The sequence below is a fragment of the Streptomyces sp. NPDC014907 genome, assembly GCF_055562975.1.
On sequence record NZ_JBVHEG010000006.1, the window covers coordinates 93,778 to 151,448 of the forward strand.

Below are 57,671 nucleotides of genomic sequence, written 5' to 3' on the forward strand. Positions count from 1 at the left end.
TGGGCTGGTAGTAGGAGGACTGGTAGCTCTAGTAGTTGCTCCCACTCTTGGGCGGCAAAGCCTGCACTGGTTGCGTTTGCGCAGCTCAGGGCAGGTCTGGTCACCGATCGAGGGTTCTGGCCGCGGCCAACTACTAGAAGGCTGGGCTGGTAGTAGGAGGACTGGTAGCTCTAGTAGTTGCTCCCACTCTTGGGCGGCAAAGCCTGCACTGGTTGCGTTTGCGCAGCTCAGGGCGGGTAAGCAGACAACCACCATGGTGGTTGGGCGGCTCCCGCAGCCGGCCGGGTGGGCATGACCCTGACGCCTCCAAGCGCCATCTCCCAGGCGACGCTGTTTCCTCCGTGCCTGCTAACCGCCTCTTCTACTAGTGTGAAGCTGACTAGTAGGAAGGGCGCTGGCTGCGTCCCAGGGTGCCGGGAGGCCTACTTGAAGAAGCCATCGCCACCGCCAGACTTTCGCGCTCTCTTCCACAAGGTAGTGACAGAGAGGTCTGACAGGCTGACAGATATCCTAAAGGCCATTCCGGCTGGCCCGTCAGATCCCTACCTTCCATGGGACAAAATGCGCTTCAAGGAGCCGCCCACCGGCTTGACCCGCGAGGAATGGTGGCTCGGCGTCAAGTTTGTCAGGCAGCAAATGCAGCGAACTCTACCTCTGATGGACAAGGAGGGGAATGCATTCACTTTCGCGCTTCCCGACGTGCTCCTCAAGGCGCTTGAGGAAATCAACCGCGACACGAGTGGGCAAATTGCGATTAGTGAACAAGTTACCAATCCTGCAACTAGAGATCGGTATCTGGTCAACTCTCTAATCGAGGAGGCGATCAACTCCAGTCAGCTAGAAGGGGCTGCAACGACGCGTCGAGTCGCCAAGGAGATGATTCGCACAGGCAGGTCTCCCAGGGATCGCGATGAGCGAATGATTTTGAACAACTATGAGGCCATGCGCTTCATTGGGGCAATCAGGGAAGAGCGCCTAACTCCTGATCTTATCCGTGAAATTCACAGGATTGTCACCAAGGGCACTCTATCCAATCCGGATGCTGCGGGCAGGTTTCAGTTGCCCGATGAAGATCGTATCGGTGTTTTTACCGATTCCGGCCTGGAGCTGCATCAGCCTCCTGATGCTGAGCATCTACCTCACAGGATTCAGAGGCTCTGCGACTTCGCGAACGGCGACATCGGGGACGGGTACGTTCCTCCTGTTCTGCGAGCTATTACTCTGCACTTCATGTTGGGGTACGAGCACCCCTTCGAAGACGGTAATGGGCGCACCGCGCGAGCCATTTTCTACTGGTCGATGCTCAATCAAGGCTACTGGCTAACGGAATTCATTGTTATCTCCGCAATCCTCAAGGGGGCACCGTCCAGGTATGCGCGTAGTTATTTGTATACCGAAGACGAAAATGACCTGACATACTTCTACCTCTATCAAATCGAGGTGCTCCAAAGGGCCATCAAGCAACTTCATCAATATCTCGCAGATAAGATGAGTGAACTGAGGAAACTGCAGGAGACCGTATCGACAGCACCCAATCTCTTTAATCCGCGACAGGTTGCCGTACTGGAGTATGCACTTAAGAATCCCAACGCTAACTTCACTGCTAAGTCACACAAAAATAGCCATAACGTTGTTTATGAAACGGCTAGGCAGGACCTTATGGGCCTAGAGAAGCTTGGCCTGCTGAACCGAGTCCGCCGAGGGCGGGAATTTGTTTGGACGCCTGTGAGTGACTTGCGAGGGGCTCTGCGTGAACTGGAGGACCGCTGATAGAGCTAGGTCGGCGGAGCGGCTTTGGGCTGGAGCTGCTTTGGGGCGAGTGATCATGGCCCCGTAAGCTTCCGGCGCGTCGGGCAGTCTGTGGACCTGCCCGGTAAAGCACGACGTTGGGGCCATGATCTTAGAGGCTCGCCCCAAAGTGGCTGCCTAAAGCCGTGGAGCCGACCGCCCCAGCCACAGAGGGGTTCACCACCCATCAACCCGAGCCGTCAGGCGTGCGGCCGGCGGCCGGGCTGGAGCGGGGCGCAGACAGGAGCGCAGGCCCGGGCGACGGGCCGCGCGCGCCGCGCCGTGCGCGGCGGGTGCCTTGATGAGGTAGAGAAATCTGTAACAGCTTCCTCGCTGCCTCTTGGCTACGCCGTGGTGAGCGCGTCTGCGATGGCCTGCATGTCTTCCGTGATGGCGTCGGCCTGCGCGTCGGTGAACTGATCCGCCTTGTGGGGCTTGTTGGCGTACCCGACTACCGTTGCCCCGGCTGTGTGGGCCGCCTGGATGTCGGTGAGCGAGTCGCCGATCAGAGTGCAGCTCGTGACATCGATGTTCATCTGCTCGGCCGCCGTGATGAGCGGGAACGGGTTCGGCTTCATCAGATGCGGCTGCTCGGAAGGCCGCCCCACGATCTTCGTGACGTACTCCTCCAGGCTGTGGAGCTCCAGGAAGACCCTTACGCACTCGGCGGAGTTGTTGCTCACCACTGCCACACCTCGACCGGCCGAACACGCTGCCTGGATCGCTTCCGCGGCTCCTCGTGTCGGCTGGCCGGCCACTGCGACGGCTCGGACCTCGGCGGCCGTGAGAGCCTGCTCGATTTTCTGACCCAGTTCGGTGTCGGTTTCGTGCGCGATGCGCAGGACTTCGATCGGGTCGTCGGTCTGGGTGGCCTTCGCGCCCGCGGCCTCATCCTGAGCGGAGAGGAGGGCCGTCAGCTCTCGTGCGACCTCTGGCGCCGGCAGTCCCGCGAACACGTCGCAGATGGGTCCATCGAAATCGAAAAGGATGACGCGGGCGTTCGCCAGGGTCTCGGTGAGCGGATCAGCGTGTGTCAAGGTCGAAGTCCCTTCCGATGGTCTCCCAGACGCTGTCGAACCACATCCGGGCCTGCTGGACCTGCTGGGCTCCGCCCGAGGACTCGCCGTCGTTGATCGAGTGGTGGAAGAGGACGGTGTCCTTCCCCACGAGGTCGTAGATCTCGATCATCTCGCCCTGGGCGACGACCTTGTTGGGGCGGATCGGGTAGTACCCGAAGAACGCGTCTTCGTCGTTGATCACGTACAGCTTGAAGAACTGCGTGCCGCTGTGAACGCGGACGTTGATGCTGGTCTCGGCGACCAGTCCGAGGTGTCCGAGTTCGGTGATGGCGTCTCGGATGCTGCGGGTGTAGCCGACCATGATGTCGTGCATGCGGTCGCGGAGCCGCTTGTCGTCGGCACCGTCCTCCATCCGCACGGGTGCGGCCTGCGGCACGGACATGTCCGGAACGAGTATCCGCATGGTGATGCTCGACGGCGTGAGCCTGCCGATCCGGATCTTGTCGAGCGGCTCCTGAAGCGCGCCGTGCAGGGTCTCGCTGGAGAATCCGGCGAAGTCGATGGTGACGTGATCCTTGGCGAAGGCCTGCTCGACGTACGGCCGCAGTCCCGCCGGCCTTTCCGTCCGGTTGCGTACGTAGACTCCGCTGCCCTTGCGGGAGACCACGAGCCCTTCATCTTCGAGGTCGCGCAACGCGCGCTGGATCGTCGCCCGGGCGAACCCGTAAAGCTCCGTCAGTTCCTTGTGGGACGGGAGCTTCTCGCCGGGACCCAGTCGCCTCGTTCGGATGGCAGCGCCGAGGCTGCTGGCCACCTGCTCGTAGGGGGCACGGTCGTCGTCTGGGTCGAGGGGCTCGGGGACAAAGGTCATGAGTCGATGGTAGGCGAGTGGCCTAGGTCAGGACAGTCATGGCAGTCATGTCGTTGACATGGCTAGCCATCTCCCTTAACTTCGAGATGTGACCAACCAGGTTAGTCAAGTTGGTCATCTGCCCCCTTCCTGCCATCTCGAAGGAGAAACCCATGCCGTCGTTCAAGGTGGACACCTCTACCGCTGTGGTGTTCGTGGCCACGGCCCCCGTCCCGAAGCTCGTGAGCAAGCAGACCGGCGAGCGCGCCATGGACCGGGAGACCGGTGCCGGCCTCTCCACCGTCGGACTCCTGATCTCCGACGAGGGCGAGGGCAACCTCTACCAGGTGACCATCCCGGAGACCGGCCTCCCGGAGAACCTGACGCCGGGCATGCCGGTGACGGTCATCGGCCTCAAGGCCCGGGACTGGGAGAACACCTTCAACGGCCAGACCCGGCACGGCATCTCGTTCCGCGCCGTCGCCGTGACCCCGCTGGGGGCCTGACCATGACGGACATCGCGACGTTATGGGAGGTCGGCCTCCCGCTCGCCGGAACCGCCGGCGGTCTCGGCTACGCGAAGGTCCGCGCGCCCCGGGTGTTCTGGTCGCTGGCGGGTCTGCCGGTGGCGACGACCCGGTTCGCCATGACCTACCGCTCCACGATGGACGTGTGCGGGCTGACGGTGCAGCCGTCCCGCTTCCGCGCCTTCCTCGTCCGCAACCTCGCCCGCCGCCCCGACGTCCAGCCGGTACCGCCGAAGGTCCGCCGGTTCCGGGGCACCTCGACCGGCCTGCGCGTCACCCTGCGCCTCCCGGCCGGTCTGGAGCCCGCCGACGTGATGGCGGCCTCCGAGCGGCTGCGGCACGCCTGGGGCGTCCACTCGGTCACCGTGGTGGAGATCAAGCCGGGGTTCGTGGAACTGCGGATGACCGGTTACGACGTCCTGCGCAAGGTCCGGATGCCCCGCCAGCAGTTGTCCGGGCCGATGACGGTGCCGGTCGCGCTGCGGGAGGACGGCACCGCGTTCGTCCGGGACTACCTCAAGGTCCCGCACGCGCTGACCCTCGGCGCGAACCAGTCGGGCAAGTCGATGTACCAGCGCAACCTGATCGCCGGGCTGGCCCGGCTGCCGGTGGCCCTGGTCGGCATCGACTGCAAGCGCGGCGTCGAGCACCGCGGCTACGCGCCCCGCCTCTCCGCCCTCGCCATCACCCCGGAGGAAGCCGACGGCCTGCTGGACGGGCTGGTCGGGGAGATGGAAGAGCGCTTCGACCTGCTCAGCGACCACGGTGTCGGCGACATCTGGGCCCTGCCCGAGCACCTGCGGCCGGTGCCGGTCGTGGTCCTGGTGGACGAGGTCGCCGAGCTGTTCCTCGTGGTGACGAAGAAGGACGAGGAACGCCGGGACCGGATGGTCACCCAGCTGATCCGCCTGGGCCAGATGGCGCGCGCCGCCGGCATCTTCCTGGAGGTCTGCGGGCAGCGGTTCGGCTCCGACCTCGGCAAGGGCGCCACCGCGCTGCGCGCCCAGCTCACCGGCCGGACCGTGCATCGGGTCAACGACAAGCAGACCGCCGAGATGGGTGTCGGCGACATCGCCCCGGACGCGGTGGTCACGGTGCTGACGATCCCGCCGGACCGGCCCGGCGTCGCGGTCGCGGGGGACACCTCCGGTGGCTGGTCCCGCATCCGCACCCCCGCCCTCACCGCCGCCGAAGCCGCCGCTATCTGCGCCGCGCACGCGCACCTCACCCCGGACCTGCCCGCCGTCGCCGCCTGGCGCCCGGCTACCCCGGTGAGCGTCGGCGAGCCGGAGTCGGTACCGCTGGCCAAGCCGAGTCCGGCCACCGCGTAGCGCTGCTGTTCCCCCTCGGTCGGCGTGACCGTCTCACGCCAGGTCCCTACCCGCCCCATGCCCGAAAGGAGGTGAACCCTCGTGTTCCGCACCCTCCGCCCCGATGCCGTCCTGGTCCAGGCCGTCATCGCCGGGGCCCTGTCCTTCGCCCACCTGCACGACCTGGCGGCCGCGGCCGGTCAGGACGGCTGGAAGGCGTGGGCCTACCCGGTCTCCGTCGACCTGCTGCTGGTCGCCGCCTGGCGCCGGATGCGCACCGACACCGTCAACCGCGACGCCTGGCTGTGGTTCGCCATCGCCCTGATCGCCTCGCTCGGCGCGAACGTCGCCACCGCCGGACTCCTCGACATGAACGACGTCCCGGCCTGGCTGCGCATCCTCGTCGCCGGATGGCCCGCCCTGGCCTTCCTCGGCGGCACCCTCCTCGCCCACGCACCCCACCCCACCCCCGACCCTGTCCCCGTTCCGGAGCCCGAACCGGTCAACCTCGTCGTCGAACGGACCCCGGAACCGGCGCCCGAACTCCCGCCGGCCGAACCCACCGCCCAAGAGCTCCTGCCGGACCCCGTCCCGCAGGAGGAACAGCCGGAGCCTGTTCCCTCGGCCCCCGCCGTCCCGGTGCCGCCCGCGCTGCTGGCGCACGCCCAGAAGATCGCGGATGCCCACCGGGCCCAGACCGGCGCGCCGATCGACGCGGAGACCCTGCGCACCCGGCACGGCATGCCCGCCGCCCTCGCGGACTCCATCGCCCTCCAGCTCGCCTGATCAGGAAGGAGGTAAGACCCGTGCGTCCGAACCGCTTCCACCACGTGATTCGCATCGGCCCGGTCCGCGTCGGCACCCACCACGACGGTAGGGGCCTGACCAAGCACACCGCCGTGTGCACCGCCCCCGGCTGCGACTTCTCCGCCGACTACAACACCCGCGCTTCCGCCGAGCTGGCGGCCAGTACCCACCGTTGCAACCCCCGCTGACCACTGAGGAGTTCCGCGTCATGGACGTTCCGCTCTGGCTCGCTCTGATCGTCGTCGGCGGCCTCGGCATCAAGCTCATCCGCCCGCCCTGGTGGCTCGTCGCCGTGATCCTCCTCGGCGGCTACCTCCTCGCCGACAGCCTGTTCGCCCCGCTCATCGACCCGATCACCAAGTAGGGAGAACCGCCATGCTCCAGCCGCGCATCCCGGTCAACCCGCTCCCGACCGGCCTCGTCACCCCGCTCGCCCAGCCGACCCCCGCCGACATCGAACCGGTCACCCCGGCTCCCGCCCCGGTGCCGGTCGCCCCGGCCCGCACCTCCATCCAGCTCACCCCGGGCAGCGCGCTCGCCCTCGCCGCCGGCGGTGGCGCCGTCGTCCTGGTCGTCGGCGCCGTCCTGGTCTCGATGCTCCTGGCGGTCGCCCTCACCGGCGTCTCCGTCGCCCTGATCGCCGTCGTCCTGCGTCTCCTGGTCCGCGACATGCAGAAGGGCCGGTGACCCCCATGGACACCTACACCATGGCCACTGCGGGCTTACCGGCCCTGGGCTGGGCCCTGCACGGTGGTCTGCTCTCGCGCCGTCTGGCCACCGCCCGCCGCGACCCGCTGACCGGCCTGCACACCCGCGCCGGATGGACCGCCCGCGCCGAACGCCTCATCGCCAAGCACCCCGGCGCGCTGGTGCTCCTGGTCGACCTGGACGACTTCAAGGCTGTCAACGACACCCACGGCCACGCCGCCGGAGACGCGGTCCTGACCGCCACCGCTCAGCGGCTGAGCGGCTGGTGCGGCCGGCACGGGATCGCCGCCCGGCTCGGCGGGGACGAGTTCGCGGCCATCGTCGCCCACCCCGACCGCACCGCCGGCCTCCTCGCCCTCTGGTCCGGCCTGGACAGCCCGGTCACCCACCAGGGGCACGTCCTGGCGGTCTCCGCCTCCGTCGGCTGCTGCTACCCCGGCCACCTGCCGGTGCCGACCCTCACCGATGCCCTGTCGGCCGCCGACAAGGCGATGTACGCGGCCAAGGGCCACGGCAGGCGCAACACACACTGAGCGGCCCCCGGGACGGCCTCGGTCGCCAAACTTCCGCCGCCCCGGGCGCCTTCAACCCCTCCCAGATCCACCGGACCCGAAAGGGAAACCTCATGATGCCCCAGACCCTGGCCGCGCGCGTCTGCTCCCACTGCGACGGCTTCCCCGTCGTCCACATCACCACCGGCACCCACACCCCCGACGGACAGCGCCGCACCCTGGCCGCCGCCTGCCCCGCCTGCCAGGGCACCGGCACCCGCACCGCCCCGGCCGCCCTGGTCCGCGCGGGGAAGTGACCCGTTGACCGACGCCGCCACCGCGGCGGGCCTGGACCCGGCCACCCTGAGCGATCTGCTCCGGCTGGCCGGGTCTCCCGGCTTCGACCGCCTCACCGACCAACTCCGCCGCACCGGCGGCTGCACCGCCCCCATCCGCCTCACCGGCGCCACCAAAACCCTCGACCCTGCCACCCGCACCGTGCTCCACGCCTACAACACCGACGCCGAACCCGGCGGCGTCCTGCGCGTCGCCTGCGGCAACCGGCGGGCCTCCCGCTGCCCCTCCTGCGCCTGGACCTACGCCGGCGACACCTACCACCTCATCCGCGCCGGACTCACCGGCGCCCCCGACAAGGGCACCCCCGACACCATCCGCGACCACCCCCGCGTGTTCGCCACCCTCACCGCCCCGTCCTTCGGCCCGGTCCACAACCGGCCCGGCACCCGGCCCTGCCGCTGCGGCACCCGCCACCCCGAGGACGCCCCGGAGCTGGGCACCCCGCTCGACCCGGCCGGGTACGACTACGCGGGAGCGGTGCTGTGGAACAACCACGCCTCCGAGCTGTGGCGGTATTTCACGATCTACCTGCGCCGCGAGATCGCCGCCCGCGCCGGCCTCACCCAGAAGGCCGCCCGCGAACAGTCCCGCGTCTCCTTCGGCAAGGTCGCCGAGTACCAAAAGCGCGGCGCCGTCCACTTCCATGCCGTCATCCGCTTCGACGGCCCGAAAGGACCCCACACCCCGCCCCCGGCCTGGGCCACCCTCGACCTGCTCACCGACGCCATCCATGCCGCCGCCGCCCGCGTCCGCGTCGTCGTTCCCGCCGCACCCGCGTACGGCGTCGGCCAGGACCTCACGCTCACCTGGGGCACCCAGCTCGACGTCCAGCCCATCGGCGCCTTCGGCCACGGCGAAGAGCTCACCGAACAGGCCGTCGCCGCCTACGTCGCCAAGTACGCCACCAAGGCCGCCGAGACGACCGGCTCCGTCGATCACCGCGTGGGCAACAAGGAGGCCCTGATCCTCCTCGACGTCCCCGAGCATCCCCGACGGCTGATGGAAGCCTGCATGGACCTCGACGCCGCATACCCGGATCGGCGCCTGCGCGCCTGGGCCCACATGCTCGGCTTCCGCGGCCACTTCTCCACCAAGTCCCGCGCCTACTCCACCACCCTCGGCGCCCTGCGCCAGGTCCGCGCCGACTACCGCGCCGCCCAGCAACGCACCGCCCTCGGCCTGCCCGACCCCGACGAACACCCGGAGTCCACCCTCCTCGTCGTCGCCCACTGGGCCTACGCCGGCCACGGCGCCACCCCCGGCGAGTCCTGGCTCGCCGCCAACATCCGCCGCGACCTCCAGCACAACCGCGAACACGCCAGAGAGATCCGCGCCGAACTATCCGACCTGGAAGGGGAGATGGCATGACCACCGCCACCACTGAACTGCTGACCGTGCCCGAGGTCATGGAGCGGCTCAAGCTCGGACGCTCCACGGTCTATGACCTCATCCGCTCCCGGCGCCTGGTCTCCATCACCATCGGCCGGGCGCGCCGCGTTCCCGCCGACGCCATCCGGGACTTCATCGACAACCAGATCGAGGAGGCTGCCTGATGGCCACCCAGCGCAAGCGCAACCCGAACGGCGCCGGCACCATCACCCAGCGGAAGGACGGACGCTTTCAGGCCGCCGTCTACGTCCTCCAGCCGGACGGCACCCGCGCCCGGAAGTTCGCGTACGGCAAGACCTGGGCCGAGTGCGACACCAAACGCCGCGCGCTCCTCGAAGCGGTCGACAACGGCGTCCCCGTGCCGACCCGCTCGGCGAAGCTCTCCGAGTGGCTCCCGTACTGGCTGGAGAACGTCGTCCAGCCGCGCCGCAAGCTCAGTACGTACGACAAGTACGAGGCGCACGTCCGCCTCTACCTCATCCCGGGGATCGGCTCCAAGCGGCTGGAGTCCCTGAGCGTGGCCGACGTCCGGCGCTTCCTCGTCCAGCTGGAGAAGAAGACCACCGCCGCCACGGCCAAGGAATCCCACCGCGTGCTGCGTACCGCGCTCACCGCCGCCTGCCGCGAGGAGCTGATCACGCGCAACGTGGCCACCCTCGTCGAGCCGCCCCGACCGAAAGCACGGGAACTGAGCCCCTGGTCCTTGGACGAGACGCTTGACTTCCTCGCCGCCGCCAGGAAGGACCCGCTCTACGCGGCCTTCGTCCTCGCCATTGCCATGGGGCTGCGTCGGGGCGAGCTGGTCGGGCTTCGCTGGGCGGACATCGACCTCGACAAGCGCGTCCTCTACGTCCGCCAGCAGACGCAGCGGCGCCGAGGGGTCCTGTACGACGACGACCCCAAGGGCCGCCGCCGACGTGCCGTACCGCTGCCCGCCATGTGTATCGCGCCTCTCCGCTGGCATCGGATGCGGCAGAACGATCAGCGGGCCAAGGCAGGGGAGGAGTGGAAGGGGAGTGACTACGTCTTCACGACGCGTACGGGCAGCCCGGTCGAGCCTCGGAACGTGTATCGCTCCTTCACCCGCGTCACCGCCTCCGCCGGGCTCCGCGTCATCCGGCTCCACGACGCCCGGCACGGCTGCGCCACCCTGCTCACCGCCGCCGGCGTCGCGCCCCGCGTCGTGATGGAGATCCTCGGACACAGCCAGATCAGCATCACGATGGACGTGTACACGCACGTCGTCCAGGACACGCAGCGCGAGGCGATCAGTCACATGGACCGGCTGCTCAAGAGGCGGCCCGGCCGTCCCTGACCGCTGCCGTTGATGTCAGGCGTAGATGTCAAAGGACCCCTACCAAGATCGGTAGGGGTCCTTTTCCCTTGTGCCCCCGGCAGGATTCGAACCTGCGACACCCGCTTTAGGAGAGCGGTGCTCTATCCCCTGAGCTACGAAGGCGGGGCTTGTCGACGACCGTTCCGGTGACCCCAGGGGGTGCCGGGGCGGGTGAGACAAACGCCCTGGTCGGGCTTCCCCCGGGGTGGTGCCGGGTGAGGTCCGGAAGGACATCTTCCCCGGCAGGCGCCCTGAAGGCCGACTGACCGCTGACAGCCTAGCGGATAGGGGTTGGGAAGGTCGCCTCCCTTTCCGGTGGGCGCCGTCACGCGCTCGCGCCGCCTCTTCTGACCTGGGGCGTTCCGGCGAGGGGTGTGGGGTCGGGGGCGTGCGTGATCAAGGTCTCAGTGGTGGGCACCCCGACCGGGGCGTCCGTTCCGGCGCGGAGTGCCGGTGTGTCCGCGTGCGGTGCGCGGCGGGTGTCCCGGACGCCCGTCGGCCGGTGGCCGGAGGGCCACGGACCGGTCCGGGTGGTCGCGGCGGGCGGTCCGGTGGACGCGTCGGTGCGGCCGTCCTCGGTCCGGTCCCGGTCCCCGTGTGGTGCCGCCGCGCTGGAACGGATGCCGGAGAGCGGAGCGCCGGGGTCGGCCGGGGCGGAACGGATGCCGGGGAGTGGAGCACCGGGGGATTGGGGCGCCGGGGTCGGCCGGGGTGGGTGTCGTTCCGTTTCGCGGGCAGCGCGCGTGGTGGAGAGGGGTCAGGAGGCCGGTGCCGTGAGTTCGAGGCTGCCGTCGGGGAGGCGGCGGGCGGAGACGCCGGAGCGGAGGAAGGGGGCCTCCGCCCCGGCGGGGGCGGTGTGGCCGGGGCCTCGGACGACGGTGAAGGGGAGGGCGGGGCCGGTGGCGCAGAGTTCGCCGGCCCGGTCGGGGGCGAGGGCGCGCCCTCGGTCGTCGACCACGAGGACCCGGGCCTGGGGCACCGGGGTGCCGAGGGTGTGCGGGGCGGTGACCGGCAGGGTGAGTTCGCGGGAGGTCCAGGGCAGGACGCCGTCCGTGGGGGCGAAGTCGGCGCGGAGGCGGGTGCCGGGGAGGGTGGCGAAGTGGCGGGTGACGAGCCCGGCGGGCACGGGGCCGCCGACGAGCTGGACGAGCCGGGGGCGGAACGGGAGGACGTCGAGAAGGGCGGCGTACTCCTCGGGGGTGCAGACGGCGGCGCACAGGGCGCCGTCGCCGCCGGCCGGTGTGCCGGGGCGGGGCATCGTCCGCAGGGACGCGCCGGAGGCGAACGCCCACCACATCGCGGAGAGCGCGGCGGGGCCGGACGGGGGGCCGGCGACGTGGAACCGGCTGGGGGCGGGACCGGCCGTGCGGACCCGCTCGTCGACGGCGAGGCGCCAGGCGCGGTGGTCGACCAGGTGCCCGGTGGGGGAACCGGGTTCCTCGTGGGAGACGAGCAGGTAGGCGGCCTCGGCGGGGTGCGAGAGGGGGAGCGCCGGCTCCAGCCGGTGGGTGGTGATGCGGCGCCGGGTCTCCGGGTCGTCCAGGGCCAGGGTGGTGTGGCGGCGGGCCCACGCCTCCCGGGTGGAGCGGCTGCACAGGACGGTGGAGGCGGCGCTGAGCATGCCGATGCCGCGCAGTTCGCGGGGGCCGAGGCCGTGCGCGGCGGGCACGCACACGCCGCCCGCCTTCAGGACGGCCAGCTGGGCCACCAGGGACTGCCGGTGGTCGTCGCAGTGGACGATCACCGGGTCGCCGAGCTGGACGCCGCCGTGCATCAGCACCGACGCCAGCCGGGAGGCCCACAGATCGGCCTTGGCATAGGTCAGGCCGCCGCCGGGTTCCTGGACGGCGACGGTCTCGGGGCGACGGCGGGCGATCCGGGCGAACCGGCCGTCGAGGGTGTCCTGCGACGGCGGGGCCGCCCCCGCGACCGCGGCCCGCGCGCCCGTGCCCGCGGGGCGTGGCGGGGCGGACGAGGCGTGCGGCAGCCGTGCGACGGGGCTCCGGCGGGGCGCCAGGGCGGGATCGATGGTCACGGTGCTTCCTCCAGTTCGGGATCGGTGTGCCCTGCCGGGGTCAGGCGGTGGCCACCGCTCCCCAGTCGCCCGGCGGTACGTCCCTCAGGTGGCGGGTGAACTCCCACAGGTGGCCCTCGACGTCGCGGACCAGGTACTGGCGCAGTCCCCACGGTTTGTCCGTGGGGGGATGCAGGACGTCGGCGCCGGCGGCCGTGGCGCGGGCGTGGTGCTCGTCGACGTCGGGGACCCACACGATGACCTGTTTGCAGGTGTGTGCGCCGGCGCAGGCCGTGGAGTGGCGGTCGCCGGTGCGCCGGACCATGACGACGCCGCCGCCGGTGTCGAGATCGGCGTGGTGGATGCCGCCGGTGGCCGGCTGCCGCAGGAGCAGGCGGAACCCGAAGGCACGGACGAGCCAGTCGACGGCGCGGTCGGGGTCGGCGTAGGCGAGTTCGACGACCACCTGGGGGAAGCCGCGGGCCGGGTCGTACACGGTCTCTCCTTCGACGGGCGGAAGGGCGTGGCGGGAGGGCATGGTGCGGGCGCGGGCGCGGGTACGGGCGGGGGTGTCCCGGGACGCCGGGCGGGGCGTCGGCGGGGGTGCCGTGGCGTGCGGGCCGGGCGCCGCCGGGCGGGCGGGACGTCCGGCACGCGTCCTAGGGGCGGGGGGTGCGGTCGGCCGGTACGGCGGCGGCGAGTTCGGCGAGGGTGGCCGATTCGAAGACCGCCCGCATGGGGACGGCGACGCCCAGTTCGTCGCGGAGCCGGCCGGCGAGGCGGGTCGCCAGGACCGAATGGCCCCCGAGCTTGAAGAAGTTGTCGTCCGGGCGGACGTCGGGGACGCCGAGGATCTCGCCGACGAGCCGGCACACCGCGCGCTCCACCGGATCGGCGGAGGCCTCGGCGGGCGGGGCCCCGGCGGGCTCGCCGGGCTGCTCCGCGAGCCGTCGCAGCGCCGCGCGGTCGATCTTGCCGTTGGCGGTGACCGGGAGGCTCGGCAGGAGGTGGACCGAGGAGGGCACCATGTGCTCGGGCAGGGTCTCCGCCGCGTGGGCGCGCAGGTCGGCGCCGGTCAGGCCGGCGCCGTCGACGGTGCTGATCCAGGCGGCGAGGCGGGCGCCCGCGAGGTCGCCGACGACGGTCACCGCGGCCACGTCGACCGCCGGGTGGGCGGCCAGCCGGGCCTCGACCTCGCCGAGTTCGACGCGGAAGCCGCGGATCTTCACCTGGTCGTCGCCGCGGCTGGAGAAGACGAGCTGTCCGTCGGCGCGGCGGTGGCCGCGGTCGCCGGAGCGGTACATGCGGCTGCCGGGCGGGCCGGCCGGGTCGGGCACGAAGCGGGCGGCGGTCAGGCCCGGGCGGTCGAGGTAGCCGCGGGCGAGGCCGTTGCCGGCCAGGTACAGCTCGCCGTCGACGCCGTCGGGGACGGGGCGGAGGCGCTCGTCGAGGACCTGCACGCGGTTCCCGGACCAGGGCGTGCCGATGGTGATGTCGTCGCCGTCGGCGACGGGGCCGGCGATGGTGGAGCCGACGGTGGTCTCGGTCGGTCCGTAGCCGTTGAACATCCGGCGTCCGGGGGCCCATTTGGCGACCAGGGCGGGGGTGCAGGCGTCGCCGGTGGACATGACGGTGCCGCCGGTGAGGACGCCGTCGGAGTCGGTGACGCTCAGCGCGACCGGCGGCAGTGTGGCGTGGGTGACGCCGTGGCGGCGGAGCGTGGCGTGCAGCGGCGGGCCGGGCAGCAGGTCGTCGGCCGGGGCCATGACCAGGGTGGCGCCGGACAGCAGGGCCGTCGACCAGTCCCAGAACGCGGCGTCGAAGCTGATGGACGCCCATTGCAGGACGCGGTCGCCGGGCCGGGGCGCGAGGGTCGCGGCCTGGGCGGCCACCAGGTCGGAGGCGCCGGCGTGCGTGACGGCGACGCCCTTGGGCGTCCCCGTCGAGCCCGAGGTGTAGATGACGTACATCAGGTGGCGCGGGTCGAGGGGGGCGTTGCGGCACCGGTCGGTCAGGTCGTGGCCGGGGCGGACCGCCGTCTCCCGTACGACGTCGGGGTCGTCGACGACGAGGGTGGGCACCGGCGCGTCGAGTTCGGGCCGTTCGCCGTGCGGGTGGACCAGCAGGACGGGCCGGGCGTCGCCGACCATGTGGGCGAGGCGCTGGGCCGGGTACCGGGGATCCAGCGGGAGGTAGGCGCCGCCGGCCTTGAGGACGGCGAGCAGCACGACCGTCAGCTCGTCGCTCTTCGGCATCGCGACCGCCACCGGGGTGTCCGGTCCGACGCCGCGCGCGACCAGCGTCCGCGCGAGGCGGTTGGCCCGGGCGTTCAGCTCGGTGTAGGTGAGGACGCGGTCGCCGTACACCACGGCGGGGTGTTCTCCCGCGCGGGTCACGACGGACTCGAACAACTGCGGAACGGTCGGCACGTGCTGACTCCGTCCTCTCGGTACTGCGGTACTGCGGTACGGGGGGCGCTGGGCCGGCCACCGAAGCTAGCCGCTCGGCGCGGTGCCGGCGGGGTGGCGCGAAAGGAGTGCGACAGGGGGCCGGGGGGCGGAGGTCCGGCGGCCGCCGGGCCGCCTCCCGGGGCCCGGCGGGGGCCGCGCGGGCCCGTCGCCGCTCCTGTCGTGTCCCTGTCTTCGTTCTCTCGTGCCCCCGAGGGGTCGGCCACCCTGGGCGGCGGCGCGGGAGCGCCGTGGTCCGGTCCGTCGGCTCCGTTGGAGGGAAGCGATGCTCGAAGGTTGTGTGCCCTGGCCCGAGGAACTGGCAGCGCTCTACCGCCGCGAGGGGTACTGGCGGGGGCGGCCGCTGGGCGACCTGCTGGACGAGGCGTGCGCGCGGTACGGCGGGAAGGTCGCGCTGGTGTGCGGGGAGCGGCGGATGACCTACGCCGAGCTGTCCGAGGAGTCCTCGGCGCTCGCGGGCGGTCTGCTGGACCGGGGCGTCGGGCCGCTGGACCGGGTGGTCGTCCAGCTGCCGAACGTGCCGGAGTTCGTCGTGGTCGTGTTCGCGCTGCTGCGGATCGGGGCGATCCCCGTGATGGCGCTGCCGGGGCACCGCAAGGTCGAGCTCACCCATCTGTGCGGGCACGCGGAGGCGGTCGCCCTGGTCGTCGCCGACGAGGTGCAGGGCTTCGACCACCGGGCGCTGGCGCGTGAGGTGATGGCCGGGGTGCCGTCGCTGAAGCACGTCCTGGTGGCGGGCGAGGCCGAGGAGTTCACCGCGCTGGCGGACCTGCGGGTGCCGGGGCGGGAGATGCCCGCGGTCGATCCGTCGGAGCCGGCGCTGTTCCTGCTGTCGGGCGGGACGACGGGGCTGCCGAAGCTCATCCCGCGGACGCACGACGACTACGCGTACAACATGCGGGCCACCGCCGAGGCGCTGCGCTTCGACGAGAACGGCGTGTACCTGGCGGTGAACCCGGTCGGTCACAACTCGGCGCTCGGCTGCCCCGGTGTCCTCGGCGCGCTGCTGGCCGGCGGCACCGCGGTGCTCACGTCCAGTGTCCGGCCGGCCGAGGTGTTCGCGCTGATCGAGCGGGAGGGGGTGACGCTGACGACGCTGGTGCCGCCGGTCGTACGGCTCTGGATCGACGCCGCCCGCAAGTCGGGGGCGCGCTTCCCGGACCTGCTGCTCCAGGTGGGGAGTTCGAAGTTCGACAGCGGGCGGGCCGCGGACGTCGGGCCGGTGATGGGCGCGTCGCTGTCGCAGTGGTTCGGCGTGGGCGAGGGGCTGCTCACGTACACGCGCCTGGACGACCCGGAGGAGGTCGCCGTCTCCACCGAGGGGCGGCCGCTGGCCGAGCACGACGAGGTCCTGGTCGTCGGCGCGGACGGCCGGCCGGTGCCGGACGGGGAGGAGGGCGAACTGGTGGTGCGGGGCCCGTACACGATCCGCGGCTACTACCGGGCCGAGGAGCAGAACCGGACCGCGTTCACGCCCGGCGGGCACTTCCGCACCGGGGACCTGGTGCGGCGCCGGCCGGACGGCAACATCGTGGTGGTGGGGCGGATCAAGGACATCGTGAACCGCGCCGGGGAGAAGGTGCCCGCCGAGGAGGTCGAGGAGCACCTGCTGGCCCACGCCGCGATCCGGGACGCGGCGGTGGTCGGGGTGGCCGACGAGGCGCTGGGCGAGCGGTGCGTGGCCTTCGTCGTGTTCCGCGGCGAGCCGGTGGGCTCGGCGGCGGTCAAGGCGTTCCTGCGGGGGCGGGGGCTCGCGACGTACAAGATCCCGGACCGGGTGGTGGCGGTGGAGCAGTTTCCCCGCACCCCCGTCGGCAAGGTCGACAAGGTGGCGCTGCGCGCCTCGGTGTGACGGCGGGGCGGGCCCGGTGCGCCGGGCCCGCCCCGTTCCGTGTCCCCCCGTCCCGTCCCGTTTCCCGCCTCGCCTCGTGTTCCGCCCCGCCCCGCCCTGTCCCGTCCCGTCCCGTGTCCCGTGTCCCGTTCCGGGAGGGGCGGTCAGCGGCCGGTGAAGGTGACGGGCAGGGTGCTGTGGCCGTTGAGGAAGGTCGAGTAGACGCGCTTGGGCGGGCCGGCCGTCTCGATGTCGCGGACGGTCGAGGCGAGGGCGGTGAGCAGGGCGCGGAGTTCGGCGCGGCCCAGGTGGGCGCCGAGGCAGAAGTGGGGGCCGTGGCCGAAGGACACGTGCTTGTTGGGGGTGCGGGCGGTGTCGAACCGGTCCGGCCGGTCGAACTGCCGCTCGTCGAAGTTGGCGGAGGTGTTCCACAGGCTGACGATGTCCCCGGCGCGGATCCGCCGGCCGCCGATCTCCAGGTCCGTGGTGGCGGTGCGGGCGAAGTGCATGGCGGGGGTGGCCCACCGGAGCACCTCCTCGACGGCGGTGTCGAGGGACACCTCGCCGTCGCGTACGGCCCGCCACTGGTCGGGATGGTCGGCGAACGCCTTGACGGCGCAGATCGCCGACACCCGTGAGGACTCGTCGCCGCCGAGGATCAGGCTGTAGCAGTTGAGGGCGACGTCCTCGGCGGAGAGCGGCGCGCCGTCGACGTCGGCCGTGGCGATCATGCTGACGACGTCGTCGCCGGGCTCGGCGCGGCGCCGCTCGACCAGGTCCATGAAGTACAGCAGGATCTCGTTGCGGGCCTCCAGCGCGGCGTACGGATCGGCGTCGGCCTCCTCGGAGGACAGCGCGTTCTTGTTCCAGCGCAGCAGGTCGGGCCGGTCGGCTTCGGGGATCGACAGCAGGTCGCAGATGGTGCCCATCGGGATGTGCTCGGCGACCTCGGCGGCGAAGTCGAAGGGGCCGGCACCGGTGACGTCCCGGACCAGTTCGGCGGCACGGTGCCCGACCCGCTCGACGACGGACCCGAGCACCCGCGGGGAGAACGCGCGGAGCATGACGGTGCGCAGGTCCCGGTGGCGGGGCCGGTCGGTGACCGCGAGCATCCGTCCGCCGGCGGAGTCGTCGCCCCGGAGCAGGACGTCGAGGACGGTGCCGCGGGCCGAGCTGAGCCGGGCGGCGTCGGTGTAGGCGGCGACCACGTCGGCGTACCGCGAGACCACCCAGAAGCCGGGCCGGCCCTCCCGGCCCTCGTGCCAGTGGACGGGTTCGCGGTCGCGCATGCCGGCCCAGAAGGCGAGCGGATCGTGGCGCACGAACGTCGTCGGGTCGGTGAGGTCGAAGGCGGCGGTGCCGGCCGTGGTCGGGCTCATCGGCGAAACCTTCCGTGCGGGGGCCGGGGGCGCGGCAGAGCGGTGGGCCGTGCCGGTGCCCGCATCGTCACAACAGGGCCGTCGGGCCCGGGCGCATCTGGCGCAGTTCTGTCGGAACGGGGTGCCGAAGCGGGGGACAGACGGGAGATTGGCCGGGACGGCGACGGTCCCGGCGAGGCGGAGGTCCGGCTCGCGACCGCTCGGCGCGCGGACCCGTACCGGCTCGGCCGGGTCCGTCCGAGGACGGTGCGACAGGAGGGTGCGCGGTGGCCGATCACGGAGACGGCCTGGCCGGGCGCGCGGTGATCGTCACCGGCGCCGGTACGGGCATGGGGCGCGCGGTCGCCGAGCTGCTCCTGGAGCGCGGCGCGCGGGTGGTCGCCGTGGGGCGGCGCGAGGCGGCGCTGCGCGAACTGGCCGCTGGCCCGGGCGGGGAGCGCGTCGAGGTGGTCGCCGCCGACATCACCCTGCCGGGGGCGGCCGAGGAGGTCGTCGCCGCCGCGACCGCCCGCTTCGGCACGGTCCACGGGCTGGTCAACAACGCCGGCCTGGCCCGTTTCGCACCGCTGGAGGAGGCGTCCGACGACGACTTCGAGCGGCTGCTCGCGGTGAACGTGCGCGCCCCGGCGGCGCTGATCCGCGCGGCGCTGCCGCAGCTCCGGAAGGAGCACGGCGCGGTGGTGAACGTGTCGTCCGTGGGCGGGGTCCTCGCCATGCCCGGGCGTTCCTTCTACGGCGCCGGCAAGGCCGCGCTGAACAGTCTCACCCGCTCACTGGCCCGTGAACTCGCCCCGGACGTCCGGGTCAACGCCGTCCTGCCGGGACCGGTGTCCACCCCGATGTGGGACGACATGGGTCTCGACGCCGCGGGCTCCGACGCGCTCCGGACGGGGCTGCTCGCGGCGACGCCGATGGGCCGCTTCGGCCGGCCCGGCGAGGTCGCCGGGTGGGTGTGCGGCCTGCTCGACCCGCACTTCTCCGGCTGGATCACCGGAGCCCTGATTCCCGTCGACGGCGGCCGCACCTCCTGATCCGGCAGCGCCGCCGCCACGATCGAAACGGAGTTTTGATGCCCCTGCCAAGCCCCTCCTCCCAGCTGTCCGACGGTGCCGCGATCGCGGCGACGATCCCCTCCTCCGAACTGCACCGCGTCTTCCGCGAGGCCGGCGAACGCGAGCGCGTCACCGGCCGGCCCATCACCAAACTGCACGTGGGGGAGCCGTACTTCACCCCGCCGCCGGAGGTCGCCCGGGCGCTGGCGCGGGCCGCCGAGGAGGGGCGGACCACGTACACCGACGTCGAGGGCCTGGTGGAGCTGCGCGAGCGGCTGGTGGAGAAGCTCGCGGACGAGAACGGCGTGGACACGGACGTGTCGCGGGTCTTCGTCACGCCCGGGTCCTGTCAGGGCCTGGCGGCGCTGATGCAGGCCGTGGCCGAGCCGGGCGCGGAGATCCTGCTGCCGGAGCTGCACTGGCCGATCCACCTGCAGCAGGCGCTGCTCGCCGGGCTGCGCCCGGTGTTCTACCCGCTGGGCGCCGACTACCGGCCGGACCCGGAGTCGGTGCTCGCCGCCGCGACGCCGAGGACGCGGGTGCTGCTGATCAACTCGCCGTCGAACCCGACCGGGGCGGTCCTGGACGCGGCGACGCTCTCCGCGCTCCTGGACATGGCGCGGCGGGAGGGCTGGCAGATCATCAGCGACGAGGCGTACGAGCAGTTCGTCTTCGACGGGGAGCACGTGTCGACGGCGTCGTTGGAGCGGGACGTGCCGGTCGGCGAGCGGATCGTCCACACCGTGCAGACCTTCTCCAAGAGCCTGGCGATGACCGGCTACCGGCTGGGGTACCTGGCCACCGCCGACGAGCGGACCGCGCGGGCGGTGCGGATCGTGCAGGAGGCCAACCTCATCGCGATGGCGACGCCGGTGCAGTACGCGGGCCTGGAGGCGCTGCGGCTGGGGCACGTGGTGCGGGAGAACCGGGCGATGGTGCTCGCCAACCGCGATGCCGCGCTGCCCGCCGTGCGGGACGCCGGCCTGATGCCGGAGCTGCCCGCGGGCGGCTGGTACGCGGTGCTGGACGTGGCGCCGACCGGGCTGTCCGCGGAGGAGTTCTCCAGCCGTCTGCTGGAGACGCGGAACGTGGCGGTGGTGCCGGGCGGCGGCTTCGCGCTGATGCCCCGGCTGGACGCCAAGGGGCGGGTGCTGTCGGCCGAACCGGCGCCGTGGTCGCGCCATCTGATCCGGATCGCCATGTGCGGGGAGCTGGAGACGCTGCGGCACGGGGTGCGCGAACTGCTCGACTTCGCCCGCGGCTGCGGCGGGGCCGGCCGATGACGGCCCTCACCTACGCGGACTATCTGAACGTCGACGTCCTGCTGGGCCTCCAGGAGACCCGTACGCCGGACTCCGCGAGCCGGTCCGTGATCCAGGCGGAGCACTTCTTCATCGTCACCCACCAGGCGTGCGAGCTGTGGCTGAAGCAGGTCACGATCGACCTGGACGCGGCCGCGGAGGCGATGGTGCCGCCGTACGGTCCGGAGGACGACGAACTGGCGCTGGAGTTCCTCGACCGCACGGTCGAGCTGCTGCGGGTGCTGCACGGCCAGGTGATGGCGCTGGAGAAGCTGCCGCTGCGCCACTTCGCCGAGTTCCGTCCGTACCTCGACGGGGCGAGCGGCGCGCAGTCGGCCCAGTTCCGGCTGCTGGCACGGCTGCTGGGCGGGGACCGGCAACAGGGCCGGCTGTACGAGGCGTTCGAGCAGCTGGCGGCGCACCGGGACATCACCGTCGCCGAGGTGTGCGCACAGGGGCCGGGCGCGGGCGTGCTCAACCGGATCGCGGACAGCCTGCTGGACGTGGCCAACGGCTACTGGCGGTGGAAGATGACGCATCTGGCGCTGGTGTCGAAGATGGTGGGCAACCGCGGCGGCACCGGGGGAAGTTCGGGCGTCGATTACCTGGCCCGGCGGGTGACCATGCCCTTCCCCGAGCTGCGGAGGCTGCGGGCGCAGGTCCACGAGAAGCTGCTGTCCGACGGCGCCGACGGCTGAGGCGGGGTTCCGCCGCCACCAGGGCCTGTCGGTTCCGTTCGGCCGGACAGGCCCTGGTTCTCGTCGTGCGCGGGGGGCTCCGCCGCGTGCGGGGGAGGGGGCGCGACGGGCGCGCGCCGGGAGGGGGGCCCCGGGCGGGGAAGGGGAACCGCGGGGCCCCGGCGGGGGAGGGAGCCGTGCGGGCCCCGGGCGGGGGAGCCGCAGGGGCCCCGGGCGGGGAGCCGCGGCGGTCAGATACCGCCGGCGTTGCCCACCGGGACGGCCTCGGCCGCGGTCGCGTTCTCCAGCATGTAGCCCCTTCCCCAGACGGTCCGGATGGACAGGTCGATCGGGAGGAGCCGGCGCCGCAGCCGCATGATGTGCAGGTCGAGCGAGTTCCGGTTCAGCGTGGGTGTCCGCATGGCGAGGCACTCCACGAACTCGGCGCGGTAGACGACTTCGCCGAAGCGGTCGATGAGCAGCCGCATCAGCTCGGTCTGCGTGGTGGAGATGGTGATCGAGCTGGGGCCGTAGCTCAGGGTTCCCGTCGAGTCGATCGTGGGGACCCGGCAGCTGTCGAAACGACTCTGCAGTGCTTTGACCCGGGCTTCCAGGTCGTCCCTGGACACCGGGGGCCGTATCCAGTCCTCGACCGGATCGTTGCTGACCGGGGGCTGCGCGCCCGCCTCGACGACGAGCAGGCGCGGCACCCCCTCTTTCCGGTAGCGGGTCCGCAGATCCGCCTGTGCAGGCCATCGAACGAAGACGACGTCGGAGTTCCGAACGCCCACGAGCACATCCTCCCTGGACATCCCACGAAAGCTGGCAGCCCCGTCGCACGGACGCGGTGCGGTGCCTTTCACGACATCAAGAGCGCGTGGTTCCTGGCGGTTCCCTGTGCGGTTATGCGGCCATCGCACCCCGCAGGGTCCGGCCGGGACTGTCACCCGGGTCCGGGGGATCGTCGTGGTACGGGGAGGGGGAGGGGCGGTTCGTACGACATCGGCGCGATGCCGGCTTCTCGCTCACGCGCGCGGTGGCGCCACAGATCACGTCCATCACTTCCCCGTGAAATCAGTCTCCGTTGACTCGGCCCCATCCTTGGCCGGAATGTGTCGGTCCGGCCAACAAGTGAAAGAACCTAGCCAGAAGAAGATTGATGATGGCCGAAAGAGGACGCTTGGCCGGTTGGGCCCCCCGGCCGGCCCCGCGCGGGGCGGGGCCGGCCGGCGCGTCAGGCGCCGACGTACGCGGCGAGGTGCTCGCCCGTGAGGGTCGAGCGGGCGGCGACGAGCTCGGCGGGGGTGCCCTCGAAGACGACCCGGCCGCCGTCACGGCCCGCCCCGGGGCCGAGGTCGATGATCCAGTCGGCGTGGGCCATGACCGCCTGGTGGTGCTCGACGACGATCACCGACCGGCCCGAGTCGACCAGCCGGTCGAGCATGCCGAGCAGCCGCCGCACATCGGCCAGGTGGAGACCGGTGGTCGGCTCGTCGAGCACGTAGATGCCCCCCTTCTCCGCCATGTGCGTGGCCAGCTTCAGCCGCTGCCGCTCGCCGCCGGAGAGGGTGGGCAGCGGCTGGCCCAGCGCGACGTAGCCGAGCCCGACGTCGGCGAGCCGGCCGAGGACGGCGACGGCGGCGGGGACGCGGGCCGCGCCGGACGCGAAGAACTCCAGCGCCTCGGTGACCGGCATGGCGAGCACCTCGGCGATGTTCCGTCCGGCCAGCTCGTACTCCAGCACCGAGGCCTGGAACCGCTTGCCCTCGCAGACCTCGCAGGTGGTCGCCACGCCCGCCATGATCGCCAGGTCGGTGTAGATCACGCCCGCGCCGTTGCAGGCGGGGCAGGCGCCCTCGGAGTTGGCGCTGAACAGCGCGGGCTTGACGCCGTTGGCCTTGGCGAAGGCCTTGCGGATCGGGTCGAGCAGGCCCGTGTAGGTGGCGGGATTGCTCCGCCGCGACCCCTTGATCGGCCCCTGGTCGACGGAGACGACCCCGTCGCGGCCGGCGACCGACCCCTCGATCAGCGAACTCTTGCCCGAACCGGCCACCCCGGTCACGACCGTGAGCACCCCGAGCGGCACGTCGACGTCCACGTCCCGCAGGTTGTGCTTCCCGGCCCCCCGCACCGGCAGCGAGCCCGTGGGGGTGCGCACCGAGGTCTTGAGCGAGGCGCGGTCGTCGAGGTGGCGTCCCGTGACGGTGCCGGAGGCCCGCAGGCCCTCGACGGCGCCCTCGAAGCAGACGGTGCCGCCCTCGGTGCCGGCACCCGGGCCGAGGTCCACGACGTGGTCGGCGATCGCGATGACCTCCGGCTTGTGCTCCACGACGAGGACCGTGTTGCCCTTGTCCCGCAGCCGCAGCAGCAGGCCGTTCATCCGCTGGACGTCGTGCGGGTGCAGGCCGACCGTCGGCTCGTCGAAGACGTAGGTGACGTCGGTGAGCGGCGAGCCCAGGTGACGGATCATCTTGACGCGCTGCGCCTCGCCGCCCGAGAGCGTGCCGGAGGCGCGGTCCAGCGAGAGGTAGCCGAGCCCGATGTCCACGAAGGAGTCGAGGGTGTGCCGGAGCGAGGCGAGCAGCGGGGCGACGCCCGGCTCGTCGAGGCCGCGGACCCACTCGGCGAGGTCGCTGATCTGCATGCGGGAGGCGTCGGCGATGCCGACGCCGCCGATCCGGGAGGCCCGGGCCCTCTCGTTGAGCCGCGTGCCGTCGCAGTCGGGGCAGTCCATGAAGGCGACCGCGCGCTCCACGAAGGCGCGCACGTGCGGCTGGAGCGCGTCGACGTCCTTGGCGAGGAGGGACTTGCGCACCCGGTCGACGAGGCCCTCGTAGGTGGTGTTGAGGCCGTTGATCTTCAGCCGGGTCGGGGGGTGGTGGAGGAAGGCCTCGCGCTCCTCCTCCGTGTACTCGGCGATCGGCTTGCCGGGGTCGACGAGGCCGGACTCGGCGTAGACCCGCCAGTTCCAGCCGCCGACGTGGTAGCCGGGAACGGTGAGGGCACCGTCGTCGAGGGACTTGGCGGCGTCGAAGAGCTGGTCGAGGGCGACGTCGGTGACCGAGCCGATGCCCTCGCAGCGCGGGCACATGCCGCCGGCGACGTCGAAGGTGCGCTGCTCCTCGACCTTGCGGCCGCCCTGGTCGATGGTGACGGCGGTGGCGCCGGTCATCGAGGGGATGTTGAAGGAGTACGCGCGGGGAGAGCCGAGCCGGGGCTCGCCGAGCCGGCTGAAGAGGATGCGGAGCATCGCGTTGGCGTCGGTGACGGTGCCGACGGTGGAGCGCGGGTTGCCGCCGATGCGTTCCTGGCCGACGACGATCGCCGTGGTGAGGCCTTCGAGGACGTCGACGTCGGGGCGCCCGAGAGTGGGCATGAAGCCCTGGACGAACGTGCTGTAGGTCTCGTTGATCAGCCGCTGCGACTCGGCGGCGATCGTGTCGAAGACGAGGGAGCTCTTCCCGGAGCCGGACACGCCGGTGAACACGGTGAGCTGGCGCTTGGGGATGCGTACGTCGACGTCGGCGAGGTTGTTCTCCCGTGCCCCGTGCACCCGGATGAAGTCGAGGGGGCGCTCGGCGGGCGGGGACTCCTCGGGCCCGTGTCCGGTGGTCGCGCTGGTCATGCCGTCTCCAGAGGTGTGCGAAGGTGCCCGCACGGTGTGTCCGCGCGTGGGTGGGGGACTTCGGGACGGTTCCGCGGGACGGCGGGCGCCGAAGTCCCGCCTGTCCGGGTCCGCGGGCGGAGGCGTCCGCCCGCGGACCCGGACCAGCGGCTCAGACGGCCGGCGTCGCCTCGCGCAGGCTGCGGGGACGGATGTCGGGCCAGTTCTCCTCGACGTAGGCGATGCTCTCGTCCCGCCCCGCCGGGCCGAAGACGACCCGCCAGCCGGCGGGCACGTCGGCGAAGGTGGGCCACAGCGAGTGCTGGTCCTCGTCGTTGACGACCACGTGGAACTCGCCGTTCTCGTCGTCGAACGGGTTGACGCTCATGTCTGACTCCTTCGGTTCCTTCAGCGGGCGGACTTGATGATCTCGTTGACGATGCGGCTGATCTCCGCCGCGTTCTGGGGCCACATCATCTCGTTGTGGGCGCAGTCGATGTCGAAGCGCCGGACGGTTCCGTCGGTGAACTCCCGCCACATGACGTCGAGTTCCACCTCCAGTTCGCGCCGTTCACGGGTTCCCTGGTCGATCAGGGCGCTGAAGAAGACCAGGTCCCCGCGGAAGACCGGCGAGGTGAACCGGCTCATCAGCTCCGTGTGCTCGATGAAGAGGGTGGTGGACGTCCCGACCAGCGACTCGAACTCGTCCATGCCGGCCAGGTGCCCCATGTAGTGGGCGAGGTAGCGGCGCACCATCTTCGCGTCCGGGGTGCGGAAGTCGGCGAAGTAGGTGGACGGGCCCGAGTCGAGCACCCCCAGGAAGTCCACCTCGCGCCCCCGGCGCTGGAGTTCGGCGGCCACGGCCTGGGCGAGCGGCCCGCCGAGGGACCAGCCGAGGACGTTGAAGGGCCCCTCGGGCTGGACGCGCACCATCTGGTCGGCCCAGTCGTCCACCATGGCGCGGACCGAGATCGCGCGGGGCTCCCCGGCGAAACCGCGGGCCTGGAGGCCGTAGATCGGCCGTCCGGGGTCCAGGTGCTGGGCGAAGCCGAGGTAGGCCCAGGAGAGTCCGCCGCCCGGCGGCACCCACCACAGCGGGGCCTTGTCGCCCCCGGTGCGGATCGGGAGCACCACCGAGAACGGGTCGTCGAACTCGACGTCCTCCTGCCCGGCCGCCAGGTGCTCGGCGACGCCGGCCACGGTCGGGTTCTGGAACACGGTCCTGATGGCGACCTCGAAGCCCAGCTCGGCGCGGATCCGCCAGATGAGCCGGATGACCTGGAGGGAGCTGCCGCCGCAGTCGAAGAAGTCGTCCTCGACCCCGATCCGGTCCACGTCCAGGACCTCGGCGAACAGGGCGGCGAGTTCGGCCTCCAGGGGCGTGCGCGGCGCGTCGTGGTCGTCCCCGGACCGCTCGGGCACGGGCAGGGCGGCGCGGTCCAGCTTGCCGCGGGCGGTCAGCGGCAGGTGGGCGACGACCATGACGTCGGCCGGCACCAGGTGCTCGGGGAGTTCGGCGGCGAGCTCCTGCCGGAGCACGGCCGGCAGCTTCGACACCCGGCGGGAGACGGCGGGCGCGTTGGCGAGCTGCCGGGCCCGGGTGTCGAGGGGCCGGTAGACGCCGTCGTAGCAGTGCGTGGCGCCGGCGGGCACGACGACCGCCTCGAACCAGCCGGGCGCCTCGGCCGACCAGGTGCACAGGACGGCGTGGCCGTGCTCCGCGCCCCAGGTCTCCAGCGCGTGCGGGTCGAGCGCGGTGCCGTCCGCGGTGCCGGGCACCCCGCACTCGGCGGCCTCGGCCACCAGCCGGGCGTTCGGGATCCGGGTCAGCCGCAGGCGGCCGCCGTGCCGCTCCAGCTCGGCCTCCAGGTCGGAGAGCTGCCGCACGTCCGCGCCCCAGACGGCGGTGTGGACGTCCGCGAGGTGGGTGGGCCGGCTGGACTCCTTGTGGAGGACGACCTCGTAGCGGTGGCGGGTGAGTTCGTTCCCGTACGCGCCGGGCTTGAGGCGGATGTCGACGGCCACGACCTCGCGGCGGGCGGCGGCCCACTCGGTGAAGAAGCCGGGGTCGAGGACGAGTTCCGTCTCGCTCAGCAGGGCGCGTTCGACGGCGGCGCGCACGGCGGCGGGACCGCTGTCGGGGTGCTGGGCGTGGTGGACGGCGGTCAGGAACTCCCGCAGGGTGCCGAGGTTCCGGACGTCGCCGACGACGATCCGGCCGCCCGGGGCGAGCCGGTCGAGGGCGACGTCCAGGACCCGGGCGAGATAGCCGGAGTCCGGGAAGTACTGCACGACCGAGTTGAGCAGGACGGTGTCGAACCACGCCTCCGGCAGCCCCTCGGCGGCGTCGGCGGGCGCGCAGCGCAGCGTCACCCGTTCCTTCAGCACCGGGTCCGCGGCGACCTGGGCGCCGAGGCGCTCGATCACCGGCTCGGAGAAGTCGGTGCCCCAGTAGGCCTCGGTCTCCGGGGCGAGCGGCCCGAGCTGGAGGCCGGAACCGGCCCCGATCTCCAGCACCCGGCGGGCGCCCAGCCCGCGCACCCGCTCCACCGTGGCCTCGCGCCACCGGTGCATCTCGGGCAGCGGGATGGGCTCGCGGGTGTAGGAGCTGTTCCAGCCGGTGAAGTCGGAGCCGAGCCGGGGGTCGGGGACGGTGTCGCAGTACATCGAGTCGTAGATGGCGCGCCACTTCTCGACGTGCGCGTCGACGTCCGCGTCCGGCACCTCGGGGACCACGTACGCGGTGAGGCGGCGCTCGCCGAACCGGTCCTCGCGGGCGACGACGGCCGCCTGCGCCACGCCGTCACGGCGCAGCAGCGCGGCCTCGACCTCGCCGGGCTCGACGCGCAGGCCGCGGAGCTTCACCTGGTCGTCGGCGCGGCCCAGGAACTCCAGCTGCCCGTCGTGGTTCCAGCGGACGAGGTCGCCGGTGCGGTACATCCGGTCCCCGGGGCGGCCGTGCGGGTCGGGGACGAACCGCGCGGCGGTCGCGCCGGGCCGGTTCGCGTAACCGCGGGCGACGCCGTCGCCGCCGACGTACAGCTCCCCCACCACGCCCTGCGGCACCTGCCGGAGCCGGCCGTCGAGGACGGCGAGGCGGGAGGACGCGAGGGGGCCGCCGATCGGCAGCGGGTCCTTGCAGCGGTCCGGTGTGCCGATCGGGTAGCGGGTGGCGAAGACGGTGGTCTCGGTGGGGCCGTAGGCGTTCACCACGGTGGGGGTGACGCCGGCCGGGAGGCGGCGCACGGCCTCCGGCGACAGGACGTCGCCGCCGGCCCACACCGCGCGCACCCCGGCGAGGCTGCGCGGGTGGTGCCGGGTGAGGAGGTCGAACTGGGCGGAGCCGAGCCAGAGCGCGGTCACCTCCCGTTCGGTGACGAGCGCCGCGATCCGGGCCGCGTCGAGCTTCCCGGGCGGCGCGACGACGGCCGTGCCGCCGTGCAGCAGCGGCACCCACAGTTCGTACACGGTCGCGTCGAAGTCCTGCGGGGAGTGGACGAGGACCCGCTCGTGCGAGCCGTCGGACCAGCAGGGGTCGTCGAGGAGGGCGAGGACGTTGCGGTGGCTGATCTCCACGGCGTTCGGGGTGCCGGTGGAGCCGGACGTGTGCATGACGTGGGCGAGGTGGTCGGCGCCGGGGCCGGCGGGGTCCGGGGCGGTCCCGGGCGGGTCCTCCAGGTCCTCCTCGGCGAACCGCTCGTCGAGGACGACGACCGGGTCGAGACCGGCGAGGAGGGCCTCGGTGCGGGCCCTCGGGACGGTGGGGTCGAGCGGTACGTGGCCGGCGCCGGCCTTCAGCGTGCCGAGGACCGCCGCGACCATCAGCGGGGAGCGCTCCATGAGCAGGGCGACCCGGCGGTCGGGGCCGGCGCCCCGGGCGCGGAGGTGATGGGCGATCCGGTCCGACCAGCGGTCGAGTTCGGCGTACGTCCAGCTCTCCTCGCCGTCGCCCGCGACGAGCGCGACGGCGTCCGGGCGGGCGGCGGCGACGGCGGCGAACCGCCCGGGGATCGTGTCGGCGGTGCGGCCGGCCGCGCGGTCCCGGCCCGACCAGCGGTGCAGGGCGGTCAGGTCGTCGCGGGTGAGGATGTCCACCTCGCCGAGCGGGGTGTCCGGGGCGGCGACCCACTGGCGGAGCAGGTGCCGCCAGCGGTCGACGAGCCCGGCGACGGTGGCGCGGTCGAAGAGGTCGGTGGCGTACTCGGCGAGGCCGTCGATCCGGTGGGTGCCGTCGGCGCCGGTCCGCTCGGTGAGGTTCAGGAAGAGGTCGAAGCGGGAGACGCCCATGTCGACCGGCTCGTGGGTGACCGTGAGGCCCGGGAGGTCGAACTGCGGCTGGACGTTGTTCTGGAGGGCCAGACAGACCTGGAAGAGCGGGTGGTGCGCGGTCGAGCGGACCGGGTTCAGCGCCTCGACCAGGTGCTCGAAGGGGATGTCCTGGTTGTCGTAGGCGGCGAGGCCGATGTCCCGGACCCGGCCGGCCAGTTCGGTGAGGCCGGGGTTCCCGCCGGTGTCGACGCGGGCCACCCAGGTGTTGACGAAGAAGCCGACCAGCCGGTTCAGCGCCTCGTCGGTCCGGCCGGCGATCGGCGAGCCGATCGGGATGTCGTCGCCGGCGCCGAGCCGGCTGAGCAGCCCGGCGAGCCCGGCCTGGAGGATCATCGAGACGGTGGTGCCGGTGCGCAGGGCCAGCCGGCGGACGGCCTCGGTCAGTTCCTCGTCGAGCTCGACGGGCAGGACGTCGCCGGCGAAGGAGGCGACGGCCGGCCGGGTCCGGTCGGCGGGCAGGTCCAGCGACTCCGGCAGGCCGGCGAGCCGCTCCGTCCAGTGGTCGAGCTGGCGACGGTAGAGGCTGTCGGGCTCGTCGCCGCCGAGGAGTTCGCGCTGCCACAGGGTGTAGTCGGCGTACTGCACGGGGAGCGGCGCCCACTGCGGGGGCCGTCCTTCGCAGCGGGCGGTGTAGGCGGTGGTGAGGTCCTCGGCGAGCGGGCCGAGCGACCAGCCGTCGGCCACGATGTGGTGCAGCGGGAGGAGCAGCACCGCGTCCTGCTCGCTCAGGCGGAACAGCGCGGCGCGCACCGGTATCTCGTGGGCCAGGTCGAAGGGGCGGCGGGCCTCGGCGCGCAGGGCGCCGGCCAGTTCGGCCTCGGTGACCTCCTGTTCCTGCCAGGGGACGGTCACCCGCTCGGGGTCGAGGATCCGCTGGTGGGGCACGCCGTCGGTCTCGTCGAAGACGGTGCGCAGCGACTCGTGGCGCACGACGACGTCGTGGACGGCCCGGCGCAGCGCCCGCGGGTCGAGGGTGCCGCGCAGCCGCATGGAGAGCGGGATGATGTAGGTCGCCGAGGGGCCCTCGAAGCGGTGGATGAACCAGAGCCGCTGCTGGGCGAAGGAGACGGGCAGCCGGTCGGGGCGCGGCCGGGGCCGCAGCGGCGGGCGGGCGGTGCCCCGGTCCGTGAGGTGGACGGCCAGTTCGGCGGCGGTCGGGGCCTCGAAGACGGTCCGGATGGGGATCTCGACGCCGTGGGCGGCGCGGATGCGGCTGACGACGCGGGTGGCGAGGAGGGAGTGGCCGCCGATGGTGAAGAAGTTGTCGTCGACGCCGACGCGGTCGAGCCCGAGGACGGCCGCGAAGATCTCGCAGAGCGACTCCTCCTCCGGGGTGGCGGGGAGCCGGCCGCGGCGGGCGGCGGCGTAGTCGGGCACGGGCAGCGCGGCCCGGTCGAGCTTGCCGTTCGCGGTGAGCGGCACGCTGCCGATCGGCACGATCGCCGACGGGACCATGTACTCGGCGAGGGTCCGGGACAGGTGTTCGCGCAGGACGGCGGGGAGCGCGGTGATGCCCGCGGCGGCGGCCGGGTCGTTGATCCAGGTGCCGGTGACGGCGGTCGGGACGTAGGTGCCGGCGAGGGCGAGGGGCCCGGGGCCGGCGTCGGTGAGCAGGACGGCCTCGTACTGGTCGACGGCGGTGCCCGACCAGGTCGCGACGGCCCGCCAGCCCCGGCGGGCGGCCCAGGCGGTCAGCTCGTGGGGGTCGAGCGGTGCCGTCGCCGGCGGCTCGGACTCCTCCAGGCCGAGGGCGCGGGCGGCCGCCGTCTCCTGGACGACGCGGGCGTTGGGGATGCCGGTGATCCGGACGGCGGGCCCGCCGAGGTCGCGGACGCGGTCCGCGAGGGCGTCGAGGTCGCCGGTCCACTCCAGGCGCGGGACGGCGTCCACGGCGCGGGGGCGGCCGGCGGGGTCGCCGCCGGGCTTGTGCACGACGACCTCGTACCGGTGGCGGGTCAGCTCGTTCTCGTACGCGCCCTCCTTGAGCCGGACGTCGACGCCGGCGGCTCCGGCGCGTTCGGCCCAGTGGTGGAACCAGTCGGGGTCGACGACGAGTTCCTTCTCCAGGAGCAGGGCCTGGTCGACGGCGCCGCGCACCTGGGCGTCGGCCACGTCGCCGTGCTTGGCCCGCTGGACGGCGGCCTGGAAGGCGCGCAGGGAGCGGGCGCGGCGGATGTCGCCGAGGACGAGCCGGCCGCCGGGTTCGAGGAGGTCCCAGGCACCGTCGAGGACCCGCTCCAGGTAACGCTCGTCGGGGAAGTACTGGACGACGGAGTTGAGGACGACGGTGTCGAAGATCCGCGGGATGCCGTCGAGGTCGTCGGCCCGGCGGCACAGCAGCCGGACCCGCTCGGTCCAGCCCGCGTCGGCGACCTGCCGGCCGAGCCGTTCGACGACGGTCTCGGAGAAGTCGGTCGCCCAGTACGTCTCCACTCCGCCGGCGATCCGGGCGAGCAGCAGGCCGGTGCCGGCGCCGATCTCGAGGACGCGGCGGGGCGCGTGCGCGAGGACGCGGTCGACGGCCGCGTCCTGCCAGGCGCGCATCTGGCCGGTGGGGATGGGCTCGCCGGTGTAGCTGGACACCCAGAGGTTGAAGTCCTCGCCCAGGTCCTCGTCGGTGACCTCCTGGTAGCCCTGGTCGTAGATCTCCTGCCATTCGCGGACCTGCTCGTCGGCGGCGACGGCGCTCTCCACGGCGTCCGTGTCGGGCAGGACGTAGGAGACGATCCGCAGGTCGCCGGCGGAGTCCCGGCGGGTGAGGGCGATGGCCTGGCGGACGGCGGGGTGGCGGGTGAGGGCGTGCTCGATCTCGCCGAGCTCGATGCGGAAGCCGCGGACCTTCACCTGCCCGTCGGCGCGGCCGAGGAAGCAGATGTTGCCGTCGGGGAAGAAGCAGGCGCGGTCGCCGGTGCGGTAGATCCGCCGGCCGGGTTCGGCGCCGAAGGGGTCGGCGACGAAGCGTTCGGCGGTGAGGTCGGGGCGGTTGACGTAGCCGAGGGCGGTGACGGGGCCGCCGATGTAGAGGTCGCCCTCGACGCCGACGGGGCAGGGCTCCAGCCTCTCGTCGAGCACGTAGTAGCGGGCGTTGTCGATGGGCCGCCCGTAGGGGATGCTGCGCCACTCGGGGTCGATGGCGCCGACGCGGAACGAGTTCGACCAGACGGTGGCCTCGGTCGCGCCGCCCAGGCTGACGATCTCGGCGCGCGGGAAGGCGGCGCGGACCTGGTCGGGCAGGGCGAGCGGGGTGAAGTCGCCGGAGAAGAAGACGAGCCGCAGGTTCTGGGCGCCGGGGTGGCCGGCGGTCTGCGGGAACAGCGGGACGAGCTGGTTGAGGGTGCCGGGCACCGAGTCCCAGAAGGTGATGGGCTCCGTCAGCAGGATGTCGAGGAGCAGCTCGGGATCGCGCTGCTGGGTGGAGTCGGCGACGTAGACGCCGCCGCCGGCGGAGAGCAGCCCGAAGATGTCGAAGACGGACAGGTCGAAGTCGAGCGCGGTGACGCACAGGCTGACGTCGTCGGGGCCGAAGGCGAAGGTCCGCCCGCACCAGTGGATCAGGTTGTGGACCGGCCGGTGGGAGACGGTGACGCCCTTGGGCTTTCCGGTGCTGCCGGAGGTGAAGATGACGTAGGCCGTGTTGTCGGCGTGGGCGACGGGCTCGGGGTCGATCTCCCCGTCCAGGGAGAAGGCCATGCCGGCGCTGCCGACGTCGAGGAGTTCCACGCCGGCCGGCGGCGTCCACTTGTTGGTGTCCTCGGTGGTCAGCACGAGCGTCGCCCCGGTGTCGGCGAGCATCCCGGCGACCCGTTCGGAGGGCAGCGCGGCGCCGACCGGCAGGTACGCCCCGCCGGCCTTGAGCACGCCGAGGACGGCCGCGATCATGAGCGGGCCGCGCCGGACGGCGACGCCGACGACGGTCTCGGCGCCGACTCCGCGCCGCTTGAGGGTCCAGGCGATGCGGTTGGCCTGCCGGTTGAGCTCGCGGTAGGTCATGGTGCCGCCGGCCCAGCGGACGGCGACGGCGTCGGGCCGCTCGGCGGCCTGCCGCTCGAACGGCAGGTGGAGGGGGCCCGGACAGGGGAAGTCGCGGGTGGTGTCGTTCCACCCGTACAACAGCTTCTCGCGCTCGGCGGGATCGGTGCCCGGCTCGTCCGCGGCGGCCGGCAGGGGCGGCACGTCGAGGGCGGCGACGAGGACGGCGGGGTCCTCGGTCACCTGCTCCAGGACGCCGCGGTACCGCTCGGCGATCGCGGCCGCGGAGTCGGGGCCGAACAGACCGGTGGCGTACTCCAGGTCGACGGTCACGGTGCCGTCGGTGGGGTGCGGCATCAGGTTGAAGAACAGGTCGAACTTGGCGGTGCCGGTGGGGACCGGCTCCATGGTGGCCGTGACGCCGGGCAGGTCGAGCTCCTGGCGGACGCTGTTCTGCCAGGCGAGGGTGACCTGGAAGAGCGGGTGGTGCGCGGTCGACCGTTCGGGCCGCAGCAGCTCCACCAGCCGCTCGAACGGCAGGTCCTGGTGGTCGTAGGCGGCGAGGGCCTTGCCGCGGACCTGCTCCAGGACGCGGGTGAAGGAGTCGCCGGCGGTCAGGCCGACGCGGAGCACCCAGGTGTTGGCGAAGAAGCCCACGAGGTCGTGGAGGGCCTCGTCGGTGCGGCCGGCGATCGGGGAGCCGAGCGTGATGTCGTCGTCGCCGCCCAGCCGGTGGAGCAGGACGGCGAGCGCGGCCTGGAAGACCATCGGCACGGTCACGTCGTGCGTGCGGGCGAGCCGCTCCGCCTTCTCCAGGAGGCCCGCGGGGATCGTGAAGGCGTGGTTGGCGCCCTGGTAGTCGGCGCGGGCCGGCAGGGGCCGGTCGAAGGGCAGGGTGATCCGCCGGGCGACCCCGTCCAGCTCCTGGCGCCAGTGGCGCAGCTGGGTGGAGAAGACGCTGTCCGGGTCGGTCTCGTCGCCGAGGAGTTCGCGCTGCCAGAGCGCGTAGTCCGCGTACTGGACGGGCAGTTCGTCCCAGTCCGGCGCGGTGCCGGCGACCCGGGCGCGGTAGGCGGCGGACAGGTCGCGGGTGAAGGGGCCGAGGGAGCCGCCGTCGCCCGCGATGTGGTGGATGACCACGGCGAGCAGGGCGGTGTCCTGGTCGGGGCTGAGCAGGTAGGCCCGGACGGGCAGGTCGGTGGCGAGGTCGAAGCCCTCGCGGACGGAGGCGGCGACGATGGAGTCGGCCTGGTCGGGGTCGACCCAGCCCCAGTCGGTCCAGGGCAGGTCGAGCGCGGCCGGTTCGAGGGTGCGGGGCAGCGGCCGGCCGTCCAGCTCGTCGTAGACGGTGCGGAGGATCTCGTGGCGGGTGACGACGTCGAGGAACGCGGCCCGCAGGGCGGCCCGGTCGATCTGTCCGCGCATCCGGATGAGGACGGGGATGTTGTACGTCGCTGTCCGGCCCTCGAACCGGTTGATGAACCACATGCGCTGTTGTGCGTACGAGAGGGACGCCATGCTGCTGTTTACCTTTCGGTCATCCTGCGCAGGGGTTTCCGGACGGAGGTCGACAGACCGCTCCACCGCCGGGAGAGCTCGGCGACGGTCGGGGCGGTGAAGAGGGTGCGGATCGGGAGTTCGACGCCCAGGTCGGAGCGGATGCGGGCGACGAGCCGGGTGGCGAGCAGCGAGTGCCCGCCGAGGGCGAAGAAGTCGTCGTCGAGCCCGACGCGCTCCAGGCCGAGGAGTTCGGCGAAGAGCCCGCACAGGGCGGTCTCGTGGGGCGAACCGGGCGGCCGGTAGGGCGCGTTGGTGGCTTCGGGCCGGGGCAGGAGGGCGCGGTCGAGCTTGCCGTTGGCCGTCCGGGGGACGGCGGGGAGGACGACCACGGCCGACGGGACCATGTAGTCGGGCAGCCACTCGCGGACGAACCGCTGGAGTTCGCGGGCGGGCGGGACGGCCCCGGCGCCGTCCCCGGTGACGACGTAGCCGACCAGGCGCCGGTCGCCCGGCCGGTCCTCGCGCACGACGACGACGGCCTCGTGGACCGCCGGATGGCGGGTGAGGGCGTGCTCGACGTCGCCGGGCTCGATGCGGAAGCCGCGGAGCTTGATCTGGAAGTCCGCCCGGCCGAGGAACTCGATCTCGCCGTCCGGCGACCAGCGGGCCAGGTCGCCGGTGCGGTACATGCGGGAGCCGGGCGGGCCGTACGGGTCGGCGGTGAAGCGGCCGGCGGTGAGGCCGGGGCGCCGGTGGTAGCCGCGGGCGAGGCCGTCGCCGGCGATCCAGAGGTCTCCGGCGACGCCCGGCGGGACGGGCCGCAGGGCGGGGTCGAGGACGCGGACCCGCGTGTTGGCGATGGGCGTGCCGATCGACGGGGGCGCGCTGCGGGTGACGTCCGCGAGGGTGGACCAGACGGTGGTCTCGGTGGGGCCGTACAGGTTGATCACCTGGGCGGCGTGGGCGGTGAGCTGGTCGGCGAGCGGCCGGGGCAGGGCCTCGCCGCCGGTGAGGACGCGCAGGCCGGCCAGGCGGCGCACGTCGTGCAGGGCGAGCATCTGCCAGTGGGCGGGGGTGGCCTGCACGACGGTGACGCCGGCCCGGTCGACGAGGTCGAGCAGGGCCTGCGGGGAGGCGACGTGGTCGCGGTCGGCGAGGACCACGCGGGCGCCGGTGGTGAGCGGCAGGAAGAGTTCCAGGGCGGCGATGTCGAAGGCGACGGTGGTGACGGCGGCGAGCCGGTCGGCCGGGGTCAGGCGGAGGACGTGCTGCATGCCGGCGAGGAAGTTGGTGAGCGCCCCGTGGGGGACGACGACGCCCTTGGGCCTGCCCGTCGACCCGGAGGTGTAGATGGTGTAGGCGGCCCGGCCGGGGGGTGTGGCCCGGCCGGGGTCGTGGGCGGGGTACGGCGTGAGGTCGGTCCGGTCGAGGAGGTCCTGGTCGAGGACGAGGTCGGCCTCGCAGTCCTCGATGACGGACCGGACGCGGGCGGCGGGGTGGTCCGGGTCCACGGGCACGTAGCAGCCGCCGGCCTTCCAGACCGCCAGGAGCGCCACCACCAGGTCGGCGGAGCGGGGGAGCAGCACCACGACGCGGCTCTCGGGCCCGATGCCCCGGCCGGCGAGCCAGTGGGCCGTCCGGTTGGCGCGCTCGTCGAGTTCGGCGTAGGTGAGGCGTTCCCCGCCGGCTTCGAGGGCGACGGCGTAGGGCGTGGCCCGGGCCTGCCGGGCGAAGCGTTCCGGCGTGCTCGCGGCGGGGACGTCGAGCGCGGTGTCGTTCCAGTCGTGGAGGACGAGCCGCCGCTCGGTGTCGGAGAGGACGTCGACGGCGGCGGTGCGGGTCCGGGGGTCGGCGGCGAACTGCCGCAGCACCCGGGCGAAGCGCTCCGCGATGTCCTCGACGGTGTCGGCGTCGAGGACGTCCGGGTGGTGCTGGAGGGTGACGGCGAGCATCGGGTCGGCCGCGGCGAGCACGGTCAGCGGGTAGTGGGTCGGCGCGAAGGGCCGGATGCCGGTGACGGTGAGTTCCGCGGACGCGCCGGCCCGGGAGAGTGCCGCCCGGTCCACGGGGAACGACTCGAAGATCACGATGGTGTCGAAGAGGCTGCTGAGCCCGGTCGCCCGCTGGATGTCGCCGAGTCCGGCGTGGTAGTGCTCCAGCGTCCTGGCCTGGGCGTCCTGTACGGACCGGAGGAGGTCTTCGAGGGTGTCGCCGGGCGCGCACCGCACGCGGACGGGCACGGTGTTGGTGAACATGCCGACGGCGGTGTGGGCGCCGGGCAGCTCGGGCGGGCGCACGGTGACGGAGCTGCCGAGGACGACGTCGGTGGAGCCGGTGAGCTGGGCGAGGACGACCGCCCAGGCGCCCTGGACGAGGACGTTGGGGGTGATGCCGCTCGCCGAGGCCCGCCGGACGACGAGCGCGGCCTCCTGCGGGGTGAGCCGGACGTCGACCTGGCCGATGCCGGCGGAGGCCGCCGCCCGGCCGGTGCCGGTCCCGGCGGGGGCGTCGCCGGCGGTCTCCGGCGTGGTGTCGCGGGCGAGCCCGGCGGCGAGGAGGGTGGGCTGGGTGATGCCGGACAGCTCCTCGGCCCAGGCCGCCACGGCCTCGTCGGCGTTCCGGCGGGACTGGAGGCGCAGGAAGTCGCGGTAGCCGTGCCCGGCGGGTTCGAGGGCGTCGGGCCCGCCGGCGTACAGCCGCATCAGTTCCTGCTCGATGATCGGCAGCGACCAGCCGTCGAAGAGGACGTGGTGCGCGGTCAGGGCGAGTTCGGACCGGTCCGGGGCGAGGGTGACGAGGGCGAACCGGAGCAGGGGCGGGGTGTCCGGCGGGAACCTCTCCTCCCGTTCCTCCACGAGGACCCGGTCCAGGCGCTCCTCCTGGTCGGGCAGGCCGGTGAGGTCGAGGTGGCGGAAGGGCACGGTGACGCCGTCGACGACGACCTGGAGGGGTTCGCCGGTGGACGTGGGGGCGAAGGCGACCCGCAGGTTGGGGTGCCGGTCGAGCAGGGCCTGGGCGGCGGTCCGCAGCCGCCCGGGGTCCACGGGTCCGCCGATCCGGAAGACGAACTGGGTCTGGTAGGAGGCGGAGACGCCGTCGCCGAGCATGCTGTGGTAGAGCAGGCCCTGCTGGAGCGGGGTGAGGGGCCAGACGTCGCCGACGCGGCCGTACCGCTCCCGCCAGCCGTCCAGGTCCCGCTGGCCGACCGTCACCAGCGGCACGTCGGAGGGGGTCAGTCCGCTCGCGCCCGCGGCCGCCTGGGAGCGCAGGCCGCGCAGGGCCCGCTGCCAGGTGTCGGCGAGGCGGCGGACCTCGTCCTCGGAGAGCACCCCGGGGGCGAAGACGAAGAACGCCCGGAGCCGTTCGCCGTCCCCGGTGTCGGTGACGAGGGAGTCGAGCGAGAGGGCGGAGATCAGCGGGGTGTCCGGGTCGGGCGCGGCGACGAGCCCGGCGGACTCGGGGGCGGGCGTCCACGGCGTCTCGCCGTCCGCGCGGGACCGGTCGAAGGCGAACCTGCCGAGGTAGTTGAAGCCCACCTCGTCGGCCGGGAGGTCCCTGAGGACGGCTGCGGTCGTCTCGTTGAGGTACCGGAGCAGGGTGTAGCCGATGCCCTGGTCGGGCAGGGCGCGGCGGCTCTCCTTGACCCTGCGGAGGGCGTCCGCGGCGGCCGGTCCGCCGGCGAGCGCGTCGGCGACGTCGATGCCGGTGAGGTCGAAGCGGACCGGGTGGACGGTGGTGAACCAGCCGACGGTCCGGGACAGGTCGGCGCCGGGCACGAGGTCCTCCTGGCGCCCGTGTCCTTCGAGCCGGACGACGGTCCCGGCGCCGGTGTCGGCATCGGTGCCGCGGTGGTCGGCGAGGGCGAGCACGAGGGCGGTGAGCAGCACGTCGTCGACGCCGCAGCGGAACGCGGCCGGCACGGAGGTGAGGAGGTCTCCGCCGAGCTCCGCGGGCAGTTCGACACGGTGGGTGCGCGCGGTGGAGGTGAGGTCGGTCCCCGGGTCGAGGGGGCGGGCGCCGAGCGGCCGGCCGGCCGGGGCGAGGATTCCGCGCCAGAGGTCGAGTTCGGCGGTGCGTTCGGGGCGCGCCGCCTCCTGGGTGAGCTCGTCCGTCCAGCGCTGGAGGGAGGTCCCGACGGGCGCCAGGGCGGGGGCCCGGCCGGCGCGGAGCTGTCCGGCGGCCTCGGCGAGGTCGGGGATGAGCACGCGCCAGGACATGCCGTCGACGACGAGGTGGTGGGCGGCGACGAGCAGCCGGCCGGGACGGCCCGGGGCCGGTTCGAACCAGACGAAGCGGAGCATCTCCCCGGCGGAGGCGTCGATGTGGCCGACGGCGCGCGCGGCCTCCTCCCGCAGGAGCGTCTGCCAGGCGGGCCCGGTGAGGTCGTCGGGGCAGGGGACGCGCCGGACGAGCCGGTCCGCGTCGACCGAGCCGGCCGGCCGGATCAGCAGCTGGTCGCCGGCCAGTCGGGAGCGGAGCACGTCGTGCCGGTCGAGGACGACGCCGATGCTCGCGGTGAGCACGCCGTGGGTGAGGCCGGCCGGGAGGGTCAGCACCAGCCACTGGGCGAGCCGGTCGAGGCCGGGCCCGTTCTCGGCGAAGAGGCGCGCCATGGGCGGCAGCGGGACCGGGCCGGCCGGGCCGGTGGTGTCCGGGGCGGCGGGGGCGGGTTCGCCGGCGGGGACGGCCGCGGCGGCGAGGCCGGCGACGGTGCGGCACTCGAAGACGGTCCGGGCGGTGAGGAAGAGGCCTCCGGCGCGGGCGAGCGCGACGACCCGCATGGCGGAGATGCTGTCGCCGCCCAGGGTGAAGAAGTCGTCGTCGAGGCCGACCCGGGCGGAGCCCAGGACCTCGGCGAAGACGTCGGCGAGGAGCCGTTCCTCCGGGGTCCGGGCCACCCGGTGGGGCCGGCGCGACACCTGCGGTTCGGGGAGCGCGGCGCGGTCCAGGGTGCCGTGCGCGGTGAGCGGCACGCTGTCGAGGACGAGGAAGGTGGCGGGCACCAGGTGGTCGGGGAGCCGGTCGGCGGCGAAGCGCCGCAGCTCCGCGACGTCGAGGCCGGCGCTGAAGTCCACGTCGAGGCCCGCGGAGCCGAGCCGCCCGGGGGTGGCGGGGACGACGTGGGCGACGAGCTGGGCCGGCCCGTCGGGCGCCTCGGACCAGATGGTCACGGAGGCGTGGGCGACGCCGGGGTGGGCGGTGAGGACGGCCTCGGTCTCGGTGGGCTCGGCCCACAGGCCGCGGATCCGGACCCGCCGGTCGGCGCGGCCCGCGTACTCCAGTTCGCCGTCGGCGTTCCAGCGGGCCAGGTCGCCGGTGCGGTACATGCGGGAGCCGGGCGGGCCGGACGGGCAGGGGACGAAGCGTGCCGCGGTCTCGCCCGGCCGGTGCGGGTAGCCCCGGGCGAGACCGGTGCCGGAGACGTACACCTCGCCGACGACGCCGGCCGGGACGGGGTGGAGCGCGCCGTCCAGCACGTGGACGACGGTGTTGCGCACGGGCCGGCCGAGCGGCGTGCCGGTGGCGCCGGCCCGGTGCTCCCACGCGGTGGCGTCGAGCGCGGTGCCCGCCGGTCCGTAGAGGTGGTGGACCGGTACGTCGCAGAGTTCGCGGAAGCGGGCCACGAGGCCGGACGGGAGGGGCTCCCCGCCACACAGGACGCGCCGCAGGCCCTTGCAGGCGGTGGCGGCGGCCCCGTCGCGGACGAGGGCGGCGAGCGCGGACGGGACGAGGTGCAGGGTGGTGACCCCGGCCCGGCACACCGCGTCGGCGAGGGCGGTGGCGTCCCGCTGGACGTCCCGCCCGGCCATGACGACGGTGGCACCGGCGGTCAGCGGCCAGAGCAGTTCCCACACGGCGGGCGCGCCGAGGGCCGCTGGCGTCTTGTGCAGCACCCGGTCGGTCGCGTCGAGCGGGTACCGCTGCTGCATCCCGCGCAGCCCGTCCGCCAGGGCGGCGTGCGTGAGGACGGCGCCGGAGGCCGGGCCGGAATCCCCCGTGCCGGGGCGCAGGAGGGCGCCGTCCGCGCCGTCCGCGCCGGCCGGGGCGGGCGGCGGCGCCGTGTCCCCGTCGCCCTCCCCGGCGCGTTCGACGACGCTCGCCTCCCACAGCGGCCGGTCGCCGTCGAGGGGGGTGACGGCGATGCCGTCGGTGCCGACGAGGGTGAGGAGCAGGACGGGCCGGGTGTCGCCGAGCAGGGCCCGCATGCGGTCGGACGGGGCCTCGGGGTCGACGGGGAGGCAGACGGCGCCGGACCTGAGGACCGCGCAGACGGCCACGGCGAGTTCGGGGGAGCGGGGGACGGCGACGGCGACGACCCGCTCCGGTGCCGCGCCGCACTCGGCGAGCCGGCGGGCGAGGCGGCCGGCGCGGGCGGCGAGCGCGCCGTAGGTGAGCGTGGTGGACTCGTGGACGACGGCGACCGCGTCCGGGGCGGCGGCGGCCCGCCGGTCGATCAGGGCGGGGACGGTCTCGTCGTCGGGCGCGGCGGCGGGGCCGGTGCCGAGGCCGAGGAGCGCGGCGCGTTCGGCGGCGTCGACGGCGGGGAGGTCCTGGACGCGGGCGCCGGGGTCGGCGAGGCAGGCCCGCACGAAGGCGGTGAAGCGGTCGACGAGTCCGGCGATGTCCCGGGGGGTGTAGAGCGTGCCGGGCGCGTCGAAGCGGATGTACAGGTCGCTGTCCGGGCCGCCGTCGCCGTAGGTGGAGATCCTGACCTCGTCGGGCAGTCCGAAGGTGCCGCCGGCGAAGCGTCCGACGGCGCCCGCGAGGTCGATCTCCCGGAGGAAGGGGATGACGTTGACGACCGGGCCGAAGGGGCTGCGGGCGTCGCCGGCGTGACCGGCGGAGCGCTTGATCAGGGAGACGTTGTACTCGGCGTGCCGCAGCACCCGCGTGCGTTCCAGGCGCACCGCCCGGGCGAGGGCGGCGATGTCGGAGGACGGTGGCACGTCGACGGCGAGGGGCAGGGCGTTGGAGTAGAGGCCGAGCGCGTTCCGGAGTTCGCCGCGACGGTAGTTGACGGTGAAGGAGAACAGCGGCTTGGGCGTGTCGCACAGGCGCCGCAGGAAGACGGCGGCGGCGGCGGTGAGCAGGTCCGGGACGGTGGTGCCGGCCGCGTCGGCGGCGGCCTGCCATCCGGCGGCCTCGGCGGCCGGGACGCGGGCGGTGCGGCTGGACACGCCGAGCGGCGCGGTGAGGCCGTCCCAGAAGGCGGCGTCGTCCGGTTCCGTCCCGGTCCGCGGGGGCAGGCCCGCGGGGAGGCGGGCGGCGGTGCCGTCGGCCGTGACGTAGGCCCGCCAGAACTCCTCGGCGGCGGTGAACCGGGCGGAGGAGCGGTACGCCGCCTCCTTCTCGCCGGCGATGCCGGGCGGGACGTCGCGCCCCGGGGGCACCGGCTCCCCGGCGCGCAGGGCTCGGTAGATCTCCGCGAAGCGCTGGGAGAGCACGGCGAAGACGCCGAAGGCGTCGGTGAGGATGTGGTGGAAGACCAGGCACACGAGGTGGTGCCCGTCGCCGAGGCGGACGGTGCCGATGCGGAACAGCGCGTCGGTGGCGAGGTCGAAGGGGCGCCGGATCTCCCCGGTGAGGAACTCCCGGGCCGCGTGCGCCGGTTCGGCCGCTTCGCTCACGTCCTTGTGGAACGGCTCGAAGGCGTCGGCCTCCCGGTGGACGAGCCGCAGGGCACCGGTCCCGGTGTCGTCCCGGCGGAAGTTCACCAGGAGCGCGCTCGCCTCGCCCATGGCCGTCCGCAGCGCCCGGTCGAGGTCGCCGAGGTCGAGTTCACCCCGCACGTCCCAGATCGTCGTCGTGCTGTTCGGTATGTCGGGCGCGAGGTTCTGTTCGAGCCACATCGCCTCCTGCGCCGAAGAGACATCGCCGCTAGCACCCATGCAGACCCCCGAAGAAGTAGCTCTCGATCGTCGCCGGCACGCGGCGGAGCGCCGCTCGGTCGTACGGTGTGCGGCTCCGGCGTCCTGACCGGCGGGAAGCCGCCCTCGTTCGTGTGTCCACCCTAGGAACGGATTCCCGCGTCACCCGGGGGCCTGAAAGATCTCGGCCAGACCCGACCGGCCGGTCGTGAGGGGCCCGGAGACGCGGAAAGCCCCGCCCCCCCCGGGAGGGGCGGGGCGCCGGCGGACGCCGAGGATGTGGGGGAGCGCGGTGAGGGCCTGCCGGGGGCTCTCGGCGCCGCACGTTTCCGGCGGGCCGCCGAAACCGGCGGAACGCCCCGTTCCGTTGCGGGCCGGCCGTCGTCGGCGGCGCGGGTCCGGCGGACCGGTGCGCGACGGGCGGCGGAGCCGCCGAAACCGTGGCCGAATTCGCGCTCCCCGACGTCGTCGGGACCGCCGGTGCCGGAAGGGGCGTCATCGTCGGCGACCGGGCCCGCCGGGCCGTCGTTCCCGGTCGCGGCGGTCCGGTGCCCCTCCTCTTCGGCGCGCTGCCGGAAGAGGTCTTTCCACGCCCTGGGGAAACGTCCTCGCCAGGGGGCGGCCCCCTCGGTACGGACGGTCGCGGGCGGTTCCCGGTACCCCCAAGGTGCTTGTGGAATCAGTCACTTGGGTAGCACCTACGGGACGGCGGCCATACGCTCGACCTGTCACCGCGATGACAGGGAAAGTCATTCCAGATATTGACAGAATGGACAGCGGGAACCCGTACGGGTGATTTCCTGAACACCATTGAAGCAATATCCGTACGGGCTCTTCCTTGCAGAATTCTTTCGGGAAGCGCGTACGCGCCGAGGCCAGTCCGAACAATGCGGATCCCTGAGCGCGCGCTACCGAGAGGGACGGACCGATGAGCCGATCACGGGAACGGGGCTGGACACGGACGCTGGCCACCGCCGAAGACCCCGTCGTCCGCCTGGTGTGCTTCCCGCACTCCGGCGGTTCGGCGACCGCGTTCCACGGCTGGGCGGCCGCGCTGCCGCCGGACGTGGAGCTCGTGGGCGTCCAGTACCCGGGGCGCGGCGACCGCTTCGGCGAACAACTCGTGGACGACGTGGCCGAGATGGCAGGACGGGTCGTGGCGGAACTGCTGCGCCTGCCCGCCGCCGACCACGTGCTGTTCGGGCACAGCCTGGGCGCCCTGGTCGCGTACGAGACCGCCATGCTGCTGCGGGACATGGGCGGCGAGCCGCGCCGGCTGTGCGCCTCCGCCTGCCTCCCCCCGGGCGACATGAAGAACCGGGACGTCCACCTGGCGCCCGACGGCGAGTTCTGGGAGACGCTCGCCGCGCTCGGCGGCATCGATCCCGCGATCATCGAGAACGCCGAGATGCGGGAGCTGTTCACGCCGACGCTGCGCTCGGACCTCCGGGCCCACGCCCAGTACCGCCCGCGCGGCGGGACCACGCCGCTGTCCTGCCCGGTGAGCTGCTACCACGGCGACGGCGACCCGCTGGTGGACGAGGAGCGGATGGCCGGCTGGGCCGGCGTCACCTCGGGCGCGTACACCCTGCGGGTCCGCCCCGGCGGTCACTTCCACGTCTCCGGCGACGTCGCCGGACTGGTCGCGGACGTACTGGGCCGTGAAGCGGTCTGAGCGGTCTGAGTGGACCGGGTGGACTGAGCGGTCTGAGCGGACCGGGCGGCCGGGCGGACCCGGCGGACGCGGCCGGTCCCGCGCCGTGGGGACCGGCCCCACGGCGCGGGACCGGCCGCCGTGGTTCAGCCGTCGGCCAGGGCCTCCCGGACGGCCGCCGCCAGCTCCGCGGGACGGCTGCTCGGCAGGTCGTGCCCGCCCGGCAGCGAGAGCATCCGGAAGGGCCCGGTGGTGAGCGCCGCCCAGGCCTCGATCCGGGCGGCCTCGACCGTGTGGTCGTCGCGGCCGTGCACGGCGACCGTCGGCACGGCGACGGGGGCGACGGCCCCGGCCTCGTACAGCTCCAGCTCGTAGTCCTCGACGAGTTGGTAGTCGGCGCGCAGGGCGGGTTCGACGATGTCCAGCAGCTCCTCGTTGGCGAGCAGCGTCGACGGCAGGTACCCGTCCGTCACGACCTGCTTCAGGAACTCCGGACGCGGCAGCCCCCAGGTGGGCTCGCGGCGGAGGCTCCCGGGCGCCGGGTGCGAGGAGACGACCAGCGCCCGCACCCGGTCCGGGTCCAGCCGGCGCGCCACCTCGTAGGCGACCGCCGAGCCGGCGCAGTGCCCGTACAGCACCACCGGACGCCCCCCGGCGTGCCGCAGCAGCTCGGCGGCCACCTTGTCGGCGAGGTCGGACATGACGGTCTCGACGGGGTCCTCCAGCCGGGACTCCCGGCCCGGCAGCCGCACCCCGAACGCGTCGTAGTCGCGCGCGAGTTCGAGGCACAGCGGACGGACGGTGGTCACGCCGGCGCCCGCGTGCGGGAAGGCGTACAGCGCGCACTCCTTGGGTTCGCCGCGGGAGACACCGACGAACCAGCGACTTCTCGTGTTCGTTCCCATGCCCGTGAGGATGACCAGTCGCCGCCGCCGGAGGGCGCCGACCCTGACTGACCTCTGAAAGATCCTCGGACAACGCCCGGCCGCCGCGGCAAGACTGGCACCCCCGTTCGCGCCGGCGAGAACTCGCCACCCGCGCGGCGAGGGACCGTTCCGGAAGTCTCCGGCGCCGGCCGGACCCGGGCGGCCGGGCCGCGGCCGTCACGCGCACCGCGGCCGCACCGACACCGCGGCCGCGCGGACGAGGCCGCGGCGGAGTCCGGTTGACGACACAGAGCACCGCGAGAGAACGCAGGAGCGAGTGGTGAACGACTTCCGAACGGCCGGGGTGGCCGGCCCGGACCACGACGGCCACGACGGCCCGCAGCCCGACCGGGTGCGCGCGCTGGTGCGGGCCCAGTGGGCGGACGCGCTGGAGCACGACGGCTTCGGCGACGACGACGACTTCTTCGAGGCCGGCGGGAACTCCCTGCTGATCGCCGACATCATGGCCGGGCTGGGCCGGGCCGCGGGCACGCGCCTGCCGCTGCGGCTCTTCTTCGACCACCCGACCGTGAACGAACTGACCACCGTACTGGCGGCCCACGAGGCCTTCCGGTCACCGGCCCGGTGAGCGCTCCGCCGGCGTCCTTCCCGGACGCCCCCTGGAGCGGGTGGAACGAGACCACGCGGTCCTTCCCCGACGAGGCCACCCTTCCCGGCCTGGTCGCCGGGGCCGCCCGCCGGTACCCGGACCACCCGGCGGTCGTCACCTCCGACAAACAGGTCCTCACCCACGGCGAACTGGACCGCCGCGCCAACCGGCTGGCGCGGCTGCTGCGCGCGCGGGGACTGGGCCGCGGCTCCACCGTGGGCCTCTACGGCGGGCGGGACGCGTCGGCGCTCGTCGGCCTGCTCGCGGTGCTCAAGTGCGGCGCCTCCTACGTGCCGCTCGACCCGTCCTGGCCCGCGCTGCGGGTGGTCGGGCTGCTCGGCCGGCTCGGCGTGACGGCGCTGCTCACCGACCGCGCCCACCTGGCGGCCGTCCAGGAGTTCCGGTGGGAGGTGCCGTCGCTCCGCCACGTGCTGTGCCCGGACATCCCCGAGGAGCACTCCTGGACGGCCGGGTTCCGCCGCGAGCGGGTCGCCGACTTCTTCGACTACGTGGCCGGCTCGCCCGACCCGCTGGAGGCCGCCGGCTTCAACCTGCGGCGCGCGCAGGGGAACTTCGGCGAGGACGACGTGCGCGGCTACCGGGACCACGTCGTCCGCTTCGTCCGGTCGGCGACGACCGCCGCGCGGCCCTCGGTCCTGGAGATCGGCTGCGGCTCCGGCCTGATCGTGGAGGCCCTGGCGCCGGAGACGTCCCGCTACGTCGCCGCCGACCCGTCACCGGTCTCCGTCGCCCGCAGCCGGGAGGCCGGGGCCCGGGCCGGTGCCGAGGTCGAGGGCGTGGTGTGCTTCGCCCACGAGGCCGCCGAGCGGATCGACGGCCGGTTCGACGTGATCCTGCTGGCGAGCACGGTGCAGTTCCTGCCGGACCTCGACCATCTGACCGGCGTCCTCGACGCGCTCCGCGGGCTGCTCGCCGACGACGGCGTCATCGTCCTCGCCGACCTCATCGATCCGGCGCTCGGCGCCCACACGGGCCTGCGGGTGCCGCCCCGCTACGTCGAGCGCCTTCCCGAGCTGCTGCCGGGCGTGACCGGCGCCGAGGTCCACCGGCGCGACGCCGGGCGGTTCGCCGGCGAACTGGCCGAGCGGTACGACGCCGTCGTCCGGACCGCCCCCGGCGGCGGTCCGGCCACGGCCCGCGAGCCGCTGTGGACCGGCCACCACGTCGCGCCGTGGCCGGACGGCCCGCTCGCCGACGGCCCTTCGGCCGAGGACGTCTGCTACACGATCTTCACCTCGGGCTCGACGGGGGAGCCGAAGGGCGTCGCCGTCACCCACCGCTCGGCGGTCAACCTCGTCGACTGGATGAACCGCACCCACGGGGTGGGGCCCGGCGACGAGATCCTGTTCGTCACCTCCTTCTGCTTCGACCTGTCCGTCTACGACGTCTTCGGCGTGCTCGCCGCCGGCGGGACGGTGCGGCTGGCCTCGGCCGAGGAGATCGCCGAGCCGGACGCCCTGGTGGACCTGCTGGAGCGGGGGACCGTGACCATCTGGGACTCGGCGCCCGCCGCCCTGGCCATGCTCATGCCGTTCGTCCAGTCCCGTGAGCCGGCCGGGCGCGACGCGCTCCGCCTGGTCCTCCTCAGCGGCGACTGGATCCCGGTGCCGCTCCCCGACCAGATCCGGGCCGCGTTCCCGAACGCCGAGGTGGTGGCGCTCGGCGGCGCCACCGAGTGCACCGTCTGGTCGAACCGCTACCGGATCGGCGACGTCGACCCCGGCTGGCCGAGCATCCCCTACGGCACCCCGATGCAGAACGCCCGCTACTACGTCCTCGACGAGGCCCTGCGGCCCTGCCCGCTCGGCGAGGAGGGCGACCTGTACATCGCCGGCACGTGCGTGGCCCTGGGCTACGCCTCGGCCGCCCGCCTCACCGCCACCCGGTTCCTGCCCGACCCGGCGGCCCCGCTGCCGGGCGAGCGGATGTACCGCACCGGCGACCGCGCCCGCTGGCTGGCGAGCGGCGAGCTGGAGTTCCTGGGCCGCCTCGACGACCAGGTGAAGGTACGCGGCTACCGCATCGAACTGGGCGAGGTGCAGGCGGCGTTCCTCCAGGTCCCGGGCGTCCGGGCGGCCTCGGTCGTGGCGCCTCCGGGCCCCGGCGGCCGGACGCTGGCCGCCTTCTACGTACCGGCGGACGGGGCGCCGGCGAAGGCGGACCTCGTCCGCGCCCTGCGCGCGGTCCTGCCGTCGTACATGCTCCCCACCCGGATCGTCGCCCTCGACGCGCTTCCCCTCACCAGCACGGGCAAGGTCGACCGGGCGGCGCTGCTGCGCCGGCTCTGAGCCGCCCGCACCCGGCCGTCCCCCCTTCCCCGCCCCCTCTTTCCCGATCTCCTTCCGACGAAAGGTCGCACGATGACGACAGGCTCTTCCGGATCGCCGGTGTCCCCCCTCACCGCGGGCACCTCACGGCGCCGGCTGCTGGTCGCCGCCGCCGGCGTCGCCGCGGGCACGGCCGGCCTGATGGCCCTGCCGGCCACCGCCCGGGCCGCCACGCCCGTGCCCGCCGGGTCCGGCGCCGCCACGGACCTCGTGGGTCCGTGGCTCGACGAGATGCTGGGGGCGTTCGCCGCGTCCCCGATGCACGGACTGCCCGAGCGCACCTGGGCCATGGGCTGGATGGCGGCGTGGGCGGCGATCAACTCCCCGCGGGCGGCGGCCCGGGGCCGGCGCGCGGTCTTCGAGGACGCCGCCGTGGCGACCGCGGTGCACGGCGTGCTGCTCGCCCTCGTCCCCGACCAGGCGGTCAGGTTCGACGACGTCCTGGCCCGCTCGCTGGCCGGGCTGCCCGCCGGCGAGGCCAAGGAGGCGGGCGTCGCCGCAGGCCGGAGGGCCGCGGCCTCCATGGTCGCGGCGCGCACCGGCGACGGCCTCGACATGGCCTCGGTGAACGTGCCGTTCGAACTGCCGCCGGAGGCGCCCGGCGTGTACCGGTACACGCCGGGCCAGACGATGCTGGTCGCCGCCGGGTACGGCAAGGCCCGCACCTTCCTGCTCGACCGGGCCGACCGCTACCGTCCGGGCCCGCCGCCGGCGCTGGGCACGGCCCGGTACCGCAGGGACCTCGAAGAGGTGCGCCGCCTCGGCGGGGTGGTCTCCGAGCGCACCGAGGAGCAGACGGACACGGCGTGGCTGGACCCGCTGAGCCACTACGTGCCGGCGCTGCGCGCGCTGGTCGGGCAGCGGAGCCGCTCCCGCCGCAACAAGGTGCTGGTCCTCGCGGCGCTCGGATCGTCCATCGTGGACTCCAGCATCGCCTGCTTCGACGCCAAGTACGTCCGGCTGCACTGGCGCCCGGTCACGGCGATCCGCTTCGCGGACACCGACGGCGACCCCCGCACCACTCCCGACCCCACGTGGGAGTCGTTCCTCCAGACGCCGCCGCACCCCGAGTTCCCCAGCGGCCACGCCGTCACCGCCGGCGCCGCCGAGGTGGTCGTGACGGCGCTCGTCGGGCCGTACAGCCCGGTGGAGTTCACCAGCACCTGGAAGCGCGGCGACGGCAAGGTCGTCACCCGCCACTACCCGCGCGGCACGGCGTGGACGAAGCTCACGAGGGAGAACGTCGACGCCCGCGTCCTCGCCGGCGTCCACTTCCGCTTCTCCGACGAGATCGGCGCGGACCTCGGCCGTGACGTCGCCCACCACAACCTCCGCCGCCTCGCCCGCGGCCACGCGGAGCGGTGAGGTGCCCCCCATGAGCAGATCGCGTCTGGTGGCCGCCTCGGCCGTGCTGGTGCTGGCGACGACGGGCTGCGCCCCCGGCCTCGGGCTCGGCGCGCTCGCCGCGGGCGGGGACGCCGGGGCGGGCCGCCCGGTCCACTCCGGCGCGACGGCGGGTCCGGCCCTCCTCGCGGCTCCGGGCGCCGGCGGGGCCTCCGGCGTCCGGCCGGCCGGCTTCACGGCGTCCGGCACCGGGGCGTCCGACGGCGTCGCGGACCGGGCGGGCGTGCGGTTCCACGGTGTCGGCTCGCTCGCGGGTCCGGCCGCGCAGAGCGAGGCCTTCGACATCAGTGACCGGGGCGTCGTCGTCGGCGCCGCCGCGGTCCCCGGCTCCGCGGCGACCCACGCCTTCGTCATGGACCCGGAGAGCGGCGGCGGGCTCACCGACCTCACGCCGTCCGACCCGCGCAGCACCCGGGCCGAGGCGGTCAACCGGTTCGGCACCGTGGCCGGCACCCTCGGGATCACACCGGGCGCCGGGCTGCCCCAGCCCTTCGTCTGGCGGCCGGGCACCGGTCCGGAGGTCCTTCCGCTGCCGCCCGGCGCCGCCGGCGCCCAGGCCGTGGACATCAACGACGCGGGCACGGTGCTCGTCGTCGGCACGGACCCCACGGGCGTCGGCCTCCCGGTCGGCTCCTTCCTGTGGGACCCGGCCACGAGGACGTACGCCACCCTTCCGACGGCCGGTGCCGGGGGCGCCGGGGCCGTGCCGATCGCACGCACCCTGGACGAGCGCGGCGGGGTGGCCGGGGGGCTGGTGTCCCCGGTCGGCACCGGGGCGTGGCACCACACGGCGACCGTGTGGGAGCCCGGCACCCTGACCCCGCGCACGCTCTCCTCCGGCGGTGGCAGCGACACCTTCGCCACCGACCGCAACGAGCGCGGGACGGTCGTCGGCTGGCGGATGAACACGCCCGGCACGGCGCCCACCGCCGTCTACTGGCCGAGCGCGGACGCGGCGCCGGTCGCGCTTCCCGGCCAGGTGGCGTTCGAGATCAACGACCGGGGCCGGATGGTGGGCATCCGTCCCGCCCCCGAGTCGGCCTCGTTCCCCTTCGCGGCGGTGATGTGGGAGCCGGGCGACGGGGGCCGGATCAAGACGACCGACCTCGGCGGGAAGGGCCTGGGGTCGTACGCCAACGCCGTCAACTCCTCCGGAAAGACCGCTGGTTACGTCGTGACACCGGGCTCGTCGGCCCCGTACAACGCGGGCGGCTGGTGGAATCCGCCCCGGCGGGGCTGACCCCCGGACCCCGGCCCACGAAAACGGCCGCCCTCTCGGAGAACCGAGGGGGCGGCCGTTTTCGTGGGCCGGGTCAGCGGCGGGTCACTGGGAGCGCCGGCTGTACTTGCGGGTGGCGAGCGGGGCGAAGACCGCGACCAGGGCGATCGACCAGCCGATGGTGAGCAGGACGTAGTCCGTGGCGGGCTCGCCGTTGAAGAGGGCCCGCAGCGCGTTCACCGTGGTGGTCATGGGGCTGGCCTCGGCGTACACCTGGAGCCAGGACGGCATGGTGCCGGTGGGGACGAACGCCGACGAGATCAGGCTGAACGGGAAGATCCAGATCAGTCCGGCCGACTGCGCCGCCTCCGGGTTGGCCACGGAGAGCCCGATCATCGCGCCGACCCAGGTGAGCGCGTAGCCGAAGAGCAGCAGCAGCGAGACGCCGCCGAGGGCGGACAGGAACCCGCCCTGGAAGCGGAAGCCGATGAGCAGCCCCATCAGGACCACGACGAGCACGGACGCGACGTTGCGGACGATCTCCGAGAACGACCGTCCGACGAGGACGGCGGAACGGCTCATCGGCATCGAGCGGAACCGGTCCATCAGACCGCGGCTCATGTCGGTGGACACGCCGATCGTGGTGCCGGCGACCGAACCGAAGAGCACCATCTGCACGAGGATGCCCGGCAGCAGGAACTGCGGGTAGTTCCCGCCCTGCACGTTGATCGCCCCGCCGAAGACGTACGCGAACAGCAGGATGAACATGACCGGCTGGACCAGGGAGAACATCACCAGCTCGGGACTGCGCAGCAGGTGCCGGAAGTTGCGCAGCGCCATCTGCCAGGCGTCGGAGAGCCACCAGGACAGGCCGCTCTTCTGCTGGACGGCGCCGAGGTCCCGTCGCGCGTCCAGGTCCAGGGACGTGGTGGCCATCAGTGCTTGCCGCCCTTCTTGTCGGTGCCCGTGTTCTCGGTGGCGCGGGCCGTCGCGGTCTGTCCGGTGAAGGCGAGGAAGACGTCGTCGAGCGTGGGCCGGCGCACGGCGACGTCGGCGATCGCGATGCCGGCGTCCCGCAGCGGGTTGAGCAGTTCGTTCAGCGTCATGCCGTCGGGCAGCGGGGCGTGCACCTGCATCGTCTCGGGCTCGGCGACCGGCTGGGTGCCGAGCAGCTCGCGCAGGAGCCGCACCGTCCCGTCGACCGCGCCGGAGTCGATGAGCGTGACGTCGGCCCAGCTCTGGCCGACCTCGGCCTTGAGCTGGTCCGGGGTGCCGCTGGCGATGACCCGGCCGTGGTCGATCACGGAGAGCGAGTCGGCGAGGTGGTCGGCCTCCTCCAGGTACTGCGTGGTGAGGAGGACGGTGGTGCCGTCGGCCACCAGCTCGTTGACGATCCGCCACACGTCCATGCGGCTGCGCGGGTCGAGGGCCGTGGTGGGCTCGTCGAGGAAGATCAGCTGCGGGCGGCCCATGAGCCCGGCGGCGATGTCGAGCCGGCGGCGCATGCCTCCGGAGTAGGTCTTGGCGGGCCGGCCGGCGGCCTCCGTCAGGTCGAAGCGCTCCAGGAGCTCGCTCGCCCGGGCCTTCGTGTCCGCGGTCGACATCCGGAACAGCCTGCCGATCATGTGCAGGTTCTCCGACCCGGTCAGCATGTCGTCGACCGCGGTGTACTGCCCCGTCAGACCGATGATGGACCGCACCGACAGGGGGTTGCGGCGCACGTCGAGCCCGAAGACCTCGGCCTTCCCCTCGTCCGGGCTGAGCAGGGTGCTCAGCACGCGCACGGCGGTCGTCTTGCCCGCGCCGTTGGGCCCGAGCAGCCCGTGCACGGTGCCCTCCGGCACGCTCAGCTCAAGGTTGTCGAGGGCGGTCACCGAACCGAATCGCTTGCACAGTCCAGCCACTTCGATCGCTGCTGGCATCTTCAGACGTTCCCTTCCAAGGGTCCGACGACATTTCCGGGGTGCCTTGGGCTGAAAGCTACACCTGAACATCCTCTTGAACCTTGGCCCGCCGGTGACGGCGGATTGCCTCCTATAGTTTCAAACATGGCATATTTCCGACCGGCCGATCTCGCCCAAGAGCACGGCATCTCTCCGCAGACCGTGCGCAATTACGAACGCGACGGCTTCCTTCCTCCCGCCGAGCGCACGGGAAACGGCTACCGCCGCTACACCGAACGGCACGCCGCCGCCCTGAGGGCCTACCGGGCCATGGTTCCGGCCCACGGGTACGCCGAGGGCGGCACGATCATGCGGGCGGTCACCGAGGGCCGGCTGGACGACGCCCTGGCCGCCGTCGACCGCAGTCACGCCGAACTCCTCAGGGACCGGGGCACGCTGGCCGCCGTGGGCGAGGTCCTGGCCCACCTGACGAAGCGCTCGCGGAGCGCCTGGCGCGCGCCGAGGACCACCCAGCCCTTCACCATCGGCGAGCTGGCCCACCGTCTCGGCGTCAGCGTGGCGACCATCCGCAAGTGGGAGGAGGCGGGCGTGCTCCTCCCCGACCGCCACCCCGGGACCGGCCACCGCACGTACGACGCCGACGACGTCCGCGACGCGGAGCTGGCCCACTTCCTCCGTCGCGGTCGCTATCCCCTGGAGCTGATCGCCACCGTCGTCCAGCAGGTCCGCGCGGCCGGCGACACCCAGGAGCTGGAGGCGGCCCTCGACGACTGGCTCCGGCGGGTCACGGCCCGGGGCCTGGCGATGCTGAAGGCGGCGGCGCTGCTCTCGGAGTACCTGGAACTGCAAGAGAAGTGACGTGTCGTCACCTCGGGGCGCGCTGTTCTCCGCGGCTCCGCGGCTCCGCGGCTCCGCGGCTCCGCGGCTCTGCGGCTCCTGGGCCGCCGGAGGCCGGGCAGGGGCCGCGGCAGGCCGGACGGGCCGGGCGGGCCGACCGGCCACCGGGCGCTGAAGGAGACCTGACAGACGGCCCCTCCCCTCTCCGCCCGCCCTGCGATGCTCGACCGCATGGAGCAGCGCCGACACCAGCGCCCCGGGCCCCGTCCGACCGCCGAACCGTCCCCCGCGCGGACCGCGCCCGTGGGCCCGCGTCGCGGGAGCCGTCGCCCCGCACCGGATCTCCCGGAGGCGGCGTGATCGAAGAAACGCTGCCCCGGGCGGTCGCCGCGACGGGCCTGATGGGGAAGATGCTTCCCGGTGCCGCGGCCGTGGCCGAATCGCACGGCGACGCTTCCGGGACGGGGCTCCTCCCGGAGGAGCGGGCCCTGGTGGAGGGGGCGCCGCCGGACCGCCGGTCGGAGTTCGCCGCGGCCAGGGTCTGCGCCCGCCGCGCGCTGGCCCGGATCGGCGTCGCCCCGGTGCCGATCCTGAGGGGTCCGGCGCGGGAACCGCTGTGGCCGGAGGGAGTCGTCGGAAGCCTCACGCACTGCGCCGGTTACCGTGCCGCCGCGGTCGGGCGGGCGACGCGGTTCAGGACGATCGGAATCGACGCCGAGCCGGACGAGCCGCTGCCGGAGGGGGTGCTCGAACAGGTCGGTCTGCCGGCGGAGCGTACGCGGTTGGCGCGGGCGGGGGCCCGTCATCCCGACCGGCTGCTGTTCAGCGCCAAGGAGGCGGTGTACAAGGCGTGGTTCCCGTTGACGCACCGCTGGCTGGGATTCGAGGACGCGATGATCGTCCTGGACCCCGGGGGAACGTTCGACGCCCGCCTCCTCGTGCCCGGTCCGGTCGGCTCCTTCCGGGGCCGGTGGGCGGCACGCGACGGGCTGATACTGACCGCCGTCGCCGTGCCCCGCGACGGCCGGCCCGCCGGCGGGGGCTGAGGACCACGGTTCACCCGTCGCCCGGACGGGCCACGGAGGGGTCCGGGCGCCCGGCCCCGCCCGGGGGACACCGTCGCCCACGGGAGGCGGTACGGGGTGCCGGTGACGTGTCCGGCTCCTGTCCCGGCGCGGGGTGCGGGGTGCGGGGGGAAGCCCGCGGGGAGGGGGTTCCGCCCTCGGGGCCCGTTCAGTCGCGGGTGACCCGGACCCGGTACGTCCCCGTCCCGTCCTCGTCCAGGACGGAGATCCTGATCCCGTTGGCGCGGTCCGTGAAGGTCTCGCCGGGGCCGTACGGGGCGTCCGACAGCTCCGCGTGGACGTTGGCGCGGTGGGTGCAGCCGCCGCTGGCCCGCTCGCTGTCGGCCACGGTCACCGGACCGTGGCCGGTGTCCACGTCCGACTCGACCCGGTAGACGAGGACGCCCCGCTCGCACACCGCCTCGTCGTTGCCGCCCCCGGCGCGCACCTCGACCGCGTACCCCGACGTGCCGGAGAGCGGGACGAACACGAGCTTGGGGCCGCCGGCGTCCGCCAGCGGGGTCAGCGTGTAGTCGGTGGCGCCGGTGCCGGAGGCGCAGCCCACCTGGTCGTTGTCGAGCCAGCCCAGTTTCCACTTGTGCCAGCCGAGGAGGTCGTTGTTGGCCCCCCAGTCCTCGGACATGATGTCCCAGTGCCCGACGGTGCCGCCGCCGTCCGCCGTGTAGAGGTCGGGCAGGCCGAAGACGTGCCCGTTCTCGTGCGGCAGGACCCGGTAGCCGGTCTCCGCGAAGCTGCCGGAGCCGTCGTCCTGGCGGCTGTAGACGAAGGACGCGTTGGCGAGCGGCACGCCGTCGGCGTACGGGGCCTCGTCGTTGCCGGAGAAGGTCACGGACAGGACGGTGTCGAGGGCGGAGGGCCCGGCGTTCGGGGTGACGAGGACGTTCACCAGGTCGTACGCGCTGAAGTCCACGCGCGGGTCGGCGGCCTTCACGATGTCCTCGACGAGGGCGCGGTAGCCGGGCTCGTACGGGGAGCCGCGCCCGATCCCGTACGAGGAGAACGTCCGGGGCATCCGCAGCCAGTCGGGTATCGGCGCCTCGGCCTTGTAGTGCAGGCGGCCGTACGAACTGGTGCGGAACCATTCGGCGGTCTGCGGGAAGAACTCGCGGAAGCGGCCCATCGCCGTGCCGTCCCCGGCGGCGTCCGGGAAGTCGATCATCAGGTTGAGGGCCCTGACGAGGCCCGTGGAGCGCACGTACCCGGGGGCGGTGGGCAGCCCCTCCGACATCTGCACGCCCATCGTCGTGGCGATGCGGCACGGCGCCAGGCGGACGTTGTCCGGCGCGGCGGCCACGGGTCCGGCCGAGGCGGGAGGGGGCCTGCGGAGGGTGGTGCTCGCGGAGGTGAGCAGGGCGAGGGAGAGTGCCGCGGTCGCCGCCAGGGCGACGGGTCTGCGTATCCGTCGTCGGGGGTGCTGCATGCGGTCGCCTCTCCGGTGGGGGCAGGTCGGCGGTCGTCCCCGTCGCGCGCGGAGGGGGTTCGCGCCGTGCGATCAGCCTGTGACGGGTGGTGCGGGTGCGCGCGCCGGGTGACCCGATCGTGGGTATTCCGTGAAACGAGGCATGTGTGACTGGGGTCACAGGGGGTGCGGGAAATAACCGGGGAGCGGGTCCCCGTTTACGCCTGTGTCCAGCGAAGTGGGGAGAAGTTCCCCGGTGAGGTCGAGGAGGCCGTGACGTGACCAGGAACGCCGCCGGCGCCACCGGCGCCGCGCCCGCCCGCCGGACGCCCCGGCCGAGGGCGGACGCCCTGCGCAACCGCGAGCGGATCGTCACGGCGGCCCGCGAGATGTTCGTCGAGTCCGGCCCCGAGGTGCCGTACGACGAGGTCGCGCGCCGCGCGGGCGTCGGGAACGCCACGCTCTACCGGAACTTCCCCGAACGGGCCGACCTCGTCCACGAGGTCGTCCTCTCGCTCATGGCCCGCGTGACCGCGCTCGCCGAACGGGCCGCCGCCGAGGAGGGCGACACCTTCGCCGCCCTCCGCCGCTTCGCCCACGCCGCCGCCGAGGAACGCGTCGGGGCCCTCTGCCCGGTGCTCGACGACTCCTTCGACCGGGAGCACCCCGACCTGAGGGCCGAGGGCGAACGGCTGGAGGAGGCCGTCCGGGGCCTCGTGGAACGGGCGCAGCGGGCCGGCCGGCTCCGTCCCGACGTCGGCGTCGGCGACCTGATGGTGGCGCTCTCCCAGCTGACCCGCCCGCTGCCGGGAACGGGCTGCGGGACCTTCGCCCCGTTCGTCCACCGTCATCTGCAGCTGTTCCTGGACGGTCTGGAGGCGCCCGCGCGCTCCGAACTGCCCGGAACGGCCGCCACCCTGGAGGACCTGAGACACGGCTCCCGACCGTCGTGACCCGCCCGCCGACCCCGGGCCCCACGGACCCGCGGAACGCGCAGACCCCGTAGACCCGCAGGCCCCATAGGCCCGCACACCCCACAGACCCGCAGACCCACAGACCCACAGACCGCAGGGTCCGCAGCCCCGGGGCGCGGTCCCGGGTTTCCGTACGCCCTTTTCCTCCCTCACGTACCCGTACGCGCCAAGAGGTGGCCCACCCATGCCGAAAACCGCCGACACCGCCCCGAGCACCGTGCCCGGGGCCGACCCCGGACGCTGGAAGGCGCTCGTCTTCATCGCCCTCGCCCAGCTCATGGTCGTCCTCGACGCGACGATCGTGAACATCGCCCTGCCCTCCGCCCAGCGGGACCTCGGGATCTCCGACGGCAACCGGCAGTGGGTCATCACCGCCTACGCCCTCGCCTTCGGCGGACTGCTCCTCTTCGGCGGGCGCATCGCCGACCTGTGGGGACGCAAGCGCGCCTTCGTCGTCGGCCTCGCCGGCTTCGCGGCCGCCTCCGCCCTCGGCGGGGCCGCGAACGGCGAGGCCATGATGCTCGGGGCCCGCGCGCTCCAGGGCCTCTTCGGCGCGCTCCTCGCGCCCGCCGCGCTCTCGCTGCTCGCCGTGACCTTCACCGACGGCAAGGAGCGCGCCAAGGCCTTCGGCATCTTCGGCGCGATCGCCGGCGGCGGCGGTGCCGTGGGCCTGATCCTCGGCGGCTTCCTCACCGAGTACCTGAACTGGCGCTGGACCTTCTTCGTCAACATCCCGT

General features: G+C 73.5%; 40 protein-coding genes and 1 tRNA gene (1 of these 41 running past the window's edge). 25 read left to right on the plus strand and 16 right to left on the minus strand.

The genetic code is table 11. The features are described from left to right. The first annotated feature begins 588 nt into the window (after window positions 1-588). On the plus strand, window positions 589-1,770 hold the full coding sequence (locus tag ACZ3IL_RS18240; RefSeq protein WP_467391431.1) for a Fic family protein: 1,182 nt from the start codon (window positions 589-591) through the stop codon (window positions 1,768-1,770). Between the two features lie 362 nt (window positions 1,771-2,132). On the opposite strand, the gene ACZ3IL_RS18245 is transcribed toward ACZ3IL_RS18240, so the two are convergent. Then, a complete protein-coding gene (locus ACZ3IL_RS18245; RefSeq protein ID WP_467391432.1) occupies window positions 2,133-2,825 on the minus strand; it encodes an HAD family hydrolase in 693 nt (230 codons plus the stop codon). Further along, complete coding sequence (locus ACZ3IL_RS18250; protein ID WP_467391433.1) at window positions 2,812-3,678, minus strand: GntR family transcriptional regulator; 867 nt, start codon at window positions 3,676-3,678, stop codon at window positions 2,812-2,814. Before ACZ3IL_RS18250 ends, ACZ3IL_RS18245 begins: the two co-directional genes overlap by 14 nt. A 152-nt stretch (window positions 3,679-3,830) precedes the next feature. Between ACZ3IL_RS18250 and ACZ3IL_RS18255 the strand changes: the two genes are divergently transcribed. From ACZ3IL_RS18255 to ACZ3IL_RS18305, 11 genes are all read left to right on the plus strand, one after another. Next, the gene (locus tag ACZ3IL_RS18255; protein WP_467391434.1) at window positions 3,831-4,163 is read left to right on the plus strand and encodes an SCO3933 family regulatory protein; all 333 of its coding nucleotides are present in this window, start codon (window positions 3,831-3,833) and stop codon (window positions 4,161-4,163) included. A gap of 2 nt (window positions 4,164-4,165) precedes the next feature. Further along, complete coding sequence (locus ACZ3IL_RS18260; RefSeq protein WP_467391435.1) at window positions 4,166-5,515, plus strand: FtsK/SpoIIIE domain-containing protein; 1,350 nt, start codon at window positions 4,166-4,168, stop codon at window positions 5,513-5,515. An 81-nt stretch (window positions 5,516-5,596) separates the two neighbouring features. Beyond that, window positions 5,597-6,280 (plus strand): DUF2637 domain-containing protein, encoded by a 684-nt coding sequence (locus ACZ3IL_RS18265; protein ID WP_467391436.1) that lies wholly within the window; start codon window positions 5,597-5,599, stop codon window positions 6,278-6,280. A 20-nt stretch (window positions 6,281-6,300) separates the two neighbouring features. After that, window positions 6,301-6,489, plus strand: a complete 189-nt coding sequence (locus tag ACZ3IL_RS18270; protein WP_467391437.1) for a mobile element transfer protein — start codon at window positions 6,301-6,303, stop codon at window positions 6,487-6,489. Between the two features lie 20 nt (window positions 6,490-6,509). Beyond that, a complete protein-coding gene (locus ACZ3IL_RS18275; RefSeq protein WP_093874849.1) occupies window positions 6,510-6,665 on the plus strand; it encodes a hypothetical protein in 156 nt (51 codons plus the stop codon). Window positions 6,666-6,676: 11 nt separating this feature from the next. Beyond that, window positions 6,677-6,988: a SpdD-like protein gene (locus ACZ3IL_RS18280; RefSeq protein ID WP_467391438.1), complete on the plus strand. Its 312-nt coding sequence runs from the start codon at window positions 6,677-6,679 to the stop codon at window positions 6,986-6,988. 5 nt (window positions 6,989-6,993) lie between these two features. Then, window positions 6,994-7,542 (plus strand): GGDEF domain-containing protein, encoded by a 549-nt coding sequence (locus ACZ3IL_RS18285; RefSeq protein ID WP_467391652.1) that lies wholly within the window; start codon window positions 6,994-6,996, stop codon window positions 7,540-7,542. Between the two features lie 92 nt (window positions 7,543-7,634). After that, on the plus strand, window positions 7,635-7,817 hold the full coding sequence (locus ACZ3IL_RS18290) for a hypothetical protein (protein WP_467391439.1): 183 nt from the start codon (window positions 7,635-7,637) through the stop codon (window positions 7,815-7,817). A 4-nt stretch (window positions 7,818-7,821) separates the two neighbouring features. Continuing rightward, on the plus strand, window positions 7,822-9,225 hold the full coding sequence (gene repSA, locus ACZ3IL_RS18295) for a replication initiator protein RepSA (RefSeq protein ID WP_467391440.1): 1,404 nt from the start codon (window positions 7,822-7,824) through the stop codon (window positions 9,223-9,225). Next, entirely contained in the window at window positions 9,222-9,410 is a 189-nt protein-coding gene (locus ACZ3IL_RS18300) for a helix-turn-helix transcriptional regulator (RefSeq protein WP_391916556.1), read from the plus strand. Before repSA ends, ACZ3IL_RS18300 begins: the two co-directional genes overlap by 4 nt. Then, entirely contained in the window at window positions 9,410-10,561 is a 1,152-nt protein-coding gene (locus tag ACZ3IL_RS18305) for a tyrosine-type recombinase/integrase (protein WP_467391441.1), read from the plus strand. Before ACZ3IL_RS18300 ends, ACZ3IL_RS18305 begins: the two co-directional genes overlap by 1 nt. Before the next feature lie 71 nt (window positions 10,562-10,632). Here ACZ3IL_RS18305 and ACZ3IL_RS18310 read toward each other — a convergent pair. The 4 genes from ACZ3IL_RS18310 to ACZ3IL_RS18325 all read right to left on the minus strand — a co-directional run bounded on the left by ACZ3IL_RS18310 (window position 10,633) and on the right by ACZ3IL_RS18325 (window position 15,025). Next, window positions 10,633-10,705: transfer RNA gene (locus ACZ3IL_RS18310), tRNA-Arg, on the minus strand. A 634-nt stretch (window positions 10,706-11,339) separates the two neighbouring features. After that, complete coding sequence (locus tag ACZ3IL_RS18315) at window positions 11,340-12,617, minus strand: AMP-binding protein (RefSeq protein ID WP_467391442.1); 1,278 nt, start codon at window positions 12,615-12,617, stop codon at window positions 11,340-11,342. A gap of 40 nt (window positions 12,618-12,657) precedes the next feature. Continuing rightward, the gene (locus ACZ3IL_RS18320) at window positions 12,658-13,092 is read right to left on the minus strand and encodes a VOC family protein (RefSeq protein ID WP_467391443.1); all 435 of its coding nucleotides are present in this window, start codon (window positions 13,090-13,092) and stop codon (window positions 12,658-12,660) included. 163 nt (window positions 13,093-13,255) lie between these two features. Next, window positions 13,256-15,025, minus strand: a complete 1,770-nt coding sequence (locus ACZ3IL_RS18325; protein WP_467391444.1) for a non-ribosomal peptide synthetase — start codon at window positions 15,023-15,025, stop codon at window positions 13,256-13,258. A 304-nt stretch (window positions 15,026-15,329) separates the two neighbouring features. Here ACZ3IL_RS18325 and ACZ3IL_RS18330 point away from each other — a divergent pair, with 304 nt between their 5' ends. Further along, entirely contained in the window at window positions 15,330-16,916 is a 1,587-nt protein-coding gene (locus ACZ3IL_RS18330; RefSeq protein WP_467391445.1) for a (2,3-dihydroxybenzoyl)adenylate synthase, read from the plus strand. Between the two features lie 143 nt (window positions 16,917-17,059). Here the strand turns inward: ACZ3IL_RS18330 and ACZ3IL_RS18335 are convergent, their stop codons facing one another. Further along, window positions 17,060-18,274, minus strand: a complete 1,215-nt coding sequence (locus ACZ3IL_RS18335; RefSeq protein ID WP_467391446.1) for a cytochrome P450 — start codon at window positions 18,272-18,274, stop codon at window positions 17,060-17,062. A gap of 266 nt (window positions 18,275-18,540) precedes the next feature. Here ACZ3IL_RS18335 and ACZ3IL_RS18340 point away from each other — a divergent pair, with 266 nt between their 5' ends. From ACZ3IL_RS18340 to ACZ3IL_RS18350, 3 genes are read left to right on the plus strand one after another with little or no spacing between them, the layout of a single operon-like run. After that, window positions 18,541-19,305 (plus strand): SDR family NAD(P)-dependent oxidoreductase, encoded by a 765-nt coding sequence (locus ACZ3IL_RS18340; protein WP_467391447.1) that lies wholly within the window; start codon window positions 18,541-18,543, stop codon window positions 19,303-19,305. A 38-nt stretch (window positions 19,306-19,343) separates the two neighbouring features. Continuing rightward, complete coding sequence (locus ACZ3IL_RS18345) at window positions 19,344-20,609, plus strand: pyridoxal phosphate-dependent aminotransferase (protein ID WP_467391448.1); 1,266 nt, start codon at window positions 19,344-19,346, stop codon at window positions 20,607-20,609. Continuing rightward, complete coding sequence (locus tag ACZ3IL_RS18350; protein WP_467391449.1) at window positions 20,606-21,325, plus strand: tryptophan 2,3-dioxygenase family protein; 720 nt, start codon at window positions 20,606-20,608, stop codon at window positions 21,323-21,325. Before ACZ3IL_RS18345 ends, ACZ3IL_RS18350 begins: the two co-directional genes overlap by 4 nt. A 230-nt stretch (window positions 21,326-21,555) precedes the next feature. On the opposite strand, the gene ACZ3IL_RS18355 is transcribed toward ACZ3IL_RS18350, so the two are convergent. From ACZ3IL_RS18355 to ACZ3IL_RS18375, 5 genes are all read right to left on the minus strand, one after another. Next, window positions 21,556-22,116, minus strand: coding sequence for a winged helix-turn-helix domain-containing protein (locus ACZ3IL_RS18355; RefSeq protein ID WP_467391450.1), 561 nt, complete (start codon window positions 22,114-22,116; stop codon window positions 21,556-21,558). Between the two features lie 422 nt (window positions 22,117-22,538). Next, the gene (locus tag ACZ3IL_RS18360; protein ID WP_467391451.1) at window positions 22,539-24,929 is read right to left on the minus strand and encodes an ATP-binding cassette domain-containing protein; all 2,391 of its coding nucleotides are present in this window, start codon (window positions 24,927-24,929) and stop codon (window positions 22,539-22,541) included. A 151-nt stretch (window positions 24,930-25,080) separates the two neighbouring features. After that, complete coding sequence (locus ACZ3IL_RS18365) at window positions 25,081-25,296, minus strand: MbtH family protein (RefSeq protein WP_467391452.1); 216 nt, start codon at window positions 25,294-25,296, stop codon at window positions 25,081-25,083. Window positions 25,297-25,316: 20 nt separating this feature from the next. After that, window positions 25,317-34,724, minus strand: a complete 9,408-nt coding sequence (locus ACZ3IL_RS18370; protein ID WP_467391453.1) for an amino acid adenylation domain-containing protein — start codon at window positions 34,722-34,724, stop codon at window positions 25,317-25,319. Between the two features lie 8 nt (window positions 34,725-34,732). Then, window positions 34,733-42,595: an amino acid adenylation domain-containing protein gene (locus ACZ3IL_RS18375; protein ID WP_467391454.1), complete on the minus strand. Its 7,863-nt coding sequence runs from the start codon at window positions 42,593-42,595 to the stop codon at window positions 34,733-34,735. Between the two features lie 907 nt (window positions 42,596-43,502). On the opposite strand from ACZ3IL_RS18375, the gene ACZ3IL_RS18380 reads away from it, so the two are divergent. Then, window positions 43,503-44,249: a thioesterase II family protein gene (locus ACZ3IL_RS18380; protein ID WP_467391455.1), complete on the plus strand. Its 747-nt coding sequence runs from the start codon at window positions 43,503-43,505 to the stop codon at window positions 44,247-44,249. A 125-nt stretch (window positions 44,250-44,374) separates the two neighbouring features. Here ACZ3IL_RS18380 and ACZ3IL_RS18385 read toward each other — a convergent pair whose 3' ends face one another. Continuing rightward, window positions 44,375-45,133 carry a thioesterase II family protein gene (locus ACZ3IL_RS18385; RefSeq protein WP_467391456.1) on the minus strand — a complete coding sequence of 253 codons (759 nt, stop codon included), beginning with the start codon at window positions 45,131-45,133 and terminating at the stop codon, window positions 44,375-44,377. A gap of 301 nt (window positions 45,134-45,434) precedes the next feature. Here ACZ3IL_RS18385 and ACZ3IL_RS18390 point away from each other — a divergent pair, with 301 nt between their 5' ends. The 4 genes from ACZ3IL_RS18390 to ACZ3IL_RS18405 all read left to right on the plus strand — a co-directional run bounded on the left by ACZ3IL_RS18390 (window position 45,435) and on the right by ACZ3IL_RS18405 (window position 50,756). Then, window positions 45,435-45,743, plus strand: coding sequence for an acyl carrier protein (locus ACZ3IL_RS18390; protein ID WP_467391457.1), 309 nt, complete (start codon window positions 45,435-45,437; stop codon window positions 45,741-45,743). Continuing rightward, the gene (locus tag ACZ3IL_RS18395) at window positions 45,740-48,073 is read left to right on the plus strand and encodes an amino acid adenylation domain-containing protein (RefSeq protein ID WP_467391458.1); all 2,334 of its coding nucleotides are present in this window, start codon (window positions 45,740-45,742) and stop codon (window positions 48,071-48,073) included. The genes ACZ3IL_RS18390 and ACZ3IL_RS18395 overlap by 4 nt, the downstream gene beginning before the upstream one ends. Before the next feature lie 72 nt (window positions 48,074-48,145). Continuing rightward, window positions 48,146-49,477, plus strand: coding sequence for a vanadium-dependent haloperoxidase (locus tag ACZ3IL_RS18400; RefSeq protein ID WP_467391459.1), 1,332 nt, complete (start codon window positions 48,146-48,148; stop codon window positions 49,475-49,477). A gap of 10 nt (window positions 49,478-49,487) precedes the next feature. Beyond that, the gene (locus tag ACZ3IL_RS18405) at window positions 49,488-50,756 is read left to right on the plus strand and encodes a hypothetical protein (protein ID WP_467391460.1); all 1,269 of its coding nucleotides are present in this window, start codon (window positions 49,488-49,490) and stop codon (window positions 50,754-50,756) included. Window positions 50,757-50,840: 84 nt separating this feature from the next. Here ACZ3IL_RS18405 and ACZ3IL_RS18410 read toward each other — a convergent pair whose 3' ends face one another. Together ACZ3IL_RS18410 and ACZ3IL_RS18415 are read right to left on the minus strand one after the other, a co-directional pair. Further along, a complete protein-coding gene (locus tag ACZ3IL_RS18410) occupies window positions 50,841-51,671 on the minus strand; it encodes an ABC transporter permease (RefSeq protein ID WP_467391461.1) in 831 nt (276 codons plus the stop codon). Then, window positions 51,671-52,657, minus strand: coding sequence for an ATP-binding cassette domain-containing protein (locus ACZ3IL_RS18415; RefSeq protein ID WP_467391462.1), 987 nt, complete (start codon window positions 52,655-52,657; stop codon window positions 51,671-51,673). Before ACZ3IL_RS18415 ends, ACZ3IL_RS18410 begins: the two co-directional genes overlap by 1 nt. A gap of 126 nt (window positions 52,658-52,783) precedes the next feature. Here ACZ3IL_RS18415 and ACZ3IL_RS18420 point away from each other — a divergent pair, with 126 nt between their 5' ends. After that, window positions 52,784-53,497, plus strand: a complete 714-nt coding sequence (locus ACZ3IL_RS18420; RefSeq protein WP_467391463.1) for a MerR family transcriptional regulator — start codon at window positions 52,784-52,786, stop codon at window positions 53,495-53,497. A 377-nt stretch (window positions 53,498-53,874) separates the two neighbouring features. Then, on the plus strand, window positions 53,875-54,522 hold the full coding sequence (locus tag ACZ3IL_RS18425) for a 4'-phosphopantetheinyl transferase family protein (RefSeq protein ID WP_467391653.1): 648 nt from the start codon (window positions 53,875-53,877) through the stop codon (window positions 54,520-54,522). Between the two features lie 187 nt (window positions 54,523-54,709). Here the strand turns inward: ACZ3IL_RS18425 and ACZ3IL_RS18430 are convergent, their stop codons facing one another. Then, a complete protein-coding gene (locus ACZ3IL_RS18430) occupies window positions 54,710-55,981 on the minus strand; it encodes a M6 family metalloprotease domain-containing protein (RefSeq protein WP_467391464.1) in 1,272 nt (423 codons plus the stop codon). A 257-nt stretch (window positions 55,982-56,238) separates the two neighbouring features. Between ACZ3IL_RS18430 and ACZ3IL_RS18435 the strand changes: the two genes are divergently transcribed. Then, the gene (locus ACZ3IL_RS18435; protein WP_467391465.1) at window positions 56,239-56,913 is read left to right on the plus strand and encodes a TetR/AcrR family transcriptional regulator; all 675 of its coding nucleotides are present in this window, start codon (window positions 56,239-56,241) and stop codon (window positions 56,911-56,913) included. A gap of 205 nt (window positions 56,914-57,118) precedes the next feature. Beyond that, window positions 57,119-57,671, plus strand: partial view of an MFS transporter gene (locus ACZ3IL_RS18440; RefSeq protein WP_467391466.1) — the 5' portion only. It continues 986 nt past the right edge of the window; the window shows 553 of its 1,539 coding nt (coding positions 1-553); it begins with the start codon at window positions 57,119-57,121; its stop codon lies beyond the right edge, outside the window.

What these genes read in the sequence shown, in the direction of transcription:
- ACZ3IL_RS18250 (WP_467391433.1), bottom strand. Translation starts at nt 3,678, where the DNA reads ATGACCTTTGTCCCCGAGCCCCTCGACCCAGACGACGACCGTGCCCCC.
- ACZ3IL_RS18255 (WP_467391434.1), top strand. Translation starts at nt 3,831, where the DNA reads ATGCCGTCGTTCAAGGTGGACACCTCTACCGCTGTGGTGTTCGTGGCC.
- ACZ3IL_RS18260 (WP_467391435.1), top strand. Translation starts at nt 4,166, where the DNA reads ATGACGGACATCGCGACGTTATGGGAGGTCGGCCTCCCGCTCGCCGGA.
- ACZ3IL_RS18275 (WP_093874849.1), top strand. Translation starts at nt 6,510, where the DNA reads ATGGACGTTCCGCTCTGGCTCGCTCTGATCGTCGTCGGCGGCCTCGGC.
- ACZ3IL_RS18280 (WP_467391438.1), top strand. Translation starts at nt 6,677, where the DNA reads ATGCTCCAGCCGCGCATCCCGGTCAACCCGCTCCCGACCGGCCTCGTC.
- ACZ3IL_RS18285 (WP_467391652.1), top strand. Translation starts at nt 6,994, where the DNA reads ATGGACACCTACACCATGGCCACTGCGGGCTTACCGGCCCTGGGCTGG.
- ACZ3IL_RS18290 (WP_467391439.1), top strand. Translation starts at nt 7,635, where the DNA reads ATGATGCCCCAGACCCTGGCCGCGCGCGTCTGCTCCCACTGCGACGGC.
- ACZ3IL_RS18300 (WP_391916556.1), top strand. Translation starts at nt 9,222, where the DNA reads ATGACCACCGCCACCACTGAACTGCTGACCGTGCCCGAGGTCATGGAG.
- ACZ3IL_RS18305 (WP_467391441.1), top strand. Translation starts at nt 9,410, where the DNA reads ATGGCCACCCAGCGCAAGCGCAACCCGAACGGCGCCGGCACCATCACC.
- ACZ3IL_RS18330 (WP_467391445.1), top strand. Translation starts at nt 15,330, where the DNA reads ATGCTCGAAGGTTGTGTGCCCTGGCCCGAGGAACTGGCAGCGCTCTAC.
- ACZ3IL_RS18335 (WP_467391446.1), bottom strand. Translation starts at nt 18,274, where the DNA reads ATGAGCCCGACCACGGCCGGCACCGCCGCCTTCGACCTCACCGACCCG.
- ACZ3IL_RS18345 (WP_467391448.1), top strand. Translation starts at nt 19,344, where the DNA reads ATGCCCCTGCCAAGCCCCTCCTCCCAGCTGTCCGACGGTGCCGCGATC.
- ACZ3IL_RS18350 (WP_467391449.1), top strand. Translation starts at nt 20,606, where the DNA reads ATGACGGCCCTCACCTACGCGGACTATCTGAACGTCGACGTCCTGCTG.
- ACZ3IL_RS18355 (WP_467391450.1), bottom strand. Translation starts at nt 22,116, where the DNA reads ATGTCCAGGGAGGATGTGCTCGTGGGCGTTCGGAACTCCGACGTCGTC.
- ACZ3IL_RS18360 (WP_467391451.1), bottom strand. Translation starts at nt 24,929, where the DNA reads ATGACCAGCGCGACCACCGGACACGGGCCCGAGGAGTCCCCGCCCGCC.
- ACZ3IL_RS18365 (WP_467391452.1), bottom strand. Translation starts at nt 25,296, where the DNA reads ATGAGCGTCAACCCGTTCGACGACGAGAACGGCGAGTTCCACGTGGTC.
- ACZ3IL_RS18370 (WP_467391453.1), bottom strand. Translation starts at nt 34,724, where the DNA reads ATGGCGTCCCTCTCGTACGCACAACAGCGCATGTGGTTCATCAACCGG.
- ACZ3IL_RS18375 (WP_467391454.1), bottom strand. Translation starts at nt 42,595, where the DNA reads ATGGGTGCTAGCGGCGATGTCTCTTCGGCGCAGGAGGCGATGTGGCTC.
- ACZ3IL_RS18380 (WP_467391455.1), top strand. Translation starts at nt 43,503, where the DNA reads ATGAGCCGATCACGGGAACGGGGCTGGACACGGACGCTGGCCACCGCC.
- ACZ3IL_RS18385 (WP_467391456.1), bottom strand. Translation starts at nt 45,133, where the DNA reads ATGGGAACGAACACGAGAAGTCGCTGGTTCGTCGGTGTCTCCCGCGGC.
- ACZ3IL_RS18400 (WP_467391459.1), top strand. Translation starts at nt 48,146, where the DNA reads ATGACGACAGGCTCTTCCGGATCGCCGGTGTCCCCCCTCACCGCGGGC.
- ACZ3IL_RS18405 (WP_467391460.1), top strand. Translation starts at nt 49,488, where the DNA reads ATGAGCAGATCGCGTCTGGTGGCCGCCTCGGCCGTGCTGGTGCTGGCG.
- ACZ3IL_RS18410 (WP_467391461.1), bottom strand. Translation starts at nt 51,671, where the DNA reads ATGGCCACCACGTCCCTGGACCTGGACGCGCGACGGGACCTCGGCGCC.
- ACZ3IL_RS18415 (WP_467391462.1), bottom strand. Translation starts at nt 52,657, where the DNA reads ATGCCAGCAGCGATCGAAGTGGCTGGACTGTGCAAGCGATTCGGTTCG.
- ACZ3IL_RS18420 (WP_467391463.1), top strand. Translation starts at nt 52,784, where the DNA reads ATGGCATATTTCCGACCGGCCGATCTCGCCCAAGAGCACGGCATCTCT.
- ACZ3IL_RS18430 (WP_467391464.1), bottom strand. Translation starts at nt 55,981, where the DNA reads ATGCAGCACCCCCGACGACGGATACGCAGACCCGTCGCCCTGGCGGCG.